Genomic DNA, 56,171 nt, shown 5'->3' on the forward strand with positions numbered 1-56,171 from the left:
GCCGCGCAGACGAAGCTCGTGCGCAGGCCGGTGCGGGCCGCGTGGCTGTCGACCCATGCCGACAAGGCGCCGATGACGCCGCCGTCGAGCGCCGGCGTGTCGCGCTCGTCGATCAGCCGGCGGTTCGCGTCGGTCGCGGCGTCGAGCGCCCGCTGCGCCAGTTCGAGCGCGCGCAGGCAACCGTCCGGCGCATCGGCCGGCAGCCATGTTTGAACGTTTGCGAGCGCGAAACGCGCGGCGGTGAGTTCGGCGCCGAGCCCGTCATGCAGCTCGCCGGCCAGATGGCGGCGGGCCGCTTCGTCGGCGGCCATCAGTTGGGTGGACAGCGCCGCGATCCGGGTCGCGGATGCGTCGCCGTTGGGCAGGGCTTCGGCCATGGGCGTGGCTGCGCCGCAACCGTGCACGTGCGGCTGCGACGGGAACGGGGCGCGGGCGCCCGGAGGCGCGTTGAGCGACGTATCCATGACTCTCCCTGCTGTCAGAAAGCGGTTCAGGCACCGGCTGGCTGCGTGGATTGGCTGCCGTTTCGATGACGGCCGCCGCCAGAGAATCGCCCCATGCCGAGGTAACAAAAGTTACAACTTGTAACGTTTGAGTCCGACCCTTCAATGGCCATCCGAGGGGCAACCACGCGGGCCGAATAATATCTCAAAAATTCTGAAAAAGTCATGTCAGGCGGACATTTAAGGGTAAATGTGAATAATCGGGACGAAGCCATTGTAGGAAAAACACCGACACGAAAGCACCCGGCCGGCCCGTATCCAAATGTAACTATTTGAGATGGGATGGTCTCAATTTGTTACGAATTCGCCAAGAGGGGACGAAAAAAAACCGGAGCTTTTGCTCCGGTTCTTGATACGGCACAAATTCGCAGATCGATCAGTCCACGAACGCGCGCTCGATCACGTAGTGACCCGGAGCGCTGTTCTTGCCTTCGACCAGGCCGGCCTGCTTCAGCAGGTCGGTCGTGTCCTTCAGCATCGCGGTGCTGCCGCACAGCATCACGCGGTCGTTTTCCGGCGAGAACGCCGGCACGCCGAGATCCGTGAACAGCTTGCCCGTCGCGATCAGGTCGGTGATCCGGCCCTCGTTGTCGAACGCTTCGCGCGTGACCGTCGGGTAGTAGACGAGCTTTTCCTTGATGATGTCGCCGAGGTACTCGTGGCCCGGCAGGTCGTGCTTGATGTAGTCCATGTACGCCAGTTCGCCCTTCAGGCGGCACGTGTGCGTCAGGATGACCTTGTCGAAGCGTTCGTAGATGTCCGGATCGCGGATGATCGACATGAACGGCGCGAGGCCCGTGCCGGTCGACAGCATCCACAGCGTCTTGCCGGGCAGCAGGTTGTCGGCGACGAGCGTGCCGGTCGGCTTCTTGCCGATCAGCACGGGGTCGCCCACCTTCAGGTGCTGCAGGCGCGACGTCAGCGGGCCGTTCTGGACCTTGATGCTGAAGAATTCGAGGTGCTCTTCGTAGTTCGGGCTGACGATCGAGTAGGCGCGCGCGAGCGGCTTGCCCTCGACCTCGAGGCCGACCATCGTGAATTCGCCGTTGTTGAAGCGCAGGCTCGGCTCACGGGTGCAGGTGAAGCTGAAAAGCGTGTCGGTCCAGTGATGGACGGATTGGACGGTGGCGGTGTCGTATTTGCTCATGGCTTTGAAAACGGACGCGCGTGGCGAACGCGTGTAACGGGCCCAAAAACGGGCAAAAAACCGAGTGCGTCGGCCCGATCGCGGATCGGCCGGCCGGCGCGTCGGACACGCGCCTTCTCGATGACAGACGTTTGAGGAACTCGTTATTTTACCCTGCTTGGGGCCGATGCGGGCTTGACCCGCGCGGCTGCGCGGATTTGGCGCAACGAATCATTTCAACAAGCTTTCAACGATGGGCCGCGCGCATCGCGCCGGGACCGGCGCGCGCGGCGCCGCGAAGCGCATCGAGCGGTCGCCGCAGGCGCCGCCGGCCGCGCGCCTGCGGCGTGACCGCGCTCGCGTCACGGCGGATCGAGGCGCAGCCGCGCGATATACGGCAGGTGATCGGACAGCCACGCGGTTTCGCCGGACGGCGCCTGCCATTCGAGCGGCGTCAGCCCGCGCACGAACATCTTGTCGAGCGCGAGCGCCGGGGAGAACGCGGGGAACGTGCGGCCCGACTGGCCGAGCAGCGTCGCGACCTCGGACAACCCGATCTCGTCGAACAGCGCGACGGAATCGTTGCGCCAGTCGTTGAAGTCGCCGGCGAGCACGAGCGGGCCGTCGCCCGCGTTGCGCACGATCCAGTGCGCAATCCAGTGCATCTGGCGCAGCCGCGCCGCGCGCGTGAGCGCGAGGTGCGCGCACAGCAGCGTGACGGGCCGCGCGCCGGCGAGCGTCGCGCGCGCGACGAGCAGCCCGCGCCGCTCGAAGCGGTGCGCGGAGATGTCCCAGCGGCCGCCGAGATCGAGCGGATGCGGCGACAGGATCGCGTTGCCGTGCCGCCACGACGGCTTGAACACGTTCGGCCCGAGCGCGATCTGCCAGTCGAGCGCCTGCGCGATCTCGGTGGCCTGGCAGTGCCACACGTCGTCGACCGCGTCGTCCATCGGCGCGCCGAAGCCGGGGGCGAGCATCGGGCGCGGCATGCGGCGCGCCATCGCTTCCTGCAGAAAATACACGTCGGCGTGCGTCGACTGCATCCAGTTGCGCATCGCGTTCCACGCGGTGAAGCCGAGCGGCGAGCGGCCCTTGTGCAGGTTCCAGCTGACCGCGGTGATTTCGTCGGGCGCGGCGTGCGGTTCGGCGAACGGCAGGGACAGGGCGTCGGCGGACATGGCGCTCAGTCCTTTGCGACGTGCGCACGCACGCGGTAGACGAGACGCGGGCGCTGCTCGACGATCGTCCAGTCGGTCCAGGCTTCGCCACCGACCGACAGCCCCGGATGGCTCGCGACGATCTGTCGCGGCGACGCGGGCAGGCATGGATCGCCGCGCGTCGCGTTTTCGTCGTCGAGGGTTTCCTGCACGTCGAGCGCGAGCGACACCGTGTGCGCGGCGTCGTCGACGGTGAGCGGCGCGACCGTCACCGAGCGCGAACGCTCGGTCGGCACGACGCGCGCGGCATTGCCGCAGCCGACGGGCACGGCGGACGGATAGCGATGGGTGTCGGTGCGGGTTTGGCCCACGGTGGTGCGTTGCTGGAACGTGTCGATCGTCTGACCGTCGCGCACCACCTGGATCTCCCACGCGACGGCGGCCGGTGCGGGGCTCTGCGCATGGGCCGCGAGCGCGACGCTCGCGAGCAGGACGGCCAGGCCGTGTTTCAGCATGAAACTTCTCCGGAAACGCGGGGTAGCGGGGAACGGACGCACATCTTACGCCCGATCGATTTGGACGGTCGTGTGACAGGACGCGTCGCCGCGGGTTCGCAGCACGGTCCGGTCCTGAACGAAAGGTAGGTGCGCGTCACGCGTTTTCAAGCGAAAAAGCGCGCGAACTCCGCGACGCTCGCGCGCTCGGTGACGAGGTGGTTCTCGATCGCGCGGACGCGGCCGGCGACGCCGGCGTGGCGCGGGTGAACCATCGATGATACGCCGCGTCGCGCACGCGTGCAGCGCGCGCCGGGTGTTAGCAGCAGACTCGCGCGGCTGCTTGCTTGCACGCCGATGCGGGATCGCTACACTGAAATCGTAAGGGTCTGATGGTCGTGTGACGGCAGCGGTAGCGAGGTTGGTATGACGACGGCGATGGTGAAACAGGAACTGGCGGTGGCGTCCTTCAGCACGGTGTACGACCTCGAGCAGGTCGAGACCGCGCTGAACGACCTGAACGAGAGCGCGAGCGACGCACTGCGCGCCACCTACGAGCGGATGCTCAAGACCGGCAATCTGCGCTTTTGCGTGAAGCCGAACCGGATGCCGTCGTTCGACGAACTCGGCGACGCGCTGCCCAATTTCACCGAGCCGCTCGGCGACGTGCGCAAGCAGGTCGCGCTGTGCCTCGAGACCGACGATCGGCTCGAACTGATGCCGATCCTGCTGCTCGGGCCGCCCGGCATCGGCAAGACGCATTTCGCGAAGGCGCTCGCGCAACTGCTCGGCACCGCGTACCACTACGTGCCGATGAGTTCGCTGACGGCCGGCTGGATCCTGTCGGGCGCGTCGTCGCAATGGAAGAACGCGAAGCCCGGCAAGGTGTTCGAGGCGCTCGTCAACGGCAGCTACGCGAACCCGGTGATCGCGGTCGACGAGATCGACAAGGCCGGCAGCGACGCGCAATACGATCCGCTCGGCGCGCTGTACGCATTGCTCGAGCACGATACCGCGCGCGCGTTCGTCGACGAATTCGCTGAAGTGCCGATCGATGCGGGCAACGTGATCTGGATCGCGACCGCGAACGACGCGCAGGCGATTCCGGAGCCGCTGCTGAACCGGATGAACGTGTACGAGATCGCGCCGCCGGATGCGGCCGGCGCGCGGCGGATCGCGCAGACGATCTACGGCGAGATCCGCACGTCGCACGCGTGGGGGCGGCGCTTTCCCGACACGCTCGACGACGACGCGCTCGACGTGCTGGCCGCGACGCCGCCGCGCACGATGCGCCGCGCGCTGCTGCATGCGTTCGGCGCCGCGCGGCTCGACGGCCGCGACGTGATCGCACCCTCCGACATCCGCGCCGACGAGGGGGCGGCAAAGCGCCGGCCGATCGGCTTCTGAGCCGGCGGCGCGCGCAGCGCCGCGGCCCGCGCGCGTCCCGCCGGGCCTCGCGATGCGCACGCTCGTGCGGATGCACGTACGTTCGGCAAGCGGGCGAACCGGGACGTACAATTCCTATCTATCCCCTCGACGCGTGAGCGACGCGAAACGCCATGGAGCAGACGGATTGTGTGGTGATCGGCGCGGGTGTCGTCGGTCTTGCGGTGGCGCGTGAACTGGCCGCGCGCGGGCGCGAAACGATCGTGCTCGAGGCGGCCGACGCGATCGGCACGGGCGCGAGTTCGCGCAACAGCGAGGTGATTCACGCAGGGCTCTACTACCCGCGCGGTTCGCTGAAGGCGATGTCGTGCGTGCGCGGGCGCGACCTGTTGTACGAATTCTGCGAAACCCGTCACGTGCCGCATCGGCGCGTGGGCAAGCTGCTCGTCGCGACGAGCGCCGCGCAGGCGAAGCAGTTGAAGGCGATCGCCGCGCGCGCGGCGGAAAACGGCGTGCTGGACCTGATGCCGCTCACGCGCACCGAGGCGCAGACGCTCGAGCCCGCGCTCGAATGCACGGAGGCGCTGTTCTCGCCGAGCACCGGCATCGTCGACAGCCACCAGCTGATGCTCGCGCTGCTCGGCGACGCGCAGCGCGACGGTGCGATGTGCGCGCTGAAATCCCCGGTCGAGTCGATCGACGTGCTGCGCGGCGGCCGCTTCGTCGTGCACACCGGCGGCGACGCGCCGGCCGAAATCGAAGCGGCGTGCGTGATCAACAGCGCGGGCCTCGGCGCGCAGGCGCTCGCACGCCGCACGCACGGCCTCGACCCGCACTGGGTGCCGCCGCTCTATCTCGCGCGCGGCAATTACTTCAGCCTGTCCGGGCGCGTGCCGTTCTCGCACCTCGTGTATCCGATGCCCGACCGGGCGGGACTCGGCGTGCACCTGACGCTCGACCTGGCCGGGCAGGCGCGCTTCGGCCCGGACGTCGAATGGGTCGATGCGCTGCGCTACGAAGTCGATCCGGCGCGCGCACAGGCGTTCTACGCATCGATCCGCGCGTACTGGCCGGAACTGCCCGACGGCGCGCTGCAGCCGGCTTACGCGGGGATCCGCCCGAAGCTGGCGGGGCCCGGCGAGCCGCCGGCCGACTTCGTCGTGCAGGGTGTGGCGCAACACGGCGTGCGCGGGCTCGTGAACCTGTTCGGCATCGAGTCGCCGGGGCTGACCGCATCGCTCGCGCTCGCGCAGCGCGTCGGCGACATGACGTCGTATGCATGACGCACACGGCCCGCTCGGGTGCGGGCCGGCCGTGTGCAACCCCGTGTGAAATCCCTTATCTCCGGCATTTCGGCGCGCACATTGGTGCGCTTGAGCGTTATTCTGTCGAACGGCCGTCGCCAGAACGGCTTTCAAACCGATAACGTTGGAGCGAGTCCCCCATGAAAACAACCCGTCGGAGTTTCCTGATCACGAGCATTGGCGCCGTGTCCGCGCTGGCGCTGTCGCGCGAAGCGCTGGCCGATGCGCCGATGCTGTCGGAGACCGATCCGACCGCCGTGGCGCTCGGCTACAAGGCCGATGCCACGAAGGTCGACAAGACGAAGTATCCGAAATACGCAGCGGGCCAGGATTGCGCGGCCTGCATGCTGTACCAGGGCAAGAAGGGCTCGGCTTCGGGCCCCTGCGGTGCGTTCCCCGGCAAGCAGGTGTCGGCGAAGGGCTGGTGCAGCGCATTCTCGAAGATGGGTTGAGTCCGTGCGGCATCGTGCGATGCCGCAATGTGGCGAAAACCGCAAAACGCCCGCCGTCGGACGATGGCGGGCGTTTTTTATGCTTGAAAACGGTTCCGTCGCTTTCTACACTCGCTGCAAACCAGCGCGCCGCGGCTCCCCCGCACGCCGCGCCGCCCGATACGGCGAATTCACGAGGACGAGGCTCGCATGGCGACGATTGCGAATTCAACGAAAACCATCCGGCCCGAGCGCGCGCTGAACCGGCGCGCGGTCGCGGCGGCCGTGATCGGCAACGCGCTCGAGTGGTACGACTTCACGGTGTTCGGCTTCATGACGGTCGTGATCGCCGAGCTGTTCTTCCCGACTTCCAGTGAATACTCGTCGCTGCTGCTGACCACCGCGACGTTCGGCGTCGCATTCTTCATGCGCCCGATCGGCGGCATCGTGTTCGGGCTATACGCGGACCGCGCGGGCCGCAAGGCCGCGCTGTCGCTCGTGATCCTGCTGATGACGGCCGGCATCTTCCTGCTCGCGATCGCGCCGCCCTACGCGGCGATCGGCATCGGCGGCCCGCTCCTGATCGTGTTCGGCCGCCTGCTGCAGGGTTTCTCGGCCGGCGGCGAATTCGGCAGCGCGACCGCGCTGCTGATCGAAGCCGCGCCGTTCTCGAAACGCGGTTTCTACGGCAGCTGGCAGATGGCGAGCCAGGCGGCCGCGCTGCTGATCGGCGCGCTGGTCGGCGCGGCCGTCACGCGCGGGCTGTCGCACGACGCGCTGCACAGCTGGGGCTGGCGCGTGCCGTTCATCCTCGGGCTCGTGATCGGGCCGATCGGCTTCTATATCCGCCGTCATCTCGCCGATTCCGAGGCGTTCCTGCATGCGCAGCAAAGCGCGCGCCGCGCGACGCTCGGCGACGTGTTCACGCGCCATCCGCGCGAGGTGCTGTGCGGGCTCGGCTCGGTGATCGCGCTGACGGTGACGATCTACGTGCTGATCAGCTATTTGCCGACCTTCGCGGTCAAGCAGCTGAAGCTGCCATATGCGGAATCGTTCTACGCGGTGATCATCGGCAACCTGCTGCTGATGGTGCTGTCGCCGGTCGCCGGTGCGTGGTCGGACCGCATCGGCCGCAAGGGGCTGTCGCTGTGGTCGCTCGTGCTGACGCTCGTGCTGATGTATCCGCTGTTCGCGTGGCTCGACGCCGCGCCGAGCATCGGGCGGCTGATCGCGGTGCAGGCCGTGCTGTCGGTGACGCTCGCCGGCTACTACGGGCCGTTCGGCGCGATGATCGCCGAGCTGTTCCCGGCCAACGTGCGCTCGACCGGGCTGTCGATCGCGTACAACGTCGCGGTGATGCTGTTCGGCGGGTTCGGGCAGTTCATCGTCACGTGGCTGATCAAGGTGACGGGCACGCCGCTCGCGCCGACCTATTACGTGATGGCGGGGCTCGCGCTGTCGATCGTCGCGGTCGCGTTCGTGCCCGCGCGCAGCGCGGATCTCGACGCGCCGGCCTGACGATGCGGGCCCGGACCGGCATCTCGTCGTTTCGGAAAACGCAACGATGCGCGGCGTAGCCCGGGAATTCACGCGGACCTGCGGCGTGACGCACGTTCGCCTGCGCGTACGAATTGTTTAGTTGTCGAAGGAAACACGCGCCGGATCGGCGAAATGGCCGCTCGCGCGTGCAGAGGCACTTTTCGCGGGCGCAAGACATCGGCAAAAACCCGCGTCGATGCGTCTAGAAGAGTTTTTTCTCCAGCTTGTTGCAGAATCGCTAGCTCAAGTAATATCCGCGTACCCCGGCCCCCCTGCGGGACCGGTTCCGATCTGGAGACCTGGAGGAAACATGGAATACAACCGTCTGTTGCACACCCTGCGTGTTACCGCCATTGCAGGCGTGGCAGCGGCATCGCTCGGCGTCGCGGGTTCTGCATTCGCACAGATCCCGAACAAAACGCTCGTCTACTGCTCAGAAGGCAGCCCGGCGGGTTTTGATTCCGCGCAATTCACGACCGGCGTCGATTTCACCGCCGCCACGTTCACCGTCTACAACCGCCTCGTCGAATTCGAGCGCGGCGGCACCAAGGTCGAGCCGGGCCTCGCCGAGAAGTGGGACGTCTCGTCCGACGGCAAGGTCTACACGTTCCACCTGCGCCACGGCGTGAAGTTCCACACGACCGACTTCTTCAAGCCGACGCGCGAATTCAACGCGGACGACGTCGTGTTCTCGTTCGAGCGCATGCTCGATCCGAACCAGCCGTTCCGCAAGGCCTACCCGGTGTCGTTCCCGTACTTCACCGACATGGGTCTCGACAAGCTGATCACGAAGGTCGAGAAGGTCGATCCGTATACCGTGAAGTTCACGCTGGCCGAGCCGAACGCGCCGTTCATCCAGAACATGGCGATGGAATTCGCGTCGATCCTGTCGGCCGAATACGGCGATCAGCTGATGAAGGCCGGCAAGGCCGCCGACATCAACCAGAAGCCGATCGGCACGGGCCCGTTCATCTTCCGCAGCTACACGAAGGACGCGACGATCCGTTTCGACGGCAATCCTGATTACTGGAAGAAGGGCGCGGTGAAGCTGTCGAAGCTGATCTTCTCGATCACGCCCGACCCGGGCGTGCGCGTGCAGAAGATCAAGCGCAACGAATGCCAGGTGATGAGCTATCCGCGTCCGGCCGACATCGCGACGCTGAAGGCCGACTCGGGCATCGACATGCCGTCGCAGCCGGGCTTCAACCTCGGCTACCTCGCGTACAACGTCGAGCACAAGCCGGTCGACAAGCTCGAAGTGCGTCAGGCACTCGACATGGCGATCAACAAGAAGGCGATTCTCGAATCCGTCTATCAGGGGGCGGGCCAGGCAGCCGGCGCGCCGATGCCGCCGACCCAATGGTCGTACGACAAGAACCTGAAGATGCCCGCGTACGACACCGCGAAGGCGAAGGCGCTGCTCGCGAAGGCCGGCTTCGCGAACGGCTTCGACATCACGCTGTGGGCGATGCCGGTGCAGCGCGCGTACAACCCGAACGCCCGCCTGATGGCCGAGATGATCCAGGCCGACTGGGCGAAGATCGGCGTGAAGGCGAAGATCGTCACGTACGAGTGGGGCGAGTACATCAAGCGCGCGCACACGGGCGAGCAGGACACGATGCTGATCGGCTGGACGGGCGACAACGGCGACCCCGACAACTGGCTCGGCACGTTGCTCGGCTGCGAAGCGATCAAGGGCAACAACTTCTCGCACTGGTGCTACAAGCCGTTCGACGACCTGGTCCAGAAGGGCCGCACGACGACGGGCCAGGACGCGCGCACGAAGATCTACACGCAGGCTCAGCAGATCTTCGCGCAGCAGCTGCCGTTCTCGCCGATCGCGAACTCGACGGTCTACCAGCCGGTACGCAAGACCGTGGTCGACATGCGCATCGAGCCGCTCGGCTATGCACGCTTCGACGGTGTCGGCGTGAAGTAACACGGCCCGTGTAAGCTGTCGCGAAGACCGGCTAACTCATCCGGCGGCGGGAGGCCAAAAGCTTCCCGTCGCCGGTCGCACATTTCCCACAAGAAAATACGAGACGCATCATGTTCACTTTCGTGTTGCGCCGCGTGGGCATGGTGATCCCGACCTTCATCGGCATCACCATCCTGGCGTTTGCGCTGATTCACCTGATACCGGGCGACCCCATCGAAGTGATGATGGGCGAGCGCGGCGTCGATCCCGCGATGCATGCGGAGGCAATGAAACGGCTCGGGCTCGACCAGCCGCTGCCCGTGCAGTACATCCACTACATCGGCCGTGCGCTGCACGGCGACCTCGGCACGTCGATCATCACCAATACCAGCGTCGCGGGCGAATTCTTCGCGCGCTTCCCGGCGACCGTCGAGCTGTCGCTGTGCGCGCTCGTGTTCGCGCTCGCGGTCGGCCTGCCGGCCGGCGTGATCGCCGCGCTGCGGCGCGGCTCGGTCGTCGATCACGGCGTGATGGGCACCGCGCTCACCGGCTACTCGATGCCGATCTTCTGGTGGGGGCTGATCCTCATCATGGTGTTTTCGTCATATCTCGGCTGGACGCCCGTATCGGGGCGCATCGCGGTCGAATACGACTTCCCGCATCCGACGGGCTTCATGCTGATCGACGCGCTGCTCGCGCCGGACGAAGGCGCGTTCAGGTCGGCGGTCAGCCACCTGATCCTGCCCGCGATCGTGCTCGGCACGATCCCGCTCGCGGTGGTCGCGCGGATGACGCGCTCGTCGATGCTCGAAGTGCTGCGCGAGGACTACATCCGCACCGCACGCGCGAAGGGGCTGTCGCCCGCGCGCGTGGTCGTCGTGCATGCGCTGCGCAACGCGCTGATCCCGGTCGTCACCGTGATCGGCCTGCAGATCGGCACGCTGCTCGCCGGCGCCGTGCTGACCGAGACGCTCTTTTCGTGGCCCGGCGTCGGCAAGTGGCTGATCGATGCGATCGGCCGCCGCGACTATCCGGTCGTCCAGGGCGGCATCCTGTTGATCGCGACGCTCGTGATCGTCGTGAACCTGGTCGTCGACCTGCTGTACGGCGTGCTGAATCCGCGCATCCGCCACACGAGGTAATTCCATGAGCAATCTGCAAAACACCCTGCCGAGCGAATCCGCGCCGGCCGGCGGCCGTGCGCTCGCGCTGCGCGAGTTCTGGGCCAACTTCTCGCGCAACCGCGGCGCCGTCGGCGCCGGCATCGTCGTGCTGGTGCTGATCCTGGTCGCGCTCTTCGCACCGCTGATCGCGCCGCACAGCCCGGTCGAGCAATACCGCGACTTCGTGAAGATCCCGCCCGCGTGGCTCGCTGGCGGCAACTGGCAGTTCATCCTCGGCACCGACGAAGCGGGGCGCGACATCCTTTCGCGCCTGATGTTCGGCGCGCGCATGTCGTTCTGGATCGGCTTCGTGTCGGTCGTGCTCGCGCTGATCCCCGGCATCGTGCTCGGGCTGGTCGCCGCGTTCTTCCAGAAGTGGGCCGACACGCCCGTGATGCGCATCATGGACGTGCTGCTCGCGCTGCCGTCGCTGCTGCTCGCGGTCGCGGTCGTCGCGATCATCGGCCCGGGCCTCACCAACACGATGTTCGCGATCGCGATCGTCGCGCTGCCGGCCTATGTGCGTCTCACGCGCGCGTCGGCGCTCGGCGAACTGCAGAAGGAGTACGTGACGGCGTCGCGCGTGGCCGGTGCCGGCACGCTGCGCCTGATGTTCTCGCAGGTGCTGCCGAACTGCACCGCGCCGCTGATCGTGCAGGCGACGCTCGGCTTCTCGTCTGCCATCCTCGACGCGGCGGCGCTCGGCTTCCTCGGCCTCGGCGTGCAGCCGCCGACCGCCGAGTGGGGCGCGATGCTGGCCTCCGCGCGCGACTACATCGACAACGCCTGGTGGATCGTGACGATGCCCGGCCTGTCGATCCTGATTTCGGTGCTCGCGATCAACCTGCTCGGCGACGGGCTGCGCGACGCGCTCGATCCCAAACTGAAGCGGATGGCGTGAGATGAAACAACCCCCACACTCACTATGTTCGCTGCCCCCCAAGGGGGCGGTCGCCCTCCTTGGGGCGGCCCGGCGGAGGACGACATGAGCCAAAATCTACTGACTATCCGCAATCTCGCGGTGAACTTCAACGGCCTGCCCGCTGTCGACCGGATCAACCTGTCGATCGCGCCGGGCGAGGTGGTGGGCGTCGTCGGCGAATCGGGCTCGGGCAAGAGCGTGACGATGATGGCGCTGATGGGCCTGATCGACGCGCCGGGCAAGGTGACGGCCGACGAGGTCACGTTCAACGGCGTGGACCTGCTGAAGGCGTCGCCGAAGGCGCGCCGCAAGATCGTCGGCAAGGACATCGCGATGGTGTTCCAGGACGCGCTGACGAGCCTGAACCCGAGCTACACGGTCGGCTACCAGATCAAGGAGGTGCTGAAGCTGCACGAAGGCCTGCGCGGCGATGCGCTGCACCGGCGCGCGCTCGAGCTGCTCGACCAGGTCGGCATTCCCGATGCGAAGAACCGCATCACGTCGTTCCCGCACCAGATGTCGGGCGGCATGAACCAGCGCGTGATGATCGCGATGGCGGTCGCGTGCAACCCGAAGCTGCTGATCGCCGACGAGCCGACCACCGCGCTCGACGTGACGATCCAGGCGCAGATCATGGATCTGCTCGTGAAGCTGCAGAAAGAGCGCGGGATGGCGCTCGTGCTGATCTCGCACGACCTGGCCGTGGTGTCGGAGGTCGCGCAGCGCGTCGCGGTGATGTACGCGGGCGAGGTCATCGAGACCAATCGCGTGCCGGACATCTTCCGTGCGCCGCATCATCCGTACACCGAAGCGCTGCTCGCGGCGATTCCCGAGCACAATAAGGGGGCGCGTCGCCTTGCCGCATTGCCGGGCATGGTGCCGGGCCGCGATGATCGCCCGTCCGGCTGCCTGTTCGCACCGCGCTGCAAGTACGTCGTCGACGATTGCCGCAAGGCGCGTCCGGCGCTCGATACGCTGGTGCCGGGCAACGATGCGATGCGTGCGCGCTGCATCAAGCCGCTCAACGTTTCCAACCTCGACCTGACGGGAGGCGCACGATGAATGCAGTCAATCAAACGCGTGCCACGCCGCACGACGAGGAAGCCGTGCTGGTGGCCGACGGTCTCGCGAAGCACTATACGGTCAGGCGCGGGATGTTCGGTCAGGGCACGGTGAAGGCGCTGAACGGCGTGTCGTTCACGCTGAAGCGCGGCAAGACGCTCGCGGTCGTCGGCGAGTCGGGCTGCGGGAAGTCGACGCTCGCGCGCCAGCTCACGATGATCGAGACGCCCACCTCGGGCCACCTGACGATCGACGGCAAGGACGTGGCCGGCGCGAATCGCGAGACGGTCGCCGACCTGCGCCGCCGCGTGCAGATGGTGTTCCAGAACCCGTTCGCGTCGCTGAACCCGCGCAAGACGGTCGAGCAGACGCTCGCCGAGCCGCTCGAGATCAACACGAACCTGACGGCCGCCGAGCGCGCGGCGCGCATCGCGCAGATCATGCGCACGGTCGGCCTGCGGCCCGAGCACGCGAAGCGCTACCCGCACATGTTCTCGGGCGGCCAGCGCCAGCGGGTCGCGATCGCGCGCGCGATGATCCTCGATCCGCGGATCGTCGTCGCCGACGAGCCCGTATCCGCGCTCGACGTGTCGATCCAGGCGCAGATCCTGAACCTGTTCATGGATCTGCAGGAGCAGTTCAAGACGAGCTACGTGTTCATCTCGCACAACCTGTCGGTGGTCGAGCACATCGCGGACGACGTGATGGTGATGTATTTCGGCAGCGTCGCCGAGCTCGGCGACAAGGCGACGATCTACGCACGGCCGCGCCATCCGTACACGCGCGCGCTGATGTCGGCGACGCCGGCGATCTTCGAGGAAGACCGCCGCGTGCAGATCAAGCTGCAGGGCGAGCTGCCGTCGCCGCTCAATCCGCCGTCGGGCTGCGCGTTTCACCAGCGCTGCCCGTACGCGGTCGAGCGCTGTCGCGTCGAGGAACCGCAGCTGCGCGACGTCGACGGACGCCGCGTGGCCTGCCATCGCGCCGAGGAGGTGGGGGAGGCGAATGCCTGATGGGTTGGCGGCGCGCGCGCCTGGCGTGCGCCGTTCGGGGGCTGGCAGCGCGCGCGTGATGCGCGCGTGCCGCAACGCACGGCGCTGGAGCGTGCGCACGGTCACGGGCGCGGCGCTGGCCGGCGCGTGCGTGGCCGCCAGCATGCTGGTCCCGGTCGACGCCGCGCGTGCCGAAGGGCGCGCGCCGGCGAGTTCGCCGATCCGTCCGTCGCAGGTTCCGCCGCCCGGGATGAGCCTGCCGGGCTTCCACGTGCCGTCCGTGTCGAACGGCACGGTCGCGCGCGGCACGGTGCGCGTGCAGCCCGCGCGCATGCCGTTTTATGTCGCCACCAAGGGCAAGGTCACGCTGTACGTGCTCGGCACGCTGCACACCGGCGACCCGTCCGACTATCCGCCCGCGCAACCGTTCCGGCCGCCGATCCTCGCGGCGCTCGCCGCGTCGCCGACGCTCGCGCTCGAGCTGTCGCCGGACGATCTGCTCGAATCGCAGGACGACGTGTCGAAATACGGCGTGTGCCGCTATCCGTGCCTGCAGCGCCTGCTGCCCGAGCCGCTGTGGCAGCGCCTCGCGGCGCGCCTGCGCGGCAACCCGGCCGCGCTCGTGGAGATCCGCCGGATGCGGCCGTGGCTCGCGGCGCTGGTCGTCGAGACCTACGACTCGCTGTCGGCCGGCCTGCAGACCGAGTACGGCACCGAGGCGCAGCTGCAGAACGTGTTCCTGAAGAAGAGCGGCCGCGTGATCGGGCTCGAGACGCTCGCCGAGCAGATGCGCGCGTTCACCGGGCTGACGCTCGCCGAGCAGCGCGAGATGCTCGCGCAGGACATGGTGCAGACGCCGGCGCAGAACGCCGACGACATCAAGGCGCTGCACCGGCTGTGGCGAATTGGCGACGCCGATGCGATCTCGGCGTGGGCGGTCGCGAAGAGCGAACGGCTGGCCCGTTCGAAGGCGCTGTCGGCGTCGATCGACAACAAGATCCTGTACGAGCGCAACCGGCGCTTCGTTGCACGGATGACGGCAATCGCCGCGCCGAACCGGCCGGTATTCGTCGCGATCGGCGCGCTGCATCTGGGCGGCCCGCGCGGCGTGCTCGAATTGTTGCGCCAGCAAGGATACCGGGTCGACGCGAACTGATCGCGCCGGGTGCCGCGTACCGTTCCTCCCCTGTTTGATTGACGGCTCACCTGCGGTGTGAGGCGCCTGTGCAGCCCGCGCGGTTCGATAAGGAAAACCCTCGAATCCTCAGGAAATAGCGTTTAAAACGATTGACATCCCGTTCTGGCAATCTCTATTCTTCATCCCACAAGTTGAAAAATTGAAAAGAATAGAAAAAGTTCTACGGGGTAGCAGAAAACAAAGCGCGGGGTTAGCGTAGCCGGCACGCGATGGTCGTGCCGGCCGCGGAGTGTCTGCATGCACGGCGGGGCCAATCATCGTCGGCACAACACGACAAATGCATGCGACAGACTTGCGGATAAGCGACGTTCCGTCGTCCGACCGGGGGAAGCAGCAATCGGGCGGCGGCGGACGTTTTTTAATCCGGAGCATCTTTCCGGTCGCCGTCGACAGACGGTTTCGGGGGGCGAATCGACAGACGGCAAAGTCCGCGGCGATTGTGCCAACAGAAAAGCGCCACACGGGCGCTTTTTTCTTTGGTGCGGCGGTTTCCGTCAGGCGGCGGGGCTTGCGCGCCTGTCAGGCGCCTTCGTCGGCCTGCAGCGCACCGGGCGCGACGACGTCGACCCCCGCCGCTTCCAGCGCCGCGCGAATCCGCTTCGCGAACGCGAGCGCATGCGGGCCGTCGCCGTGCAGGCAGACGGTCTGCGCATTGAGCGGCACCCACTCGCCGCTCACCGCCCGCACCTTCCGCTCGCGCACCATGTCGAGCGTGCGCGCGAGCACCGCATCCTCATCGTCGATCAGCGCGCCGGGCTGGCTGCGCGGCACGAGCGAGCCGTCCGCGCGGTAGCCGCGATCGGCGAACACTTCCTCCACCGCGGCAAGCCCCGCGTGGCGGGCGGCCGCGACGAACACGCTGTTCGCGAGCCCGAACACGGCTAGCGACGGATCGAAGTCGTGGATCGCGGACACCACCGCATCGGCGATCATCGGGTCGCGCGCGGCCTGGTTGTACAGCGCGCCGTGCGGCTTCACGTGCGCGATGCGGCCGCCTTCGGCCTGCGCGATCGCCGACAGCGCGCCGAGCTGGTACAGCACGCCCGCATAGATGTCGCCGGCCGGCAGGTGCATTTCCTTGCGGCCGAAATTCTCCGGGTCGTGAAAGCTCGGGTGCGCGCCGATCGACACGCCTTTCTGCACGGCCCAGCGCACGCAGTCGCGCATCGCATTGGCGCCGCCTGCATGCCAGCCGCACGCGATGTTCGCCGACGTGACGAGGTCGAGCAGCGCCTCGTCCGATCCGCATCCTTCGCCGAGATCGGCATTCAGATCGATTTCCATGATGTTCTCGTCCACTGATGGCGTGGCGCGTCCTCCATGTTGCTTCCGCCATTGTCACGCCGCGCGCGATTGCGCGCGGCGGCGCGTTTCCTCGCGCATCTCGATCGCGACGTCGATCTGCCGCAGATAGGCACGTTCCGCGGTCAGGGCGGCGCGCGCGGCGTCGGGTGTCGCGCGCACGAAGCGGATCGGCAGGTTGAGCCGGGCCTGTGCGAGTTTCCAGAGATCCGCGCGGATCACCGTGCCGATCTTCGGATAGCCGCCGGTGGTCTGCGCGTCGTGCATCAGCACGATCGGCTGGCCGTTCGGCGGCACCTGGATCGTACCGGGCAGCACCGCGTGCGACAGCAGCTCGGCCGGCCGCTCGCGCACCAGCTCGGCGCCGGCGAGACGATAGCCCATCCGGTTGCTGTTGGCGGTGACGAGCCATTCCCCGTCCCAGAACGCCTGCTGCGAATCGGCCGCGAACGACGCGTAGTCGGGGCCCGGCAGCACGCGCACGGGCATTGCCCACGGCGCATGCGCGGGACGGTGCCGGCGCGGCGGCTCGTCGACGCGCACGAATGCGCACCACGCGGGCGCCTTCACGCCGAATTCGGGCGCATCGGCCGCGAGGCAGCCGGCGCCGGCCGGCGGCACGCCGACCGGGAGCCGATCGCCGTCGCGCAGCGCGCGGCCGCCGAGGCCGCCGAAGCGCGACGCGAGATCGGTGCTGCGCGAGCCGAGCATCGGCAGCACGTCGATGCCGCCCGCGATGCACAGGTAGCCGCGCATCCCGCGCTTCGCGGCCGGCAGCACGAGCGTCTGCCCGGCCTCGACCGGCAGGCTCCACCATGAATACACGGGCTTGCCGTCGAGCGTCGCGCCGAATTCGGTGCCGGTGATCGCGATGCGCGTCGCGCGGGTGAAGCGGAACGCGGCCGGGCCGATCGTGATCTCGACGGCCGCCGCGTCGGGGCGGTTGCCGACCAGCCGGTTGCCGACCTCGAGCGCGAGGCCGTCGAGCGCGCCGCCCTGCGCGACGCCGAGATGGCGCGTGCCGCGGCGGCCGAGATCCTGCACGGTCGACAGCGGGCCGGCGCGGACCACCTCGATCGTGCCCGGTGCGATGTTCTGGCTCATGTCGCGTCGACTCCCGCAATGGTGAAGCGCACGCGGTCGCCGGGCAGCAAGAGCGTCGGCTGCGGCTGCGTGGGGTCGAACAGCACGTGCGACGTGCGGCCGATCAGCTGCCAGCCGCCGGGCGACGTGGCCGGATAGATGCCGGTCTGCGCACCGCCGATGCCGACCGAGCCGGCCGGCACTTCCAGTCGCGGTGCCGCGCGGCGCGGCGTGTGCAGCGACGCATCGAGGCCGCCGAGATACGCGAAGCCCGGCTGGAAGCCGACGAAGAACACGACGTATTCGCCGGCCGCGTGGCGCGCGACGACTTCGTCGGCCGACAGCCCGGTATGCGCGGCGACGGCCAACAGGTCAGGCCCGGCCGCGCCGCCGTATTCGACCGGAATCTCGATCGCGCGGCCGTCCGCGTGCTCGACGTCGGCGGTTTCCCACGCGTCGCGCAGCGCCGGCGTGAGCGACTCGGCCGTCGCGGCGAGCGCGTCGAACACGATCGTCAGGTTGTTCATGCCCGGCACGACGTCGATCACGTCGGGCCACGCGCGCGCGGCCTCGGCGACGGCCCAGACGCGGCGCTGGCAATCGAGCGTGGCGGGCGACGGCATCTCGCACACGAGGGCGGCATCGCCGAGCGGATAAATGCGGGGTTGCGTCATCGGACTGGCACGGTTCGGACGGCAATGTTAGCGCACATTGTCAATAAAATATCGACAACTTCCCAATAAGCGTTTTCGCCTAGCTCGTATACGGCGGCTTCTGTCGTACACTCGGCACACCCTGACATCCCGCTTGCGCCGCCTTTCCATGAAGCGTCCTCCGACCAAGATCGTGTCATCCGAACACCTCGTTTCCGATTCGAGCGCGGAGCTGTCGGAGCTCGAATACGGGCTCATCATGGCCGGCAACGCATTCAACCGCTGGATGGTGCGCTGCATGTCGGCCGCGGGCGCGAAGGACATGACGGCGGTCGAGGTGTCGCTGCTGCATCATGTCAGCCATCGCGAACGCAAGAAGAAGCTCGCCGACATCTGCTTCGTGCTCAATATCGAGGATACGCACGTCGCGACCTACGCGCTGAAAAAACTGATCGCGCGCGGCTATGTGAAGAGCGAGAAGAGCGGCAAGGAGGTGTTCTTCTTCGCGACCGACGCGGGCCGCGAGCTGTGTTTGAAGTATCGGGAGGTGCGCGAGCATTGCCTGATCGAGACGCTGAAGGACAGCGGCCTCACCAACGAGCAGATCGGCGACGCGGCGCAGTTGCTGCGCCACGCATCGGGCCTCTACGACACGGCCGCGCGTGCGGCGGCTTCGCTGTAAACGATTGCGAACGGGACGGTGAACGCGGTGACGCGCGGCATGCCGCTGGCGCGGTGTCGCGCGCCGCGTCATCCGGCAGCGGCGGGGTAAAGCGCGCCGTCGGTCACGATCCAGCGCATCGCGAGATCGTGCACTTCGGCGGGCAGCGCATCCACGCGACACGCTTCATACGCGATGCCGACCGTCACCGGCAGCGTGTCGCCCGGCCAGATCGCGAGCGTGCGGTCGTAATAGCCGCCGCCATAGCCGAGCCGGTAGCGCTGCAGATCGAATCCCACACACGGAATCAGCAATAGGTCGGGCACGACGATGACCCCGGACGCCGGTTCCGGAATCCGGTGGTGCCCCTCGCGCATCGGCGTATCGGCATCCCATGCATGGAACGCGAGCGGCGTGTGCTTCTCGCCGATCACCGGCAGCGAGGCACGGCGGCCCGGGCCTGCCGCGGCCCACGCGAGCACCGCGTCGCGCGCGTCGAATTCGCCCGCCAGCGGCCAGTAGAAGCCGACCGTGCGCGGTGCGAGCTGCTCGAGCAACAGGCGCAGCCGCGCGTCGAGCGCGGCGTTCGCGGCGGGCTGCGACGCGGCGTCGCGACGCGCGCCGGACAGCGTTTTGCGCAGCGCAACCTTCGGGTTCGGCACAGGGTTGCATGCTATGCTTTCGTTCACTTCGTGCTCCATTCAAAACGATGTCGAACAGCCTTTTCCGAGTATATCGCGCGGTCGCGCTCACGCTTTCGGCCGCCGCGCTCGTCGCGGGCACGGCCGCGTGCGCGGCACCGAACGACGACACGCTCGCCGGGGACGACCAGATCTTCGTGCAGCTTCGCGAAGCCGCGCGCCGCAACGACGCCGCGAAGGCCGCGCAGCTCGCGTCGATGATCCCGAACTATCCGGTCCCGTCCTACGTCGAGTATTTCCAGATCAAGCCGCAGTTGTTCGATTCGACGGGCCGCGCACGTGCCGACGCGCCCGACGCACCCGTGCAGTCGTTCCTGCAGCGCTACGACGGCCAGGCGATCGCCGACCGCCTGCGCAACGACTACCTGCTCGTGCTCGGCGCGCGCCACGACTGGCGCAACTTCGACGACCAGTACAAGCGCTTCGTGCTCGACGACGACACGCAGGTCAAGTGCTATGCGCTCGAATCACGCGCGGCGCGCGGCGAGAACGTCGCCGAGGCGGCGCGCGCGCTGCTCGTCGAGCCGAAATACTACGGCGACGCCTGTGTCGACCTGATTACGGCACTGACGGTCAACCAGCAGTTCACGAGCGATGACGTGTGGCAGCAGGCGCGCCTCGCGTACGAGCAGAACTACACGACGCTCGGCGGCAAGATCGTCGACGCGCTCGGCCCGCGCCCGGTCAGCTTCGACCAGGCGACGAGCGCACCGCCGCTGTACCTCGCGCGCGGCATCGGCCCCGACGCCGTGTCGCACCAGCTCGCGCTGATCGCCCTCGGCCGCATGGCGCGCAACGATCCGGACGCGGCGGCAGGGATGCTGACGTCGGTCACCGGCTCGCTGACGAAGCAGGAACAGGCGATCGCGTGGGGGGCGATCGGCTACCAGGGCGCGATCAAGCGCTCGCCGCTCGCGTCGGTCTGGTATGCGAAATCCGCGAACGCGCCGCTGTCGAATCCGGGCTACGAATGGCGCACGCGCGCCGCGCTGCTCGCCGGCAACTGGCCGATGGTGCGCTGGTCGATCGAACAGATGCCGCCGTCGCTGCGCGACGATCCGGCATGGATCTACTGGCATGCGCGCGCGCTCAAGCAGAGCGGCGACATGCTGCAGGCGAACCAGGAATTCGAGCAGGTCGCGGGCCAGTACAATTTCTACGGGCAGCTCGCCGGCGAAGAGCTCGGCCAGCGCACGTCGATCCCGCCGCGCACGAAGGTGAGCGACGCCGAGGTCGACGCGATGAGCAAGATCCCGGGCTTCGCGCTCGCGCAGCGCTTCTACGGGCTGAACCTGCGCCTCGAAGGCAATCGCGAATGGAACTGGCCGCTGCGCGGGATGACCGATCGCCAGCTGCTCGCGGCCGCCGAGTACGGCAAGCGCGTCGACCTGCTCGACCGCACGGTCAACACGGCCGACCGCACGAAGGCCGAGCACGACTTCACGCTGCGCTATCCGTCGCCGTACCGCGACATCGTCGAGCGCTACGCGCAGTCGTCGGGCCTCGACATCGAATGGGCGTACGGGCTGATCCGCCAGGAATCGCGCTTCATCACGAACGCGCGTTCGTCGGTCGGCGCGGGCGGGCTGATGCAGCTGATGCCGGCCACCGCGCAGATCGTCGCGAAGAAGCTCGGGATGGGCACGATCACGCGTGCGCAGATGCACGACATCAATACCAACATCCAGCTCGGCACCTGGTATCTGGCCGACATCTACAATACCTTCGACAGCTCGCCGGTGCTGGCGACCGCCGGTTACAACGCGGGCCCGGGCCGGCCGCGCCAGTGGCGCCAGGTATTGACGCAGCCGGTCGAAGGCGCGATCTTCGCGGAGACGATTCCGTTCAACGAGACGCGCGACTACGTGAAGAACGTGCTGTCGAATACCGTCTACTACGCGGCGCTCTTCGAGGGCAAACCGCAGTCGTTGAAGAAGCGTCTAGGCATGATCTCGCCCTGATCCGCAATCTTCACACTGCCGCGCGAGACGCGGCAGTGTTCTTTTGAGGTCTCGAACATGGATCGCCAGACCGTCGCGCTATTGGGCGGCACCGGCTTCATCGGCAGCCTGCTCGTCAACGCGCTGATCGACGCCGGCAAGCAGGTACGGATCGGCACGCGGCGGCGCGAGCACGCGCGCCACCTGCAGATGCTGCCGGTCGAGATCGTCGAACTCGACGCGTTCGATACGCGCACGCTGGCCCGGTTCGTCGCCGGCGCGCACGCGGCCGTCAATCTCGTCGGCGTGCTGCACGGTGGCCACGGCACGCCGTACGGGCCGGGGTTCGAGCGCGCGCACGTCGCGCTGCCGGCCGCGCTGGCCGCCGCGTGCGTCGAAGTCGGCGTGCGGCGCGTGCTGCACATGAGCGCGCTCGGCGCCGATTCGCATGGCCCGAGCATGTACCAGCGCTCGAAGGGCGACGGCGAGGCCGCGCTGCATGCGGTCGCGGCGACCGATTCGCTCGCGCTGACGATCTTCCGCCCGTCGGTCGTGTTCGGCCCCGGCGACGCCTTTCTCAACACGTTCGCGAACCTGCAGCGCACGCTGCCCGTGCTGCCGCTCGCGATGCCCGACGCGCGCTTCCAGCCGGTGTTCGTCGGCGACGTGGTGCGCGCGTTCGTCAACACGCTCGATCTCGCGGGCGCACACGGCAAGACCTACGAGCTCGGCGGCCCGACCGTCTATACGCTCGAGCAGCTGGTGCGCTATTGCGGCACGCTGGTCGGCCGGCAGGCACGCATCGTGCGGCTGCCCGACGCGCTCGCGCGGCTGCAGGCGCGCGTGTTCGAATGCCTGCCCGGCGAGCCGGTGATCACGCGCGACAATCTTGCATCGATGTCGGTGCCGAACGTGCTGTCCGGGCCGCTCGCGCCGGAACTCGGAATCTCGCCCGCGAGTCTCGAGAGCATCGCGCCCGCGTATCTCGGCCACGCCGCGCAGCGGTCCCGCTTCGACTGGTTCCGCTCGCGCCGCCACTAGGCGTCGCGGGCCGCCGCTTTCCGTCAATCACTTTCGCGCTTTCCGGAACACCGCCATGAAACTCGTCATTGGAGACAAGAATTACTCGTCGTGGTCGATGCGGCCGTGGCTGCTGCTCGCGCATTTCGGGATCCCGTTCGACGAGATCGCGATCGAGCTGCGCCGCGACGACACGGCTGCCCGCATCCGCGAGTATTCGCCGACCGGCAAGGTGCCGTGCCTGATCGACGATCACGGCACCGCGATCTGGGATTCGCTCGCGATCGCCGAAACGCTCGCCGAGCGCTATCCGCAGTTCCCGATGTGGCCGGACGATCCGCTCGACCGCGCGCACGCGCGCTGCATCTCGGCCGAGATGCACGCGGGCTTCGCCGCGCTGCGCACGCAGATGGGGATGAACGTGCGCGCGTCGATGCCGGGGCGCGGCGCGACGCCCGATGCGCTCGCCGACGTCGCGCGCATCGACGCGCTGTGGAGCGCGTGCATCGAGGCATCGGGCGGCCCGTTCCTGTTCGGCGAGTTCGGGATCGCCGATGCGATGTACGCGCCCGTCGTGATGCGCTTCAACACGTATGCGCCGGCGCTGTCGCCGGAGGCGGCCGGCTACGCGGCACGCGTGACGGCGCTGCCGGCGGTGCAGCGCTGGATCGAAGCCGCGCGCCGCGAAACCAACGTGATTGCCGAATACGAACCGACGCCATGAACATCTACGCGGTAGGCGGAGCGATCCGCGACGAATTGCTCGGCGTGCCGGTGCAGGACCGCGATTACGTGGTGGTGGGCGCGACGCCCGAGCAGATGGCCGCGCAAGGCTTCCGGCCGGTCGGCAAGGATTTCCCCGTGTTCCTGCATCCGGACACGCAGGAGGAATACGCGCTCGCGCGCACCGAGCGCAAGACGGCGGCCGGCTATCACGGCTTCCAGTTCTACTACGCGCCCGACGTGACGCTCGACGAGGACCTCGCGCGGCGCGACCTGACGATCAACGCGATGGCGCGCGAAGTGAGCCCGGAAGGCGTGTTGATCGGGCCGGTGATCGATCCGTTCGACGGGCAGGCCGACCTGCATGCACGCGTGTTCCGGCACGTGGGCGACGCGTTCGTCGAGGATCCGGTGCGGATCCTGCGGATCGCGCGCTTTGCCGCGCGCTTCGCGGATTTCACGGTCGCGGACGACACGCTCGCGCTGATGCGGCGCATGGTCGACGCGGGCGAAGCGGACGCGCTGGTGCCCGAGCGCGTGTGGCAGGAGATCGCGCGCGGGCTGATGGAGGCGAAGCCGTCGCGGATGTTCGCGGTGCTGCGCGAGTGCGGCGCGCTCGCGCGCGTCCTGCCCGAGGTCGGCGCGCTGTGGGGCGTGCCGCAGCGCGCCGACTACCACCCGGAAGTCGACACGGGCGTGCACGTGATGATGGTCGTCGACTATGCGGCGAAGCAGGGCTATTCGCTGCCGGTGCGCTTCGCGGCGCTCACGCACGATCTCGGCAAGGCGACGACACCCGCCGACGTGCTGCCGCGCCACGTCGGCCACGAAGGCCGCGGCGTCGACCTCATCAAGCCGTTGTGCGAGCGGCTGCGCGTGCCGAACGACTGCCGCGATCTCGCGCTGGTGGTCGCGCGCGAGCACGGCAACCTGCATCGCGTGATGGAGATGGGCGCGGCGGCGCTGGTGCGGCTCTTCGAGCGCAGCGATGCACTGCGCAAGCCGGCGCGCTTTGCGGAAATGCTGCAGGCGTGCGAGTCGGACGCGCGCGGCCGGCTCGGGCTCGACACGCAGCCGTATCCGCAGGCCGAGCGGCTGCGCGTGGCGCTGGTCGCGGCGCGCAGCGTCGACGCCGGCGCGATCGCGCGCGGCATCGGCGACGATGCGATGCAGATCAAGGACGCCGTGCATCGCGCACGGGTCGAGGCCGTCAAGCAGGCGCTGGCGATCGGCGAATAGCGCGGAACAACCGGGTGGCGCGGTGTGCCGCCCGGCCGCCGGCCGTCATTGCTTCGTGCGGGCGGCGGCGCGGCGGGCCGGGGTGGCGGCGGCCGGACGCTTGCCGGCGGGCGCGCGCGGTTTCCCGGCAGCCGGCTTTGCCGTTGCGCGGGCCGGCGTGTCGGCGGGGGCCGCCGCGTCCGAGTCGCGCCCGCGGGTCGGCGTCGGCGTCGGCGTCGGCGTCGGGTCGCGGCGGCTCACGCGCGGCTCGCCCGGCGTCGGACCGGCACCGCGCGCAAGCGGCCTGATTTCCATCGCCGCGGACCCGAATTCGGCGCAGCTGTCGTCGAAGAGCGGCAGCGTGCCGACCGCGATCAGTTCGGCGGGCCCGTCACCGACGTTCGCGACGCGATGGCGCTTCCTCGCATCGAAGTGCAGCGAGTCGCCGGGCGACAGCGGGTAATCCTGCTTGCCGATCGTGTAGCAGAGGCGGCCGGCCAGCACGTATACGAACTCGTCGCCGCCGTGCGCGACCCATTCCGAGCGGTAGCCCTCCATCATCCGGACCTTGAGCGCGTTGATCTGGCTGCCGTCGAAGGTGGTGGACAGCCGCTCGTACCACTGCGACGTGGCGTCGACCGCGTACGGTTCGCGGCGGCCCGCGTGCGAGTCGGGCCGCGCCTGGCGCGGCTGGTCGATCAGCGTGCCGAGCGGCACGTTCAGCGCCTTCGCGACGTTGACGAGCGACGACAGCGAGATGCCGGTGAGATGGCGCTCGACCTGCGACAGGAACCCGACCGACAGGTTCGCCTCGGTCGCGACTTCGAGCAGCGTCTTCTTCGCTTCCCGGCGCAGGCGCCGAATGCGCTGGCCGATACGCATGATGTCTGAATCCATGGATCTCTTTCGTCGCAACGAGTCGGAAGGCGAGCGGAGGGCGGTGCGGTCGCCGGGACGTTGCGTTCCGCGAACACACGAAGCACGGCCGTCGGAACGACGAAGCCGGCGCATTGTACCGTGACCCGCGCGCGATAGCGCCCGGACGGCGCCGCGCCGCGCATGGCCGCGCCGCCGTCGCGCGCCGCGCCGGTAATTTTAGCCCTACGAAAATTTTGGCTTGACCTCAATTCCGGCGTGCTCTAGATTCTGTCGCGCGCATCAAACAAAGTTAAGTGAGACAAAAATTTTCCCCAGGGCCTGCCGCCGGAACGGCACCGCGGCCCGGCTGTCGGCTGGACCGCGCGTCGTCCGCGCACGGGCGGCGGGCCGTTTCAGGCGCGCGCCATGCCGCGTGACGCCGCCGGCCGCCGACAACAATCCATAGCGGGTTTCCGATGATCGATCGACTGAAATACAGCTTCTCCGGCCTTCCCTCGTATGACGCATCCGTCGCCGACACGCAGGCGGGCCTGTCGCGCCTGCTCGACGCCGCGCGGCTCGACGCGGTCGTGGTCACGTCGCAGGACGAGTACATCACCGAATACCTGCCGCGCCGCAACAACCCGCGCTACGCGCTGTCGGGCTTCGACGGCTCGGCCGGCTGCGGGATCTTCCTGAGCGCGGCGACCGCGCAGGCGCTCGGCGTGCCGCCGTTCGTGCTGTTCGTCGACGGCCGCTATCACCTTCAGGCCGAACAGCAGTGCGACCCGGCGCGCGTGCGGATCGAGAAGCTCGGGATGAACGTGACGATCTGGCAGGCGCTGGCCGACTGGCTGGTCGCGCACGCGAGCCGGCTCGCGCGGGTCGGCTATGACGCGTTGCGGATCAGTGTCGGGCAGCGGGACCGGCTGGTCGAGCAGACGCGGGCGGCGTCGCTCGACTGGACGCGCCTCGTCGAGCGCGAGATCGATCGCGCGATCGCGCTGCCGGGCTGGGTGGTCGAGCGGCCGATCTTCGAGCTGCCGGATGCGATGACCGGCGCGAGCGTCGCGCAGAACCTCGATGCGCTGAACCGGCGGCTCGCCGCGCATACCGGCGCGGCGCCGGGCAAGACCGCGTTCTTCACGTGCGCGTCGGACGATCTCGCGTACCTGCTGAACAGCCGCGGCTATCACATCCCGAATGCGTCGTCGCACCTGGGTTACCTGTTCGCGATCGGCGAGCAGGTCGCGCTGTTCCTGCCGGAAGGTTGCGACCGGTGCCCGGTCGAGCTGGCGTCGTATCCGGCGCTGCACGTGATCCGGCGCGACTTCGCCGAACTCGAGCGCTTCCTCGCGCAGTTCGCGGTCGACCACGTGTGCTACGGCTTCGAATCGGTCAACTGCGCGCTCGTCGAGTCGGTGCGCCGGGTGTGGCCGCACGTGCGCCACGCCGATTTCAACCCGGTCGAGGCGATGCGGGCCGGCAAGACGCCGGCGGTGCTCGAGCGGTTCCGCGACGCGTTTGCGCGCAGCTCGGCGGCGATCGCCGAAACGATGCGCTGGGCGAAGGCCGGCGAGCCGGGGCGGCGTCATACCGAATACGACCTGGCCCGCACGATCAACGACGCGTACGACGCCCGCTCGGCGGTCGCGCTGACGTTCCCGTCGATCGCGGCGAACGGCGCGAACAGCGCGTTCGCGCACTATACGGCGGCGAGCGCCGACGTCGATCTGACGGAAGGCGAACTCGTGCTGCTGGACAGCGGCGCGTACTACGACGCCGGTTTCGCGACCGACTGCACGCGCGTCGTGCTGCGTCGCACGCAGCCGGAAACGGTCGCGCAGCCGTGGCAGCGCGAGATCTACACGGTCGCGCTGAAGGCCTGCATCAAGGGGCTCGTCACGCGCTTTCCGAAGACGGCGACGGGCGGCGACGTCGACGCGACGGTGCGGCAGGTGTGCCGCGATCACGGCTACGATTTCGGCCACGGCACCGGGCACGGCGTCGGGATCCACGTGCACGAGGGCGGCGTGCGGTTCGCGCCGGGCGCGAAGTACGGGCTGGTGCCGAATGCGGTGATTTCGGTCGAGCCGGGCATCTACGTGCCGGGCAAGGGCGGCGTGCGGATCGAGAACATCGTGATCGTGCGCGCGGACGACGAATCGGACACCGTCGCGTTCGAGAACATCGTCACGGTCGGCTACGACTGGGACCTGATCGATGTCGCGCTGCTGGACGACGACGAGCGCGCGTACCTGCGCGACTACGAACGGCTTTGCGTGGAGCGCGGCACGCAGGTCACGGCGTGTCCGCTGCTGTAAGACGGGGAAGGGGCGTGCGGCCGCAGCCGGGCCGCGCGGCCGGCGCGTCGGTGCGCCGGCGTGATCAGTACATCAGCGCAATCAACGTATCAGCGCATCAGCGCCGACACGCGCCCGTCGGGCCCGTAGACGCCGGACGGCGCGGGTGCCGAGCGCAGCACCGCGAGCGCGCGCTCGTTGTAGTCCATCCGGATCCGGATCAGCATTCCGTTGGTCGCATTGGCCTGGCGCGCGCGTTCGGCGGCCTGCAGCAGCAGTTGCCAGCGGCCGGCGAGGCGTGCATCGCGCTCGGCGGCCAGGTCCATCCCTTTCTTGCCGGCCGGAAAGCCGAGCGCGGACAGCTGCGTGTCGCGCGTGCGCTCGAGCTGCGCGAGCCGGTCGATCAGCACGCTTTTCTTCTCGACGATGCCGGGCAGCATCTCGAGCGGCTCCGGTGTCGTGAGCGCTTTTTCCTCGTAGGCGAGCAGGGACGCGAACGCTTCGACCGTCGCGTGTTCGTCGTTGACCGTGGCCAGCAGCTCTTCTCTCATCGCGTCATGCTCGTCGCGCCGGCACGCGTTCGGCGCATGCCGGCAAACCAGGGGACCGGTCAGGGCGTGACGGGCCCCGGGCCGGCTCAGTTGCCCTGCGAGCGCTGCTGTTGCAGCAGGTCGCGGGCGGTATTCAATACGCCGTCGGCGATCTTGTTCACGTCGATCGTCAACGTGCCGTTGTTCAGCGCGTCCTTGATCGACTGGACGAGGGCGGTGTCGATGTCGGCGCTGCCGGAGGCCGACAGCGAACGCAGCTGGCCCGACAGACCCGACAGGTTCACGGTCGTGTCGCCGCCGGTCGATCCTGCGTCGGCCGCCTGCGCGGACGACGACGAAGCCGCGCCGGATTGCGCGCGGGCCGCGCCGTTGCCGGTCGACGCGAGTGGGCTCGGGTTCGGAGTGGAATCGATCTTCACGATGGGTTTCCTGGACGGTATGACCCAGATAACGGCCGGGTCGGCCCGAACTTTAGCATCGTGAGCCCGAAATTCTCCGAATAAACAATTCTTTGCAATCTGACGGCGGGATCCGTCCCTAGAGCGGAATTTCGACGGTCCCGGCGTCCTTGACGATCGCCGTGACGATCTGGCCCGCGGCCATCCTGACCCGCACCGACTGGCCCGGCGCCGCATTGGCGAGCACGCTGCCCTCCGCCGAGATCGTGAAACCGGGCCCGGCCGCGACGACCCGCACCGTCTGGCCGGCCGACACCGACGCGGCGCTCTTCAGCATGTCCTGGCGCAGCGGCAGCCCGGCCGAGATCCGGGCCAGCGCGGTCGCGCCGACCGCCTGCGCGGGATCGGTGATCACCGCGAGCGGCAGCACCGTCAGGTCGCCGTCGCGCGCGACGAGGTCGGCCGCGGTGAGCGGCTCGCCGGGCGTGATCTGCCGCGCGGCGACGTAATAGGTGGCCTGCACGGCGACCTTCGCCTGCAGGTAGACGGTCCATGGCCGTTCGCCCGCGCAGCGCACGCCGACCGTCGTGCGGCCCCACAGGCGCGCGCCGGTCGGCAGGAACGGCTCGAGCGTCGTGCACGCGGCGAGCCCGCGCGGAAACGCGGTCGCGACGGTCGCGGAAGTCTTGCCCGGCAGGCCCGCGACCTGCTGCTGCAGGAACGCGAGGGCCGTGCGCCGGATCGTGTCGGGGTCCTGCTGGCCGGGCGGCGTCGCCGGCTGGGGCGCGGCGGCCGCCTGGGGCGGGTTGGCTACCTGGGCCGGGTTGGCGGCAGCCGCCGGCGCGCGCGGGGCCGGTGCGGCCGGCGTGGTGCGGGCCGTCGCCATGCGCGCGGCGATGGCCGGTCGCGCGGCGTTCGATGCGGGGCCGGCCGTACCGGCGACGACGGTCGCGACGGCACCCGGATCGGCGGCGCGCTGTGCGCCATAACCGGCGTTCGCGGCGTTCGTGCGCGCGGCGGCGTAGACGGGGCGCGGCGCGGGCGTTGGCACGGCGGCCGGCGCCGGGACGCTCGTCATGACCATCGAGCCGGCCGGCTGCGCCGCATAGCCCGCCGCGGCCGCGCCGGCCGCCATGGTCACGCCGGCAGCACCGCTTGCACCGCCCGCCATGGTCACGCCGGCAGCACCGCTTGCACCGCCCGCCATGGCCACGCCGGCAGCACCGCTCGCACCGGCCGTCATGGCCATGCCCGCACCCGAAGCCGTTCCCGCATTCCCGCCGAACTGCCCGCCGCTCGCCGCGTTCGCATGCGCGAGCGCGGTTTCGGCCGTCTCGCCGCGTCCGGGAATCACGATCATCCCGTCGTCCGCGTGCGCAACCGGCGCCGCGAGCCACAGCGCCGCGGCGAGCGCGAACGCACGCGGCATGCGCGTGCCGCGTCCGTCGTTTCCGCGAAATGCGCTGCCAGTCATCGCCGTGTCCTCGAAGCCGTTGATCCGATTTGCATTCTAGGGAGCCGGGCCGTCGCGCAAACGATGAATAGAGGGGGCCTTTGCCGCGTTATTCGTCCGATTGCCGGTTGCGCCCGGCGCCTACCATCGCTGTCATGGAAAAAAGCCCCTTGGGTCGCCATCCGGCCCGAGCGGCGTGCAGCGCTTCATACGGAGAGACGCACACATGCTGGACAAACTCGATGCCGAATTCGCGTTCGGCCGACAGGCGCTTGACGTGCGCGCCTATCGGCAGGAACTGCTGTCGTCGAACATCGCGAACGCCGACACGCCCGGCTACCAGGCCCGCGACACCGATTTCGCGTCGACCCTCGCGCGCTCGCTGAAGCAGACCAGCGGCGGTCTCGCGCCGAGCAACGCCGCGCAGCTGCCGATGGCGCAGCCGGCCGGCGTGACGAGCGGGATGACGATGGTGTCGACGGCGCCGGGCCACATGGCCGGCACCGCGAAGCTGATTCCGACCGGCGGCCCGGCCGACGACTACGGTCGTGCGCAGTACCGGATGCCGCTGCAGCCGTCGCTCGACGGCAACACGGTCGATCTCGATGTCGAGCGCGTGCAGTTCGCGAACAACGCGCTGCACTACGAAACCGGGATGACCGTGATGACCCAGCAGATCAAGGCGATGATCGCCGCGATCTCGACGAACTCGTAAGCGCGCGCCGCTTCCGCACCCGAACAAGGAGCCTCCATGCCCTCGTTGATGAACATCTTCGGCGTCGCCGGTTCGGCGCTGTCCGCGCAATCGCAGCGCCTGAACGTCACCGCGTCGAACCTCGCGAACGCCGACAGCGCGACCGGCCCCGACGGCAAGCCGTACAAGGCCAAGCAGGTCGTGTTCGCGACCGACCCGCTCGGCGGCGCGCGCACGGCGTCCGGCCAGGGCGTGGGCGGCGTGCGCGTGACGAAAGTGATGGACGATCCGTCGCCGATGAAGTCGACCTACGACCCGGCGAACCCGGCCGCCGACGCGAACGGCTACGTGCAGATGCCGAACGTCGATCCGGTGCAGGAGATGGTGAACATGATCTCGGCGTCGCGCTCGTACCAGGCCAACGTCGAGACGCTGAACACCGCGAAGACGCTGATGCTCAAGACGCTGACGATCGGCACGTAAGCCGCGCGCCGAGCGTCCTTCCACACCGAGACCCCGACCCGACAGTTCCGACACAAGGCCACCCAGGATGACTTCCTCCAGCACGACGATCGGCAGCAGCGGCACCAACGTGTCGACCCTGCCGACCGACACGATGAACACCAACAGCGTGTCGACGACCGGCACGTCGGCGAGCGACCTGCAGGCGACGTTCCTGAAGCTGCTCGTCACGCAGCTGCAGAACCAGGATCCGACCAGCCCGGTCGACAGCTCGCAGATGACGTCGCAGCTCGCGCAGATCAACACGGTGAGCGGCATCGCGCAGCTGAACACGTCGCTGACGTCGCTGTCGACGCAGCTCGCGGCCGGCCAGCAGACGCAGGCCGCGCTGCTGATCGGCACGAACGTGCTCGCGCCGGGCAACAGCGTCGCGGTGAAGAGCGGCGCGGCGTCGCCGTTCGGCGTGTCGCTCACGAGCGACGTGTCGAACCTGACGATCACCGTGAAGAATAGCTCGGGCGTCGTCGTGAACACGATCAACGCGGGCCAGCAGTCGGCCGGCACGGTGCCGTTCAACTGGACGCCGACCGATGCGGCCGGCAACGCGCTGCCGGACGGCAAGTACACCGTGAGCGCGCAGTACACGGGCACCGACGGCAAGACGTATGCGCCGACCGTGCTAGCGGCCGCGCAGGTGCAGAGCGTGATCAAGCAGGCCGACGGCACGGCGGGGCTCGTGCTGTCGAACGGCACGACGGTGGGGTTGACCCAGGTCGCGTCGATTTTCCCGAACACCGCGTCGTCGTCGTCCGGCGGCACGACCACCACCAACTGATCCAGCTTTCTCGAAAACGGAGACCGAAATGGGTTATCAACAGGGTCTGAGCGGCCTCGCCGGCGCATCGAACGCGCTCGACGTGATCGGCAACAACATCGCGAACGCGAACACGGTCGGCTTCAAGTCGAGCACCGCGCAGTTCTCCGACATGTACGCGAACTCGGTCGCGACGTCGGTCAACACGCAGATCGGGATCGGCACGACGCTCGCATCGGTGCAGCAGCAGTTCGGCCAGGGCACGATCAACACGACGAACGCGTCGCTCGACGTCGCGATCAACGGCAACGGCTTCTTCCAGATGTCGAACAACGGCGTGACGACGTACTCGCGCGACGGCACGTTCCAGCGCGACAAGAACGGCTTCATCGTCAACTCGGCGGGCGCGAACCTGATGGGCTACGCCGCCGACAAGAGCGGCGTGATCAGCACCGCGCAGACCGTGCCGCTGCAGGCGCCGACGACCAACATTGCACCGACTGCGACGACCAAGATCTCGGCCCAGTTCAACCTGAACTCGCAGGACACGCCGCCGACCAAGACCCCGTTCGACCCGACCGACACCACGACGTACAACTACTCGACATCGATCCAGGTGTACGACTCGCTCGGCGGCTCGCAGGCGGTCAACATGTACTTCGTGAAGTCGGCGGCCGGCACGTGGGAGGCCTACGCGGGCGTGCAGGGTGGCACCGCGACCGACCTCGGCACGGTCACGTTCAACTCGTCGGGCGCGATCCAGGGCACGACGACGGGCACGCCGGCCGCGCCGACCGCGTCGCTCGGCCAGTTCCAGTTCACGGTGCCGAACACCGACGGCTCGGCGACGCCGCAGCAACTCACGCTCGACCTGACCGGCACCACGCAGTACGGCGGCAAGGACGGCGTGAACAACCTCGCGCAGGACGGCTATGCGAGCGGCACGCTGACGACCTTCTCGATCGGCGCCGACGGCAAGCTGACCGGCAACTACTCGAACGGCCAGACGGCGGTACTCGGCCAGATCGTGCTCGCGAACTTCAACAACCCGAATGGGCTCGTCAACCTCGGCGGCAACCAGTACGCCGAATCGTCCGCGTCGGGCGTGCCGCAGATCTCCTCGCCGGGCAGCACGAACCACGGTTCGCTGCAGGGCAGCGCGCTCGAGAACTCGAACGTCGACCTGACGTCGCAGCTCGTCAACCTGATCACCGCGCAGCGCAACTACCAGGCGAACGCGCAGACGATCAAGACGCAGCAGACCGTCGACCAGACGCTCATCAACCTGTAAAGCGCGGATAACCGGCAGCCATGGACCGACTGATCTACACGGCGATGACGGGCGCGTCGCAGTCGCTCGACCAGCAGGCGATCGTCGCGAACAACCTCGCGAACGCGTCGACGACGGGTTTTCGCGCGCAACTCGCGACCTACCGCGCGGTGCCGATGAATTTCGGCGACGGCAGCACGATCGACCCGACGACGACGCGCACCTACGTGCTCGCGTCGACGCCCGGCGCGGATTACGCACCGGGTCCGATCACGCGCACCGGCAACCCGCTCGACGTCGCGGTGCAGGGCGCCGGCTGGCTGTCGGTGCAAACCGCCGACGGCAGCGAGGCGTACACGCGCGCCGGCAACCTGCACGTCGATGAAAACGGCCAGCTCGTCAACGCGAGCAACCTGCCGGTGATCGGCAACGGCGGCCCGATCTCGGTGCCGCCGAACGCGGAGGTGACGATCGGCAAGGACGGCACGGTGTCCGCGCTGATGCCGGGCGACCCGCCGACCGCGGTCGCGATCGTCGACCAGATGAAGCTCGTGAACCCCGACCCGGCCACGCTCGCGCGCGGCAACGACGGGCTGTTTCGCACCGCTGACGGCAATCCGGCCGACGCCGACCCGAACGTGGTCGTCACGCCGAATTCGCTCGAAGGCAGCAACGTGAACCCGGTGACCGCGATGGTCGCGATGATCGACAACGCACGGGCGTTCCAGCTGCAGTCGAAGCTGATCCAGACGGCCGACCAGAACGAGCAGTCGGCGAACCAGCTGCTCAACTTCAGCTGAGCGGCACGGCCCTCGCTACCAGGAGAAGATTCAACATGAACCGATCGCTCTACATCGCCGCCACCGGCATGAATGCGCAGCAAGCGCAGATGGACGTGATCTCGAACAACCTCGCGAACACCAGCACGAACGGCTTCAAGGCGTCGCGCGCGGTGTTCGAGGACCTGCTGTACCAGACCATCCGCCAGCCGGGCGCGAACTCGACGCAGCAGACCGAACTGCCGTCGGGCCTGCAGCTCGGCACCGGCGTGCAGCAGGTCGCGACCGAGCGCCTGTACACGCAGGGCGGCCTCACGCAGACCGGCAACTCGAAGGACGTCGCGATCAACGGCGCGGGCTTCTTCCAGGTGCTGATGCCGGACGGCACGAACGCGTACACGCGCGACGGCTCGTTCCAGACCAACGCGCAGGGCCAGCTCGTCACGTCGAGCGGCTACCAGATCCTGCCGGCGATCACCGTGCCGCAGAACGCGCAGTCGCTGACGATCGGCAAGGACGGCGTCGTGTCGGTCACGCAGCCGGGCTCGAGCAACGCGGTCCAGATCGGCTCGCTGCAGATCGCGACCTTCATCAACCCGGCCGGCCTCGAGGCGCGCGGCGAGAACCTGTTCTCCGAAACCACGTCGTCGGGCGCGCCGAACGTGTCGCAGCCGGGCCTGAACGGCGCGGGCGTGCTCAACCAGGGTTATGTCGAGGCGTCGAACGTGAACGTCGTGCAGGAGCTCGTCAACATGATTCAGACGCAGCGTGCGTACGAGATCAACAGCAAGGCCGTGACGACGTCCGACCAGATGCTGCAGACCGTCACGCAGATGAAGAGCTAACCGGAAATACCGCCGTCGCCATGAAGCAGGTCCGCCTCCTCCCGTCAGCCACCGTCCGCGCCGCGTGCGCGGTCGCCGTGGCCGCGCTCGCCGGTTGCGCGCAGATTCCGCGCGATCCGATCATCCAGCAGCCGATGACGGCGCAGCCGCCGATGCCGATGTCGATGCAGGCGCCCGGCTCGATCTACAACCCGGGCTACGCGGGCCGGCCGCTGTTCGAGGATCAGCGGCCGCGCAACATCGGCGACATCCTGACGATCATGATCGCGGAGAACATCAACGCGACCAAGTCGTCGGGCGCGAACACCAACCGGCAGGGCAACACCGACTTCAACGTGCCGACGGCCGGCTTCCTCGGCGGGCTGTTCGCGAAGGCGAACCTGTCGGCGGCCGGCACCAACAAGTTCGCGGCGACGGGCGGCGCGAGCGCGGCGAACACGTTCAACGGCACGATCACGGTAACCGTCACCAACGTGCTGCCGAACGGCAACCTCGTGGTCAGCGGCGAGAAGCAGATGCTGATCAACCAGGGCAACGAATTCGTGCGCTTCTCGGGCGTCGTCAACCCGAACACGATCTCGGGCGCGAACTCGGTCTACTCGACGCAGGTCGCCGACGCGAAGATCGAATACTCGTCGAAGGGCTACATCAACGAAGCCGAGACGATGGGCTGGCTGCAGCGCTTCTTCCTCAACATCGCACCGTGGTGACGACGATGCAGCAGCCTCTTTTCCAGCGCCGGTCCGGCCGCATGTCGCGCGGCGCGCAGGCCGTCGCGCGGATCGCCGCCGGGTTCGTGCTGGCGGCATGCGCGCTCGGCACGGTGAGCGCGCATGCGGAACGCCTGAAGGACCTCGCGCAGATCCAGGGCGTGCGCGACAACCCGCTGATCGGCTATGGCCTCGTCGTCGGCCTCGACGGCACGGGCGACCAGACGATGCAGACGCCGTTTACGACGCAGACGCTCGCGAACATGCTCGCGAACCTCGGCATCTCGATCAACAACGGGTCGGCCAACGGCGGTCCGTCGTCGCTGAACAACATGCAGCTGAAGAACGTCGCGGCCGTGATGGTGACCGCCACGCTGCCGCCGTTCGCGCGGCCGGGCGAGGCGCTCGACGTGACCGTGTCGTCGCTCGGCAACGCGAAGAGCCTGCGCGGCGGCACGCTGCTGCTCACGCCGCTGAAGGGCGCGGACGGGCAGGTGTACGCGCTCGCGCAGGGCAACATGGCGGTCGGCGGCGCGGGCGCGAGCGCGAACGGCAGCCGCGTGCAGGTGAACCAGCTCGCGTCCGGCCGGATCGTTGGCGGCGCGATCGTCGAGCGCGCGGTGCCGAACGCGATCGCGCAGATGAACGGCGTGCTGCAGCTGCAGCTGAACGACATGGACTACGGCACCGCGCAGCGGATCGTGTCGGCGGTCAATTCGAGCTTCGGCCCGGGCACCGCGACGGCGCTCGACGGCCGCACGATCCAGCTCGCCGCGCCGGCGGATTCCGCACAGCAGGTCGCGTTCATGGCGCGCCTGCAGAACCTCGACGTGAGCCCGGACAAGGCCGCCGCGAAGGTGATCCTGAACGCGCGCACGGGCTCGATCGTGATGAACCAGATGGTCACGCTGCAAAGCTGCGCGGTCGCGCACGGCAACCTGTCGGTGATCGTCAACACGCAGCCGGTGGTGTCGCAGCCGGGGCCGTTCTCGAACGGGCAGACGGTGGTCGCGCAGCAGTCGCAGATCCAGCTGAAGCAGGACAACGGCGCGCTCAAGATGGTGACGGCCGGCGCGAACCTCGCCGACGTCGTGAAGGCGCTGAACACGCTCGGCGCGACGCCGGCGGACCTGATGTCGATCCTGCAGGCGATGAAGGCGGCCGGCGCGCTGCGTGCCGATCTGGAGATCATCTAAATGGCCGCGAACCTTCCCGGCGCGAACGACCTCACCCAGCGCTTCGCACTCGACGTGCAGGGTTTCGACGCGCTGCGCGCGCAGGCGAAACAGTCGCCGCAGGCCGGCGCGAAGGCGGTCGCGGGCCAGTTCGACGCGATGTTCACGCAGATGATGCTCAAGAGCATGCGCGACGCATCGCCCGACGGCGGGCTGCTCGATTCGCACACGTCGAAGATGTACACGTCGATGCTCGACCAGCAGCTTGCGCAGCAGATGTCCAAGCGCGGGATCGGCGTCGCCGACGCGCTGATGAAGCAGCTGCTGCGCAACGCGGGGCAGGGCACGGGCAGCGACACGGCGGCCGACGCCGGCGCGGCCGGGCTCGGCGCGGCCGGCGTCGGCGCGTCGGGCAACGAAGGCAGCCTCGCCGCGATGAACGCGATGGCGAAGGCGTATGCGAACGCGGCGAACAACGGCGGGCTCGCCGGCGCGCGCGGCTACTCGGCCGGCAGCGCGCTCACGCCGCCGCTGAAGGGTGCGAGTGGCGTGCAGGACACCGACGCGTTCGTCGACCGGCTCGCCGGCCCCGCGCAGGCGGCGAGCGCGACCACCGGCATCCCGGCGCGCTTCATCGTCGGCCAGGCCGCGCTCGAATCGGGCTGGGGCAAGCGCGAGATCCGCGCGGCAGACGGTTCGACCAGCTACAACGTGTTCGGCATCAAGGCGAACAAGGGCTGGACGGGCCGCACGGTGTCGGCGCTGACGACCGAATACGTGAACGGCGCGCCGCGCCGTGTCGTCGCGAAGTTCCGCGCGTACGACTCGTACGAGCACGCGATGACCGATTATGCGAACCTGCTGAAGAACAATCCGCGCTACGCGGGCGTGCTGAGCGCGAGCCGCAGCGTCGAGGGCTTCGCGCACGGGCTGCAGAAGGCCGGCTACGCGACCGACCCGAACTACGCGAAGAAGCTGATCTCGATCATGCAGCAGATCGGCTGACCTGCAGGGGGCCATAACGGGAACAGGCCCCGACCCATCACCCGTCTGTCATCTTTCGGACCGCGCCCGGCATCCCGCCGCGTGCGGTTTCAACGTTTGCGCGAAAAAAATCGCCAATTCGATCTAAACTTTCGGGGAGCACTGCCGCTAAGTGTGAGAGACCTGCAATCGGGCCCTGTTCTGGCCCGTTTTACTGCGCACCGGTCGCCCGGGCGCCCATGACAAGAAAACCGGCTAGCCATGAATATCGAAACGTCGACCGATCCGAGCCTGGATGCGGGCCATTCCGGGCCCGACTATGCCCGCCGCAATCCGCTTGAGATCGGCGTGCAGCTGCGCAACCTCGTGAACCGCGGCGACTTCCTGACCGTCCAGTACCCGGGCGGCCAGCTCGTCACGCGCCTGCTCGAGGTCGACGTCGGCGCGCGCACGTTCACGTTCGACTGGGGCGCGCTGTCCGAGCAGAACGCCGGCATCCTCGCCGCGTCGCACTGCACGTTCTCGGCCGCGCCGGACGGCGTGCGCGTCGAATTCACCACGGGCACGCCGCGCGAGACGCGCTACGAGGGGCTGCCCGCGTTCGTCGCCGATTTCCCCGACGTGCTGATGTGCATCCAGCGCCGCGAGTATTTCCGCGTCGATGCGCCGATCGTCGATCCGTTCCTGTGCCGCGGCAAGCTGCCGGACGGCGAGAGCTTCGTGTTCGAGGTGCACAACCTGTCGCTCGGCGGCGTCGGGCTGCGCACGGCCGACGAGCGCGTCGAGGCGCTCGAGGTCGGCACGCTGCTGCCGGACGTCGAGCTCGAGCTGACCGGGCACGGCAAGCTGTCGCTCGACCTGCGCCTCGTGTCGCAGCGTTCGACGCAAATGCCGAACGGTTCGCGGCGCTTCCAGCTCGGTTTTCGCTTCATGTCGCTGCCGGGCAGCGCGGAGAACACGCTGCAGCGCCTGATCACGCAGCTCGAGATGAAGCGCCGCTCGCTCGCGCGGGCCTGACGCACCCGTTCGCGGCCCCGCCCGGGGCCGCCTTCGCAGCGGCGCCGGCATCGTCCGCCGGTGCCCTCGACCGGCGACGCGCGAGTGCGTGTCGCGCGTGCATTTTTTCCTCAATTTTTTCGATCCGCGGCCGTTATACCGGGAGTCACGCAACCCGGCGGCCGCAGCGCGGCCGGCTCATCAGGATCGCGCATGTCCAACACACTCATGAACCTCGGCGTCAGCGGCCTCAATGCCGCGCTCTGGGGCCTCACGACGACCGGCCAGAACATCAGCAACGCCGCGACACCCGGCTATTCGGTCGAGCGCCCCGTCTATGCCGAGGCGAGCGGCCAGTACACGTCGAGCGGCTACATGCCGCAGGGCGTGAACACCGTCACCGTGCAGCGGCAGTACAGCCAGTACCTGAGCGACCAGCTGAACAGCGCGCAGTCGCAAGGCGGCGCGCTGTCGACGTGGTATTCGCTCGTCGCGCAGCTGAACAACTACGTCGGCAGCCCGACGGCCGGCATCTCGACCGCGATCACCAGCTATTTCACCGGGCTGCAGAACGTCGCGAACAATGCGTCCGATCCGTCGGTGCGGCAGACCGCGATCAGCAACGCGCAGATTCTCGGGGACCAGCTGAAGGCGGCCGGCCAGCAATACGATGCGCTGCGCCAGAGCGTCAACACGCAGCTCACCAGCACCGTGTCGCAGATCAACACGTACACCGCGCAGATCGCGCAGCTGAACCAGCAGATCTCCGCGGCGAGCAGCCAGGGGCAGCCGCCCAACCAGCTGATGGACCAGCGCGACCTCGCGGTGTCGAACCTGTCGAGCCTCGCCGGCGTGCAGGTCGTGCGCGGCGACAGCGGCTACAGCGTGTTCCTCGCGGGCGGCCAGCCGCTCGTCCTCGCCGACAAGAGCTACCAGCTCGCGACCGTCACGTCGCCGTCCGATCCGAGCGAGCTGACCGTCGTGTCGCAGGGGATCGCCGGCGCGAACCCGCAGGGCCCGAACCAGGCGCTGCCGGATGCGTCGCTGTCGGGCGGCACGCTCGGCGGCCTGCTCGCGTTCCGCAGCCAGACGCTCGACCCCGCGCAGGCGCAACTCGGCGCGCTCGCGACCAGCTTCGCCGCGCAGGTCAACGCGCAGAACGCGCTCGGCGTCGACCTGTCGGGCCAGCCGGGCGGCAACCTGTTCACGGTGGCGGCCCCGGCCGTCTACTCGAACCAGGGCAATACCGGCAACGCGTCGCTGTCCGTCTCGTTCGCCAACGCGTCGCAGCCGACGACGAGCGACTACACGCTGTCGTACGACGGCACCAATTACACGCTGACCGACCGCGCGAGCGGCGCGGTGGTCGACCAGAAGGCGGGGCCGATGCCGGTCTCGCTCGGCGGGCTGAGTTTCTCGTTCTCGTCCGGCTCGATGAATGCCGGCGACCAGTTCACCGTGCTGCCGACGCGCGGCGCGTTGAACGGCTTCGGCCTCGCGACGACGAGCGGTTCGGCGATCGCGGCCGCGTCGCCGGTGGTCGCGGCGGCGTCGAGCACCAACATCGGCACGGGCAAGATCGCGCAGGGCGCGGTGAGCGCCGGCTACCAGGTCCCGACGACGCCGACCAAGCTGACCTACGACGCGGCGTCGAAGTCGCTGTCGGGCTTCCCGGCCGGCACGACGGTGACGATCGCGGGCACGCCGCCGACCTCGGTCACGATCACGAGCCCGACCGACAGCGTGCCGTACGACGCGTCGGCCGGCGCGAAGCTGACGATCATGAGCACCACGCAGCCGGCACCGGCGGGCGTGATGAACGGCGTGACCGTCACGCTGTCCGGCGCGCCGTCGGACGGCGACACGTTCACGATCGGACCGTACGCGGGCGGCACGAGCGACGGCTCCAACGCGCTCGCGCTGTCGCAGCTCGTCACCGCGAAGTCGCTCGGCGGCGGCACCACGACGCTGACCGGCGCGTATGCGAACTACGTGAACGCCATCGGCAACACGGCGAGCCAGCTGAAGTCGTCGAGCGCCGCGCAGACCTCGCTCGTCGGCCAGATCACGACCGCGCAGCAGTCGGTGTCGGGCGTCAACCAGAACGAGGAAGCGGCGAACCTGATGCAGTACCAGCAGCTTTACCAGGCGAACGCGAAGGTGATCCAGACGGCGGCGACGCTGTTCCAGACCGTGCTCGGCCTGTTCAACTGACCGCATTCGAGGGATAGAAGCGATGCGAATTTCCAGCGCCCAGTTCTTTCAGCTGAACGTTTCCCAGATGAACGATCAGCAGGCGCAGCTCGCGCAGCTGTACCAGCAGATTGCGAGCGGCGTGAGCCTGCAGACGCCCGCCGACAACCCGGTCGGCGCGGCGCAGGCCGTGCAGTTGTCGATGACCTCGGCGACGCTGTCGCAGTACGCGACCAACCAGACCACGGCGCTCGCGTCGCTGCAGGCCGAGGACCAGGCGCTGCAGAGCGTGAGCGGCGTGCTGACCAGCGTGCAGACGCTCGTCGTGCGCGCCGGCGACGGCTCGCTGTCCGACAGCGACCGCTCGGCGCTCGCGACGCAGCTGCAAGGCTATCGCGACCAGCTGATGACGCTCGCGAACTCGAACGACGGTGCCGGCAACTACCTGTTCGCCGGCCTGAACAACTCGTCGGCGCCGTTTACGAGCAGCCCGAACGGCAGCGTCAGCTACGTCGGCGACTCGGGCACGCGCCAGGTGCAGATCGGCGATTCGAGCAGCGTGGCGCAGGGCGACACCGGTTCGGCGGTGTTCATGTCGGTGCCGTCGCTCGGCAGCGCGCCGGTGCCGTCGGCCGGCGCCGGCAACACGGGCACCGGCGCGATCTCGGCGGTCACCGTCACGAGCCCGTCGGCCGCGACCAACGGCCATCAGTTCTCGATCACGTTCGGCGGCACGGCCGCCGCGCCGACCTACACGGTGACCGACAACTCGGCCAAGCCGCCGACCACCACGCCCGCGCAGGCGTACATGTCGGGCTCGGCGATCGCGCTCGGCGGCGGGATGACGGTCGCGGTATCGGGCACGCCGGCCGCCGGCGACACGTTCGCCGTGGCGCCCGGCCCGCAGGCGACCGGCGGCGCGGACGTGTTCTCGACGCTCGACGCGATGATCTCGGCGCTGAAGACGCCCGTGACCGGCAACACGGTCGCGGCCGCGGCGCTGTCGAACGCGCTGATGACGGGCTCGATCAAGCTCGGCAACACGATGCGCAACGTGACGACGATCCAGGCGTCGGTCGGCGGCCGCGAGCAGGAAGTCAAGGCGATGCAGACCGTCAACCAGACCGCGTCGCTGCAGACGACCAGCAACCTGTCGGACCTGACCAGCACCAACATGACGACGACGATCAGCCAGTACCTGCAGGTGCAGAACGCGCTGACCGGCGCGCAGAAAGCCTACGTGCAGCTGCAGAACCTGTCGCTGTTCCAGTACATCAATCCGTGATGTCCGCGGCGCCCGCTGCGATGTGAGCGCACGCTTACGTCGCGCGGCATGCAGGCCGGCCTGCGCGTGCGATCGCGCCGGCCGGGTGCCGTCCCGGCGGGCTCGGCCGTGATGCCGCCGGTTCACGCTTGCCAGCCCCATTTCCGCTCCGTAAACTCGCGCCAGATTCCAGACCGGCGCACCGTCCGCCGCCGGCGTTCGACAGGAGCCCCTTTCCCCATGTCCGATTCCTACTTCCCGCGCTGGCGGGTGCAATCGACCGGCGCGTCGCGCGTGGTCGGCCCCGACGAACGCCTCGCGTGGCCGCAGATGGTCGCGATGGGCGTGCAGCACGTCGTCGCGATGTTCGGCTCGACCGTGCTCGCGCCGCTGCTGATGGGCTTCGACCCGAACCTGTGCATCTTCATGTCGGGCATCGGCACGCTGCTGTTCTTCGTGCTGGTCGGCGGCCGCGTGCCGAGCTACCTCGGCTCGAGCTTCGCGTTCATCGGCCTCGTGATCGCGGTGACGGGCTACGGCGGCAGCGGCCCGAACCCGAACATCCCGGTCGCGCTCGGCGGGATCATCGCGTGCGGTGTGGTGTACGTCGCGCTCGGCGCGCTGGTGCAGGCGATCGGCACGCGCTGGATCGAGACGCTGATGCCGCCCGTCGTGACCGGCGCGGTGGTCGCGGTGATCGGGCTGAACCTCGCGCCGATCGCGGTCAAGGGCGTGTCGGCATCGACCTTCGACTCGGTGATGGCGCTCGTTACGGTGCTGTGCGTCGGCGGCGTCGCGGTGTTCGCGCGCGGGATGGTGCAGCGCCTGCTGATCCTCGTCGGGCTCGTGATCGCCTACGCGATCTACGCGATCGCGACCAACGGGATGGGTCTCGGCAAGCCGGTCGATTTCGCGATCGTCGCGCACGCCGCGTGGTTCGGGGTGCCGGGCTTCCGTGCGCCCGTCTTCGATCCGCACGCGATGCTGATGCTCGCGCCGATCGCGGTGATCCTGGTCGCGGAGAACCTCGGCCACATCAAGGCCGTCAGCGCGATGACGGGGACCAACCTCGACCGCTACGTCGGCCGTGCGTTCATCGGCGACGGGCTTGCGACGATCGTGTCCGGCAGCGTCGGCGGCACGGGCGTGACCACCTACGCGGAGAATATCGGCGTGATGGCGGTCACGCGGATCTATTCGACGCTGGTGTTCGCGGTCGCCGCGCTGATCGCGATCGGGCTCGGCTTCTCGCCGAAGTTCGGCGCGGTGATCCAGACGATTCCGGGCCCGGTGCTCGGCGGCGTGTCGATCGTCGTGTTCGGGCTGATCGCGGTGACGGGCGCGCGGATCTGGGTCGTCAACAAGGTCGACTTCTCCGACAACCGCAACCTGATCGTCGCGGCCGTCACGCTGGTGCTCGGCGCGGGCGACTTCTCGCTGAAGTTCGGCGGCTTCGGGCTCGGCGGGATCGGCACCGCGACCTTCGGCGCGATCATCCTGTACGCGATCCTGCGCAAGGAAAAGGAACCGGGCCCGGTGGTCTGACCCGGGAGCGGGCGGTGCAATGCCGCCCGCCGGTGCGCACTCACGCGCCGGTGTTCGACTGCGCCTGCAGCCACGCGCAGAACTGCGCGACGAGCGGATCGCCGGCCGGCGCGCGCGGCGCGATCCACCAGTAGCTGCGCGTCGCGATGCGCGGCCCGTCGAGCGGCATCACCAGGCGCCCGTTCGCGAGCTCGTCGTCGATCAGCGGCAGCGGGCCGAGCGCGACGCCCAGCCCGTCGACGGCCGCCTGCAGCGCCAGGTAGAAGTGGTCGAACGACTGCCGCTTGCGCCCCTTCATCGTCACGCCGGCCGCCGCGAACCAGTCGCGCCAGCCTTCCGGCCGCGTATCCGAATGCAGCAGCACGTGCCGTGCGAGATCGTCCGCGCGGGTGATCGGCGCACGCTTGAGCAGCGCGGGGCTGCAGACCGGAATCACGCTTTCGTCGAGGAAGTGGCCGCTCGTGCAGCTCGGCCAGTGGCCGGGGCCGCGGCGGATCGCGACGTCGAAGCCGTCGAGCGCGTCGAGCGGCGCGTTCGACGTGGACAGCTTCAACTCGACGTTCGGCACGTCGCGCTGGAACCGCGACAGGCGCGGCAGCAGCCATTTCATCGCGAAGGTCGGCAGCGCGTTGATGCGCAGCACGCGCGCGGCACCGGTATTGCGCAGCTGCTCGGTGGCGAGCGCGATGCTGTCGAACGCGGCGCGAACGGTGTCCAGATAACGGCGGCCCTCGTCGGTGAGCTTCACGCGCTTGCCGTAGCGGTGGAACACCGGCTTGCCGAGCCACGCCTCGAAGCCGGCGATCTGCCGGCTGATGGCACCGTGAGTCACATGGAGCTCGTCGCCGGCGGCGCTGAAGCTTTCATGTCGTGCCGCTGCTTCAAAGGCCCGAAGCGCGGAAAAGGGCGGGAGATCGCGTGCCATGCTTGTGATTCTAGATCACAAGGGCGTGTCGATAAAATCGTTTTGCAGGCATCCTGAACGGCGCTAACCTCGGGGCACCGTTTAATGAGGAGCCCCATGCAATCCGTTGCTCCGCCGCCTGCCGCGGCCCCAGGCCGGGTCGGCCTCGCCGAGCTGTTCACCGGCTTCCTGTCGCTCGGCCTGATGTCGTTCGGCGGCGCGCTGCCGTTCGCGCGGCGCACGATCGTCGACGAACGCAAATGGCTGTCCGCCGACGAATTCACCGATCTGCTCGGCCTGTGCCAGTTCCTGCCGGGCGGCAACGTGATCAACCTGTCAGTCGCCGTCGGCATGCGCTTTCGCGGCGTCGCGGGCGCGTTCGCCGGCATTCTCGGGCTGATCGCGGGCCCGACGCTCGTCGTCGTCGCGCTCGGCGTGCTGTATGCGAAGACGCAGGGCGATCCGCGCGTGCAGCACCTGTTCGGCGGGCTCGCTGCCGCGGCCGCGGGCCTGCTGGTCGCGATGGCCGTGAAGGTCGCGAAACCGTTGCTGCACGCACCGCGCACGGCGGCCGGCATCGCGGCGCTCGCGTTCGTCGCGATCGCGGTGCTGCGCATTCCGCTCCTGACCACGATGCTGGTGCTGACGCCGGTCAGCATCTGGCTCGCGTCGCGGCGCCGCGACGCGCCGGCATCGCAGCGTACCGCCGCGCGCGACGCAGGCCAGTCATGAACGACACGCTGATCGCGATCGCGACGATCTTCAGCCAGCTGTCGCTGCTCGCGTTCGGCGGCGGCAACACGATCCTGCCGGAGATGCAGCGGCAGGTCGTCGACGTCCATCACTGGATGAGCGCGCACGCGTTCACCGCGCTGTTCGCGCTCGCGCAGGCGGCGCCGGGGCCGAACATGATGATCGTGTCGCTGGTCGGCTGGCACGTGGCCGGCTGGTCCGGGCTGCTGGTCGCGTCGATCGCGAAGTTCGGGCCGTCGTCGGTCGTCACCGTGCTCGCGCTGCATGCGTGGGAGCGCTTTCGCGACCGGCCGTGGCGCCGCTACGTGCAGCAGGGGCTGATGCCGGTCACGGCCGGGCTCGTCGCGGCGAGCGCGGTGCTGATCTCGGAAGCGTCGAACCGCTCGGCGATCCAGTGGGGCATCACCGCCGCATGCGCGATGCTCGCGTGGCGCACGCGCATCCATCCGCTGTGGCTGCTCGCGGCCGGCGCGCTGATCGGGCTCACCGGCATCGGCCAGTGAGCAGCGGCCGGATGCCGCGGCGACGCCGGGCGCCGTGCTGCTGCTCGCCGGTGCGTTCGCGGAGATCGTGCGGCGTGCGTGGCGGCGCGGGGATGGCAGTGACGCCACGGCCGGCCTGACCGTGCGTGCCGGGCCGCCGCCGCACGGCCCATCGCCCGCTCCGCGTTTGCTCCTTGCAGCACCGCCTTCCTTTCCGGCATCGCCGCGCACCGCGCCGGCCGCGCGAGGCAAGCCCGGCGCGGGAAGCGTTGTTCCCGGGCGACAATCGCGCGTTGCCGCGCGTTTCAATTTCTTTCAGGGCGCGCACTCGTCTTATGATTCAGCCCACATCGCGCGCGCCATGAGCGTGCGCGATTGCCACCCGGCTGCGCACGCGGCCGGCCATGACTGGAGACACCTACAAAAAGGAAAGCTCATGAAGCAGACCACCCGACTCGCAGCCATCGCAGGGGGCGCGGCCCTGGCCTTCGCCAGCCAGTACGCAGCCGCACAAAGCTCGGTCACGCTCTGGGGCGTCGCCGACGCCAGCATCCGGTACCTGACCAACGCAAACGCCAAGAACGACGGCCTGCTGTCGATGACCAACGGCGCGATCACCAACAGCCGCTTCGGCATCTACGGCACGGAAGACCTCGGCGGCGGCCTGAAGGCCCTGTTCAACCTCGAAAGCGGCGTGAACCTGCAGAACGGCGCATTCGCCGACAGCGGCCGCCTGTTCAACCGCGCAGCGTACGTCGGCCTGCAGAGCCCGTACGGCACGGTGACCCTCGGCCGCCAGAAGACCCCGCTGTTCGACCTGCTGTCGGACACCTACGATCCGCTGACCGTCGGCAACTACCTCGAAAACGCGTGGCTGCCGGTCGCGCTGGGCGGCGGCCTGTATGCGGACAACCAGATCAAGTACACCGGCAAGTTCGCCGGCCTGACCGCGAAGGCGATGTACTCGACGGGCACCAACTACGAATCGACCGGCGCCGGCGGCTTCTCGGGCCAGATCCCGGGTTCGCTCGGCAAGGGCAATGCATGGGGCGTGTCGCTGTCGTACGTGGCGGGCCCGCTCAGCATCGCGGCCGGCGCGCAGCAGAACAGCGACAACTCCGCCCGCAAGCAGACGATCTACCACGCGAACGTGGTGTATGCGTTCAGCAAGGCGAAGGTCTATGCGGGCTACCTGCGCTCGAAGGACGACACCGGTTTCGTCGACAGCCTGCTCGCGCAGCAGTCGATCCCGGTCGCGAAGGGCACGGGCCGGATCGACGACGGTCCGTTCGCGGGCGTGAGCTGGCAGGTCAGCACGCCGCTGACGCTGACGGGCGCGTTCTACTACGACCACATGCGCAACGCGATGACCGCGAACGGCACGCTCGCGAGCGGCAACCGCTACGCGATCGTCGGCATCGCCGAATATGCGCTCAGCAAGCGCACGGAAGTCTACGGCACCGTCGACTTCAACAAGACGAACGGCGCGGCGAACGTCGAGCTGCCGGGGCGCAGCAACCAGACCGGCATCGCGATCGGCCTGCGCAATATCTTCTGACGAAAGTCGCAACGCGTGCGCCGGCCCCGGCAGGGCGCGCATCGAAGAGGCTCCCGCGGGAGCCTCTTTTTTTTCGTCACGCGAACTTCATGCGCGCGGACGACCATTCAGCGATCGCTCCATCGGGAACGTCCCGCCCGTAAGGGTTCCGTCGGCAATCCGGAACATACTTTGACAGTGCGCGCGAAGCGATTCCGCTACGCTGCGTGCAGGGTCCGCGGTGTGCCGCAACGCCCGCGCGGGCGTCGTGCCGGCGCGCGTTTTCGCGGGCGGCCGGCGCGGCGCGTAACTTGTGTATCCGGTGATGACAAGCACGGTCTGCCGGTTTTTTTCGTGGGACGATGCGCTCACGATTGTCTTCAAAGGGGATGACGATGGGTATTCTGAACACCTTGGGTGAAATCGCTGGCGCCGTGGCGGCCGTCGAGGCAGCGGAGAAGCTCGATCCGGATGCGGGCCTGCTGACCAAGGCGGCGGCGGCCGTCGCCGGCTTCAAGGGCGCCGAAGCGCTCGAAGGCCTGCTCGAGAAGAAGGAGGAGCAGCCCCAGCAGGCAGACGAAACGCAGGCGACGGACGGCAGCGACACGTCGCAGGCCTGAGCATGGCGGCTGGTCCCGCCACGGGTGCGCCGTTCGCGCGCCCGGGCGGACCGGTGCCGCGCGGCCGGCAGGCCGGGCATGTGGTCGATCGGTGACGCATGGCACACCCGGCAGCTGGTTTGACCGGCGAGAGGCGACGTCTCTCGCCGTTTTTTATGGGGCGTGCGCCGCGGTGCCACGCTCCGCACGAATTCCGGAATCTTGCTATCGTGCCGTCATCCGAACTGCGATGAGGGCTTGCGATGGATTTCGACTACGACCTGTTCGTCATCGGGGCCGGCTCCGGCGGCGTGAGGCTCGCCCGGATGTCGGCGTCATACGGCGCGCGCGTCGGGATAGCGGAAGAGGAGCAGATCGGCGGCACCTGCGTGCTGCGCGGCTGCATCCCGAAGAAGCTGCTCGTCTACGCATCGCATTATCCGCACGAGCTCGAGGACGCGAAGGGCTTCGGCTGGACCTTCGGCGCCGGCACGCTCGACTGGCCCGCGCTGATCGCCGCGAAGGATCGCGAAATCAACCGGCTCAGCGACATCTACATCAACCTGCTGCGACAGTCCGGCGTCGAGATGCACGCGGGGCGCGCGACGCTCGTCGACGCGCATACGGTCGCGATCGGCGCGCGCACCATCCGCGCGCGCCACATCGCGATCGCGACCGGCTCGCGCCCGTCGCTTCCGGCGCGGCCCGGCATCGAGCATGCGATCACGTCGCGCGAGGCGCTGTCGCTCGCGACGCTGCCCGAGCGCATCGCGGTGGTCGGCGGCGGCTACATCGCGGTCGAGTTCGCGGGCATCTTCAACGGCATCGGCAGCCATGTCGACCTGTTCTATCGCGGCGAGAAGATCCTGCGCGGCTTCGACGACGACGTGCGGCAATTCCTGACCGACGAGATGACCAGGCAGGGCGTCGCGATCCACGCGCGCACGGTGGTCGAATCGATCGCGCGCGCGGACGACGGCACGCTCTCCGTGCGCGTCGGCGATGCGCGGCACGGGCCGTACGACGCGGTGCTCTATGCGACCGGCCGCGTGCCGAACGTCGAGGGGCTCGGGCTCGAACGCGCGGGCGTGCTGCTCGACGCGCGCGGCGCGATCGCGGTCGATGCGTATTCGGCGACATCGGTCGAATCGATCCATGCGATCGGCGACGTGACGTCGCGGCCGCAGCTCACGCCGGTCGCGACGCGCGACGGCGCGCTGCTCGCGCGGACACTGTTCGGCGGGTCGCGTGTCGCGGCCGATCACGACTATGTGCCGTCGGCCGTGTTCAGCCAGCCCGAGGTCGCGACGGTCGGCCTGACCGAGGCCGATGCGCGTCGCGTGCACGGCGAGCTCGACATCTATCGCACGTCGTTCAAGGCGCTGCGCCACACGCTGTCGGGCCGCGACGAGCGCACGCTGATGAAGCTGGTGGTCGCGCGCGACAGCCAGCGCGTGATCGGCGCGCACATGGTCGGCCGCGACGCGGGCGAGATCATCCAGGGCATCGCGATCGCGATCCGCGCGGGCGCGACGAAGGCGCAGTTCGACGACACGATCGGCATTCACCCGACCGCGGCCGAGGAGTTCGTGACGATGCGGCAGAAGGTGGCCGGCTAGCTGCAACCGGCGCGCCGGCTCGCGGGCCGGCGCGGGTGTTCCGCGCATGCTCCGTTGGCGCGGGACGTATCACGGATTTGCCGTGATTCGTAAAGAACGTCAATTCTTCTCAAGAAATGCCGTCGCGACAATCAGGCTTGGTATGATCGGCCAAAATCATATACGGGGCCGATCATGCGCGATCAACAGCGCAGCAAGCAGAATGACGGGGTAGCCGGCGCACGCGGGGTTGTCGATCCATGCGCCGCGCGTTCGCGTCTTGCCGCAACACGTCCGTTGCGCGCACTTTCCCTTCGCATGCCGCCATCTCCATCGCCATCCGGGCGATGAAGTCGCGCGCGCCGATGCGCGCCCCGGTCGTTTCGATCACCGCATCGACCGCCGGTTCGTCAGTGAGCCGGCGTGCCCGTTTCGGGCAATCTTTTCACGCAAGGAGACCAGCAGTGAACAATCAGACACGACGCACCGTTCTCGCTGCGGCGGCGCTCGTCGCGGCGCTGTCCGGCTGCGCGACCGAATCGTCGCGCACGCTCGACGTGCCGGCCGTGAGCAGCGCGCAGAAGCCGTATGCGGGCAAGCCCGTCGCGATCGCGGTCGGCAAGTTCGACAACCGCTCGAGCTATATGCGCGGCATCTTCTCGGACGGCATCGACCGCCTCGGCGGACAGGCGAAGACGATCCTCGTCACGCGCCTGCAGCAGAGCCGCCGCTTCAATGTGCTCGATCGCGAGAACCTCGACGAGATCAAGCAGGAAGCCGGCTTCATGAAGAAGGCGCAGGCCGTGAAGGGCGCGAACTACGTCGTGACCGGCGACGTGACCGAATTCGGCCGCAAGGACGTCGGCGATCACCAGCTGTTCGGCATTCTCGGTCGCGGCAAGACGCAGGTCGCGTATGCGAAGGTCAACCTGAACATCGTCGACACGACGACGTCGGAAGTTGTCGCATCGAGCCAGGGCGCGGGCGAGTTCAGCCTGTCGAACCGCGAAGTGATCGGCTTCGGCGGCACCGCCGGCTACGACTCGACGCTCAACGGCAAGGTACTGGACCTCGCGATCCAGGAAGCCGTCAACCATCTCGTCGACCAGGTCGACGCCGGCACGCTGAAGGCGCCGCAGTAAGCGTCGCAGCGCATGCCGCAGCGCGCGCCGGGTCCGGCGCCGCGCTGGACCGATTCACCACGACATCAAAAAAGAGAACAGACCATGAAACGGGGTAACTGGCTGCCGGCAACCGCCGCCGCCTTGCTGCTCGCCGGCTGCGCGAGCTCCACGCCGCCGCTGTATCAGTGGACCGGCTATCAGCCGCAGGTGTACGAATACTTCAAGGGGCAGAGCGGGCCGCAGGAGCAGATCGACGCGCTCGAAAAGGCGCTGCAGGAGATCCGCGCGAAGGGCCATACGCCGCCGCCGGGCTTCCACGCGCATCTGGGGATGCTGTACGCGAGCGTCGGCAACGAGCAGCAGGCCGAACAGGAACTGCAGGCCGAGAAGCAGTTGTTTCCGGAATCGTCGACCTACATGGATTTCCTGCTGAAGAAGAAGTCCGGTGCGCCGAAGAGCGCGGATCAGAAGACGGCCGACCAGGCGATCGCCGGCCAGAAGGATCCCGCCCCGCCCACCGCCAAACCGTGACGCCCGCCATGTTCAAGACACTCTCATTCAAGCTGATGTCCGTGCTGTCGCTCGTCGCGCTGCTGAGCGCGTGCGCGCAGCCGGTGAAACGACCCGACTACACGGCGTTCAAGAAGAGCCAGCCGCGCTCGATCCTCGTGCTGCCGCCCGTCAACGAGACGTCCGACGTGACGGCGACCTACGGGATGCTGTCGCAGATGACGCTGCCGCTCGCCGAATCCGGCTACTACGTGGTGCCGGTCGCCGTGATGGACGAGACCTTCAAGCAGAACGGCCTGACCAACGCGGCCGAGATCCAGCAGACGTCGCCCGCGAAGCTGCGCGAGATCTTCGGTGCGGATGCCGCGCTGTATTCGAAGGTGTCGCAGTACGGCACCGTCTACCGGATCCTTGCAAGCGCATCGGTCGTGTCGGCGTCGGCGAAGCTCGTCGACCTGCGTACCGGCGACGTGCTGTGGCAGGGCCAGGCAAGCGCGAGCAGCGACGAAGGCGGCAACAGCGGCGGTGGCGGCCTGATCGGCATGCTCGTGACGGCCGCGGTCAAGCAGATCGCGAACACGCTGATGGATCAAAGCCACAACGTCGCCGCCTTCACCAGCACGCGGCTGCTGTCGGCCGGCCCGCCCAACGGGCTGCTGTACGGCCCGCATTCGCCGAAGTACGGGACGGACTGAGCGGCGCATGTCGTGCGCGGCGCGCGGGCGCGGAATTCGCCCGCCGCACCGACGTCATGCGATCCGATCGAACGGCCGCGCTTGTTGCGCGGCCGTTTCTGTCTTGAACTGGCGTGTGGCGTGCGTTCGACACTTGCAGCGCACCGCACCGCACCGGGATGGCGTTCAATGCATACCGAACGCGTCGAGCAGCCGGTACCAGCTCATCGCGAGCACCAGCGCCGGCGTGCGCAGCGTCGCGCCGCCGGGGAAGTCGCGATGCCGGATCTTGCCGAACAGGTCGAAGCGGCTCGCCTGGCCGTCGATCGCCTCGGCGATCAGCTTGCCCGCGAGCGCGGTCGTGTTCACGCCGTGCCCCGAGAAGCCCTGCGCGAAATACATCGTCGGCGCCACGCGCCCGAAATGCGGCGCGCGGTTCATCGTGATGTCGACGAAGCCGCCCCATGCGTAGTCGACCTTCACGTCCGCGAGCTGCGGGAACGTCTTCAGCATGTCCGCGCGCATCGCATCGGCGAGATTGCGCGGCGGCCGCGTCGAATAGCTGACCTTGCCGCCCCACACGAGCCGCGTATCGGGCGCCGGCCGGAAATAGTCGAGCACGAAGCGGCTGTCGCAGACCGCCGCGCGCGCGGGCATCAGCGCGGCGGCGCGCGCTTCGCCGAGCGGCTCGGTCGCGATCACGTAGGTGCCGACCGGCATGATCTTCCTCGACAGCGCGGGCGCGAGCGTGCCGACGTAGGTGTTGCACGCGAGCACGACGAAGCGCGCGCGCACCTGCCCCTGGCCGGTCTCGACGACGTGGCCGCCCGTGACGTCCCGCACGCGCGTCACGCAGCTGTCCTCGTGGATCCGCACGCCGGCGTCGACCGCCGCGCGCGCGAGCCCGAGCGTGTAGTTCAGCGGGTGCAGGTGGCCGCTGTCGGGGTCGTACAGGCCGCCGCGATAGCGCGCCGACTGCACGAAGTCGCCGAGCGCATCCGCTTCGACGAAATGGAAGCGGTCGTAGCCGAAGCGCTTCGCGGCCTCGTCGCGCCAGCGCTTCAGCGCATCCGCGTCGCGCTCGGTGTTCGCGGCGCTCAGGTAGCCGGGCACGAGCGCGCAGTCGATGTCGTGCCGCGCGATGCGCGACTTCACGAGCGACAGCGTTTCGAGCCCCATCTCCCAGATCCGCTTCACGTCGCCTTCCGGCATGAAGTTGCCGAACGTATCGATGTCGCACGCGAAGCCGCCGATCAGCTGCCCGCCGTTGCGCCCGCTCGCCGCCCATCCGACCCGCGACGCCTCGAGCACGGTCACCGAATGGCCGCGCTCGGCGAGGTTGAGCGCGGCGGACAAACCGGTGAGGCCCGCGCCGATCACGCACACGTCGGCGTCGGTCGCGCCGGCGAGCGGCGCATGGCGGGTCGTATCGTTGGCGGTCGCCGCGTAGTACGACGCGACGTGCGGCTGGTTGGCGAAGGTTTGCATGGTCAGGATGGCAAAGGAATGGGACTCAGAACAGCTCGCGCACGCGGTGGTACAGCATCCCGAGTTCGAGCGCGGGCTGCCGCCACGCGTTGCCGCCGGGAAAGCGCCGGTGACGCAGTTGCGCGAACAGGTCGAATGCGCGCGTGTCGCCCGCGATCGCGCCGGCGATCGTGCGCCCGGCGATCCCGGTCAGCGCGACGCCGTGTCCGCTGAAGCCCTGGACGTAGAAGAAGTTCGGATCGAGCGCGCCGAAGTCCGGTGCGCGATTGCGCGTGACGTCGACGAAGCCGCCCCACGCGTGGTCGACGCGCACGTCGGCGAGCTGCGGGAACACGCCGGCCATGCGCTGCCGGATCGTGTCGGCGAGCGTGTCGGGCGATGCCCCCGCGGCATTCGCGCGGCCGCCGAACAGCATCCGGTGGTCGGCCGACAATCGGAAGTAGTCGAGGAAGAAGTTGTTGTCGCACACGGCTTCGCGCCGCGCGATCAGCGCATCGGCGCGCGCGCGGCCGAGCGGTTCGGTCGCGATGATGTACGACGCGATCGGTGCGATGCGCGCGGCGGTCGCGGCCGGCAGGATGCCGCCGGGGCCGGCGTTGCAGCACGACACGACGAAGCGGCAGCGCACTTCGCCCGACGGCGTGCGCACGACCGGCCGTGCGCCGCGCACGACGTTGAGCGCGGGCGTATGCGCATGGAGCGCGACGCCTTCGCGGCGCGCGGCATCGGCGAGGCCGAGGCAATACTTGAGCGGATGCAGGTGGCTCGACAGCGGATCGTAGACACCCGCCAGATAGCGGGGCGACGCGATGCGCGCGCGGATCGCGCCGGTGTCGAGCCACGACAGCGACGGATGGCCCCAGCGCGAGCTCGCGGCATCCATCCATGCGCGCAGGTCGTCGACGCGGCGCGGCTTCGTCGCGACCGTCAGGTAGCCGCGCGTGAAGTCGCAGTCGATCCCGTAGCGGGCGATCCGCTCGGCGATCAGCGCGACGCCGTCGAGCGACAGCGACCATGCGGCGCGTGCACCGGCGGCGCCGAGCTGCCGCTCGATCACCTCGTCCTTCGCGAAGCCCGTGATCGCCTGGCCGCCGTTGCGGCCCGATGCGCCCCAGCCGGGCCGGTGCGCGTCGATCACGGCGACCGACAACCCGCGCGCACGGCACTCGAGTGCCGTCGACAGGCCCGCGAAGCCCGCGCCGATCACGCACACGTCGACGTCGATCGCGTCCTCCAGCACGCGGTCGTCGACCACTGGCCGCGCGGCAGTCGCTTCGTAGTACGAGTCGCGCGCGAGCGCATCGGCGCGGCGGGTGAAAGACTGCGTCATCAATCCGGCTCCCTCGAAGACGGCAGGCGACGGTGCGCGAGGCACCGCGAGCCGGCCGGGTGAAACGGCGCGGGACGCCATGCTTGTGGCACGGCGTCCCGCGCGGCCTGCATCAGAACGAGTAGATGAACTGCGTCGCGAGCAGGTCGTTGGACTTGCCGTACGAACCGTCGTTCCGCAGGAACACCTTGTTGTTCGCCCAGTCGTGCCGGTATTCGACCTTCACGGTGATCTGCTGGGTCGGATAGAACAGCAGGTCGAGCGCGACGTCCTGACGCACGGCCCCCTTGCACTCGAAGCCCAGGCCGCCGTTCGCCTGCGACGTCGCGCGGCAGTCCGCATCGATGCCGAAGCCGTTGTACGGATCCATCCCGTTGCCGTTCAGCGCGATGCCGCCGCCGCCGCCGCCGTTCTTGCTGTTCACGAGCGCGTCGTAGCGCAGCGTCACGCCCATGCGGCCGACCACCGGCGCGTTGAACTTGCGGTGCGCGAGCAGCGACAGGCCGTACCACTGCGCAAGCCCGCCGTTGTACGCCGCATGCTGCTGCTGGCCGTAGTCGAGCTCGGCGTTGTACTGGATGTCGGCCAGCGTGTAGGTCGCGTCGATTTCGCCGAAGAAGAACGTGCCGTACGCTTTCGGCGCGGCGCCGCCCGGGCCGTAATGCACGTTGCCCTGATCGTCGATCGCGCTGGCCAGCGTCTGGCGGCCGATGTTGATCGAGCCGCCGATGTCGAGCGCGCTCGACCACGTATAGTCCGCGCGCGCGGTGAAGGTCGGCACCTTGTTGCTGGTCGTGATCGGATCGCCGAGCGCGTTGGTGCCCGTCTGCGTGACCGAGCCGTACGTGCGGTACTGCTCGTTGCCGACGAAGAACTTCCACGCCCAGTTGCCCTTCGTGTAGTTCGCGCCCGCGCCGACGTAGCTGCCCGGATCGGAGAAGTCGTACAGCAGGTTGTGCGTGAGCGTGAGCATCTGGTTCGACTGCTGCACCTCGTAGCCGCCGAAGCTCGGGATCAGGCCGGCGACGAGCGTCGTCGACGCGCTGATCGGCACGTTGACGACCGCGGTGTTCAGCAGGTTGTCGGTGATCGAGCCGCGCGAGTTCTGCAGCAGCGTGATGCCGTTGCCGCGGTTCGGCATCAGCGTGATCTCGGCCGACGGCGCCATCGGGCCGACGCCGAAGGTCTTCTTGATGTCGAGGTACAGGTCGCCGAACGTGCTGTTGAAGTAGTTGTACGCGTTCTCGTGGTTCGCGAACAGGAACGACGACGTGCCGGCCGCGCGGTTGTAGATGTAGGTCGGGTCGATGTAGCCCGTCACCGACAGGCCCGCGAGCGGCCCGGTGCTGGCCGCATCGGTCAGCGAGTCGACCTTCAGCTGC

Annotated in this window: 53 protein-coding genes (2 of these 53 cut by a window edge); 37 read left to right on the forward strand and 16 right to left on the reverse strand. The window is 68.6% G+C overall.

Features of this window, described 5'->3' with window-relative positions:
* From rqpS to DIE22_RS24305, 4 genes are all read right to left on the reverse strand, one after another.
* Positions 1 to 464: the 5' portion of a quorum system sensor histidine kinase RqpS gene (gene rqpS, locus DIE22_RS24290; protein WP_124499879.1), read on the reverse strand. 352 nt of this gene lie to the left of the window's left edge; only the first 464 of its 816 coding nucleotides appear in the window; the start codon lies at positions 462 to 464; the stop codon falls past the left edge of the window.
* A 415-nt stretch (positions 465 to 879) separates the two neighbouring features.
* Positions 880 to 1,650: a ferredoxin--NADP reductase gene (locus tag DIE22_RS24295; protein WP_124499878.1), complete on the reverse strand. Its 771-nt coding sequence runs from the start codon at positions 1,648 to 1,650 to the stop codon at positions 880 to 882.
* Between the two features lie 341 nt (positions 1,651 to 1,991).
* A complete protein-coding gene (locus DIE22_RS24300) occupies positions 1,992 to 2,807 on the reverse strand; it encodes an endonuclease/exonuclease/phosphatase family protein (protein ID WP_124499877.1) in 816 nt (271 codons plus the stop codon).
* A 5-nt stretch (positions 2,808 to 2,812) separates the two neighbouring features.
* Complete coding sequence (locus DIE22_RS24305; protein WP_124499876.1) at positions 2,813 to 3,301, reverse strand: hypothetical protein; 489 nt, start codon at positions 3,299 to 3,301, stop codon at positions 2,813 to 2,815.
* A gap of 405 nt (positions 3,302 to 3,706) precedes the next feature.
* Between DIE22_RS24305 and DIE22_RS24310 the strand changes: the two genes are divergently transcribed.
* The 10 genes from DIE22_RS24310 to DIE22_RS24355 all read left to right on the forward strand — a co-directional run bounded on the left by DIE22_RS24310 (position 3,707) and on the right by DIE22_RS24355 (position 15,153).
* Positions 3,707 to 4,687: an AAA family ATPase gene (locus DIE22_RS24310; RefSeq protein WP_124499875.1), complete on the forward strand. Its 981-nt coding sequence runs from the start codon at positions 3,707 to 3,709 to the stop codon at positions 4,685 to 4,687.
* Positions 4,688 to 4,839: 152 nt separating this feature from the next.
* Positions 4,840 to 5,949, forward strand: a complete 1,110-nt coding sequence (locus DIE22_RS24315; protein ID WP_124499874.1) for an NAD(P)/FAD-dependent oxidoreductase — start codon at positions 4,840 to 4,842, stop codon at positions 5,947 to 5,949.
* A 161-nt stretch (positions 5,950 to 6,110) separates the two neighbouring features.
* Complete coding sequence (locus tag DIE22_RS24320; protein ID WP_006751923.1) at positions 6,111 to 6,422, forward strand: high-potential iron-sulfur protein; 312 nt, start codon at positions 6,111 to 6,113, stop codon at positions 6,420 to 6,422.
* 189 nt (positions 6,423 to 6,611) lie between these two features.
* Positions 6,612 to 7,919: an MFS transporter gene (locus DIE22_RS24325; protein ID WP_124499873.1), complete on the forward strand. Its 1,308-nt coding sequence runs from the start codon at positions 6,612 to 6,614 to the stop codon at positions 7,917 to 7,919.
* Positions 7,920 to 8,250: 331 nt separating this feature from the next.
* Entirely contained in the window at positions 8,251 to 9,879 is a 1,629-nt protein-coding gene (locus DIE22_RS24330; protein WP_124499872.1) for an ABC transporter substrate-binding protein, read from the forward strand.
* Between the two features lie 110 nt (positions 9,880 to 9,989).
* The gene (locus DIE22_RS24335; protein WP_124606247.1) at positions 9,990 to 11,000 is read left to right on the forward strand and encodes an ABC transporter permease subunit; all 1,011 of its coding nucleotides are present in this window, start codon (positions 9,990 to 9,992) and stop codon (positions 10,998 to 11,000) included.
* Positions 11,001 to 11,004: 4 nt separating this feature from the next.
* On the forward strand, positions 11,005 to 11,922 hold the full coding sequence (locus DIE22_RS24340; protein WP_124606248.1) for an ABC transporter permease subunit: 918 nt from the start codon (positions 11,005 to 11,007) through the stop codon (positions 11,920 to 11,922).
* Between the two features lie 84 nt (positions 11,923 to 12,006).
* Complete coding sequence (locus tag DIE22_RS24345; RefSeq protein WP_124499869.1) at positions 12,007 to 13,005, forward strand: ABC transporter ATP-binding protein; 999 nt, start codon at positions 12,007 to 12,009, stop codon at positions 13,003 to 13,005.
* Positions 13,002 to 14,018 carry a peptide ABC transporter ATP-binding protein gene (locus tag DIE22_RS24350; RefSeq protein ID WP_124606249.1) on the forward strand — a complete coding sequence of 339 codons (1,017 nt, stop codon included), beginning with the start codon at positions 13,002 to 13,004 and terminating at the stop codon, positions 14,016 to 14,018. Before DIE22_RS24345 ends, DIE22_RS24350 begins: the two co-directional genes overlap by 4 nt.
* Entirely contained in the window at positions 14,011 to 15,153 is a 1,143-nt protein-coding gene (locus tag DIE22_RS24355) for a TraB/GumN family protein (RefSeq protein WP_124499867.1), read from the forward strand. Before DIE22_RS24350 ends, DIE22_RS24355 begins: the two co-directional genes overlap by 8 nt.
* Before the next feature lie 561 nt (positions 15,154 to 15,714).
* Here DIE22_RS24355 and pxpA read toward each other — a convergent pair.
* The 3 genes from pxpA to pxpB are packed head-to-tail and all read right to left on the reverse strand — an operon-like array spanning position 15,715 to position 18,254.
* Positions 15,715 to 16,479, reverse strand: coding sequence for a 5-oxoprolinase subunit PxpA (gene pxpA, locus DIE22_RS24360; protein ID WP_124499866.1), 765 nt, complete (start codon positions 16,477 to 16,479; stop codon positions 15,715 to 15,717).
* Positions 16,480 to 16,533: 54 nt separating this feature from the next.
* Complete coding sequence (locus DIE22_RS24365; RefSeq protein ID WP_124499865.1) at positions 16,534 to 17,601, reverse strand: biotin-dependent carboxyltransferase family protein; 1,068 nt, start codon at positions 17,599 to 17,601, stop codon at positions 16,534 to 16,536.
* Positions 17,598 to 18,254: a 5-oxoprolinase subunit PxpB gene (gene pxpB, locus DIE22_RS24370; protein ID WP_124606250.1), complete on the reverse strand. Its 657-nt coding sequence runs from the start codon at positions 18,252 to 18,254 to the stop codon at positions 17,598 to 17,600. The genes DIE22_RS24365 and pxpB overlap by 4 nt, the downstream gene beginning before the upstream one ends.
* 148 nt (positions 18,255 to 18,402) lie before the next feature.
* Between pxpB and DIE22_RS24375 the strand changes: the two genes are divergently transcribed.
* The gene (locus DIE22_RS24375; RefSeq protein WP_121861190.1) at positions 18,403 to 18,915 is read left to right on the forward strand and encodes a winged helix DNA-binding protein; all 513 of its coding nucleotides are present in this window, start codon (positions 18,403 to 18,405) and stop codon (positions 18,913 to 18,915) included.
* 68 nt (positions 18,916 to 18,983) lie between these two features.
* Here DIE22_RS24375 and DIE22_RS24380 read toward each other — a convergent pair whose 3' ends face one another.
* Positions 18,984 to 19,595: a 5-formyltetrahydrofolate cyclo-ligase gene (locus DIE22_RS24380; RefSeq protein WP_124606251.1), complete on the reverse strand. Its 612-nt coding sequence runs from the start codon at positions 19,593 to 19,595 to the stop codon at positions 18,984 to 18,986.
* Between the two features lie 8 nt (positions 19,596 to 19,603).
* Between DIE22_RS24380 and DIE22_RS24385 the strand changes: the two genes are divergently transcribed.
* Genes DIE22_RS24385 through DIE22_RS24400 form a run of 4 tightly spaced genes read left to right on the forward strand, consistent with a single transcriptional unit; the run spans position 19,604 to position 24,517 of the window.
* Complete coding sequence (locus tag DIE22_RS24385) at positions 19,604 to 21,556, forward strand: lytic transglycosylase domain-containing protein (RefSeq protein ID WP_124606252.1); 1,953 nt, start codon at positions 19,604 to 19,606, stop codon at positions 21,554 to 21,556.
* Between the two features lie 57 nt (positions 21,557 to 21,613).
* Positions 21,614 to 22,576, forward strand: a complete 963-nt coding sequence (locus DIE22_RS24390; RefSeq protein ID WP_124499861.1) for a complex I NDUFA9 subunit family protein — start codon at positions 21,614 to 21,616, stop codon at positions 22,574 to 22,576.
* A gap of 55 nt (positions 22,577 to 22,631) precedes the next feature.
* Complete coding sequence (locus DIE22_RS24395) at positions 22,632 to 23,279, forward strand: glutathione S-transferase family protein (protein WP_124499860.1); 648 nt, start codon at positions 22,632 to 22,634, stop codon at positions 23,277 to 23,279.
* Positions 23,276 to 24,517 carry a multifunctional CCA addition/repair protein gene (locus DIE22_RS24400; protein WP_124606253.1) on the forward strand — a complete coding sequence of 414 codons (1,242 nt, stop codon included), beginning with the start codon at positions 23,276 to 23,278 and terminating at the stop codon, positions 24,515 to 24,517. The genes DIE22_RS24395 and DIE22_RS24400 overlap by 4 nt, the downstream gene beginning before the upstream one ends.
* Positions 24,518 to 24,562: 45 nt before the next feature.
* Here the strand turns inward: DIE22_RS24400 and DIE22_RS24405 are convergent, their stop codons facing one another.
* Positions 24,563 to 25,393, reverse strand: coding sequence for a helix-turn-helix domain-containing protein (locus DIE22_RS24405; RefSeq protein WP_124606254.1), 831 nt, complete (start codon positions 25,391 to 25,393; stop codon positions 24,563 to 24,565).
* Positions 25,394 to 25,830: 437 nt separating this feature from the next.
* Between DIE22_RS24405 and DIE22_RS24415 the strand changes: the two genes are divergently transcribed.
* Positions 25,831 to 27,678, forward strand: coding sequence for a M24 family metallopeptidase (locus DIE22_RS24415; protein WP_124499857.1), 1,848 nt, complete (start codon positions 25,831 to 25,833; stop codon positions 27,676 to 27,678).
* An 89-nt stretch (positions 27,679 to 27,767) separates the two neighbouring features.
* Here DIE22_RS24415 and DIE22_RS24420 read toward each other — a convergent pair whose 3' ends face one another.
* From DIE22_RS24420 to flgA, 3 genes are all read right to left on the reverse strand, one after another.
* Positions 27,768 to 28,208: a flagella synthesis protein FlgN gene (locus DIE22_RS24420; RefSeq protein WP_124499856.1), complete on the reverse strand. Its 441-nt coding sequence runs from the start codon at positions 28,206 to 28,208 to the stop codon at positions 27,768 to 27,770.
* An 86-nt stretch (positions 28,209 to 28,294) separates the two neighbouring features.
* The gene (gene flgM, locus DIE22_RS24425; protein WP_124499855.1) at positions 28,295 to 28,627 is read right to left on the reverse strand and encodes a flagellar biosynthesis anti-sigma factor FlgM; all 333 of its coding nucleotides are present in this window, start codon (positions 28,625 to 28,627) and stop codon (positions 28,295 to 28,297) included.
* A gap of 118 nt (positions 28,628 to 28,745) precedes the next feature.
* On the reverse strand, positions 28,746 to 30,080 hold the full coding sequence (gene flgA, locus DIE22_RS24430) for a flagellar basal body P-ring formation chaperone FlgA (RefSeq protein ID WP_124606255.1): 1,335 nt from the start codon (positions 30,078 to 30,080) through the stop codon (positions 28,746 to 28,748).
* A gap of 205 nt (positions 30,081 to 30,285) precedes the next feature.
* On the opposite strand from flgA, the gene DIE22_RS24435 reads away from it, so the two are divergent.
* The 13 genes from DIE22_RS24435 (at position 30,286) to DIE22_RS24495 (ending at position 43,790) form a co-directional block, all read left to right on the forward strand.
* Positions 30,286 to 30,774, forward strand: coding sequence for a flagellar basal body rod protein FlgB (locus DIE22_RS24435; protein WP_124606256.1), 489 nt, complete (start codon positions 30,286 to 30,288; stop codon positions 30,772 to 30,774).
* Positions 30,775 to 30,810: 36 nt separating this feature from the next.
* Positions 30,811 to 31,236, forward strand: a complete 426-nt coding sequence (flgC, locus tag DIE22_RS24440) for a flagellar basal body rod protein FlgC (protein WP_124606257.1) — start codon at positions 30,811 to 30,813, stop codon at positions 31,234 to 31,236.
* 67 nt (positions 31,237 to 31,303) lie between these two features.
* Positions 31,304 to 32,050, forward strand: a complete 747-nt coding sequence (locus DIE22_RS24445; protein ID WP_124606258.1) for a flagellar hook assembly protein FlgD — start codon at positions 31,304 to 31,306, stop codon at positions 32,048 to 32,050.
* A gap of 28 nt (positions 32,051 to 32,078) precedes the next feature.
* Positions 32,079 to 33,320: a flagellar hook protein FlgE gene (flgE, locus tag DIE22_RS24450; protein WP_124606259.1), complete on the forward strand. Its 1,242-nt coding sequence runs from the start codon at positions 32,079 to 32,081 to the stop codon at positions 33,318 to 33,320.
* A 20-nt stretch (positions 33,321 to 33,340) separates the two neighbouring features.
* Positions 33,341 to 34,099: a flagellar basal-body rod protein FlgF gene (gene flgF / locus DIE22_RS24455; RefSeq protein ID WP_124606260.1), complete on the forward strand. Its 759-nt coding sequence runs from the start codon at positions 33,341 to 33,343 to the stop codon at positions 34,097 to 34,099.
* A 35-nt stretch (positions 34,100 to 34,134) separates the two neighbouring features.
* A complete protein-coding gene (gene flgG, locus DIE22_RS24460) occupies positions 34,135 to 34,923 on the forward strand; it encodes a flagellar basal-body rod protein FlgG (RefSeq protein WP_124499848.1) in 789 nt (262 codons plus the stop codon).
* A 20-nt stretch (positions 34,924 to 34,943) separates the two neighbouring features.
* Positions 34,944 to 35,633 carry a flagellar basal body L-ring protein FlgH gene (gene flgH / locus DIE22_RS24465; protein ID WP_124499847.1) on the forward strand — a complete coding sequence of 230 codons (690 nt, stop codon included), beginning with the start codon at positions 34,944 to 34,946 and terminating at the stop codon, positions 35,631 to 35,633.
* A 5-nt stretch (positions 35,634 to 35,638) separates the two neighbouring features.
* Positions 35,639 to 36,829: a flagellar basal body P-ring protein FlgI gene (locus DIE22_RS24470; protein ID WP_124606261.1), complete on the forward strand. Its 1,191-nt coding sequence runs from the start codon at positions 35,639 to 35,641 to the stop codon at positions 36,827 to 36,829.
* Positions 36,830 to 37,813 (forward strand): flagellar assembly peptidoglycan hydrolase FlgJ, encoded by a 984-nt coding sequence (gene flgJ, locus DIE22_RS24475; protein WP_124606262.1) that lies wholly within the window; start codon positions 36,830 to 36,832, stop codon positions 37,811 to 37,813.
* Between the two features lie 240 nt (positions 37,814 to 38,053).
* Complete coding sequence (locus DIE22_RS24480) at positions 38,054 to 38,809, forward strand: flagellar brake protein (RefSeq protein WP_124499844.1); 756 nt, start codon at positions 38,054 to 38,056, stop codon at positions 38,807 to 38,809.
* Positions 38,810 to 39,001: 192 nt separating this feature from the next.
* Positions 39,002 to 41,002, forward strand: coding sequence for a flagellar hook-associated protein FlgK (gene flgK, locus DIE22_RS24485; protein ID WP_124606263.1), 2,001 nt, complete (start codon positions 39,002 to 39,004; stop codon positions 41,000 to 41,002).
* 22 nt (positions 41,003 to 41,024) lie between these two features.
* A complete protein-coding gene (gene flgL / locus DIE22_RS24490) occupies positions 41,025 to 42,266 on the forward strand; it encodes a flagellar hook-associated protein FlgL (RefSeq protein ID WP_124606264.1) in 1,242 nt (413 codons plus the stop codon).
* 219 nt (positions 42,267 to 42,485) lie between these two features.
* Positions 42,486 to 43,790 carry a solute carrier family 23 protein gene (locus DIE22_RS24495; RefSeq protein WP_124499841.1) on the forward strand — a complete coding sequence of 435 codons (1,305 nt, stop codon included), beginning with the start codon at positions 42,486 to 42,488 and terminating at the stop codon, positions 43,788 to 43,790.
* Positions 43,791 to 43,830: 40 nt separating this feature from the next.
* On the opposite strand, the gene DIE22_RS24500 is transcribed toward DIE22_RS24495, so the two are convergent.
* A complete protein-coding gene (locus DIE22_RS24500; RefSeq protein ID WP_124499840.1) occupies positions 43,831 to 44,715 on the reverse strand; it encodes a transcriptional regulator GcvA in 885 nt (294 codons plus the stop codon).
* A 96-nt stretch (positions 44,716 to 44,811) separates the two neighbouring features.
* On the opposite strand from DIE22_RS24500, the gene DIE22_RS24505 reads away from it, so the two are divergent.
* The 8 genes from DIE22_RS24505 (at position 44,812) to DIE22_RS24540 (ending at position 51,992) form a co-directional block, all read left to right on the forward strand.
* On the forward strand, positions 44,812 to 45,426 hold the full coding sequence (locus DIE22_RS24505) for a chromate transporter (RefSeq protein ID WP_124606265.1): 615 nt from the start codon (positions 44,812 to 44,814) through the stop codon (positions 45,424 to 45,426).
* Entirely contained in the window at positions 45,423 to 45,950 is a 528-nt protein-coding gene (locus tag DIE22_RS24510) for a chromate transporter (protein WP_124606266.1), read from the forward strand. The genes DIE22_RS24505 and DIE22_RS24510 overlap by 4 nt, the downstream gene beginning before the upstream one ends.
* 415 nt (positions 45,951 to 46,365) lie before the next feature.
* Positions 46,366 to 47,487, forward strand: a complete 1,122-nt coding sequence (locus DIE22_RS24515) for a porin (RefSeq protein ID WP_124499837.1) — start codon at positions 46,366 to 46,368, stop codon at positions 47,485 to 47,487.
* Positions 47,488 to 47,861: 374 nt separating this feature from the next.
* On the forward strand, positions 47,862 to 48,086 hold the full coding sequence (locus DIE22_RS24520) for a hypothetical protein (protein ID WP_124606267.1): 225 nt from the start codon (positions 47,862 to 47,864) through the stop codon (positions 48,084 to 48,086).
* 242 nt (positions 48,087 to 48,328) lie between these two features.
* Entirely contained in the window at positions 48,329 to 49,684 is a 1,356-nt protein-coding gene (gene gor, locus DIE22_RS24525; RefSeq protein WP_124499835.1) for a glutathione-disulfide reductase, read from the forward strand.
* A 443-nt stretch (positions 49,685 to 50,127) separates the two neighbouring features.
* The gene (locus tag DIE22_RS24530) at positions 50,128 to 50,805 is read left to right on the forward strand and encodes a CsgG/HfaB family protein (RefSeq protein ID WP_124499834.1); all 678 of its coding nucleotides are present in this window, start codon (positions 50,128 to 50,130) and stop codon (positions 50,803 to 50,805) included.
* A gap of 84 nt (positions 50,806 to 50,889) precedes the next feature.
* The gene (locus DIE22_RS24535; RefSeq protein ID WP_124499833.1) at positions 50,890 to 51,318 is read left to right on the forward strand and encodes a DUF4810 domain-containing protein; all 429 of its coding nucleotides are present in this window, start codon (positions 50,890 to 50,892) and stop codon (positions 51,316 to 51,318) included.
* Between the two features lie 8 nt (positions 51,319 to 51,326).
* Entirely contained in the window at positions 51,327 to 51,992 is a 666-nt protein-coding gene (locus DIE22_RS24540) for a DUF799 domain-containing protein (protein WP_124499832.1), read from the forward strand.
* Between the two features lie 165 nt (positions 51,993 to 52,157).
* Here DIE22_RS24540 and DIE22_RS24545 read toward each other — a convergent pair whose 3' ends face one another.
* The 3 genes from DIE22_RS24545 to DIE22_RS24555 all read right to left on the reverse strand — a co-directional run.
* Positions 52,158 to 53,459 carry an FAD-binding oxidoreductase gene (locus DIE22_RS24545; RefSeq protein WP_124499831.1) on the reverse strand — a complete coding sequence of 434 codons (1,302 nt, stop codon included), beginning with the start codon at positions 53,457 to 53,459 and terminating at the stop codon, positions 52,158 to 52,160.
* Positions 53,460 to 53,484: 25 nt separating this feature from the next.
* Entirely contained in the window at positions 53,485 to 54,789 is a 1,305-nt protein-coding gene (locus tag DIE22_RS24550; RefSeq protein WP_124606268.1) for an FAD-binding oxidoreductase, read from the reverse strand.
* A 112-nt stretch (positions 54,790 to 54,901) separates the two neighbouring features.
* Positions 54,902 to 56,171: the 3' portion of a DUF3138 family protein gene (locus DIE22_RS24555; protein ID WP_124499829.1), read on the reverse strand. It continues 305 nt past the right edge of the window; only the last 1,270 of its 1,575 coding nucleotides appear in the window; its start codon lies beyond the right edge, outside the window — the gene reads right to left on this strand; it ends in the stop codon at positions 54,902 to 54,904.

The sequence above is a fragment of the Burkholderia sp. Bp9142 genome (genome assembly GCF_003853415.1).
GTDB lineage: Bacteria > Pseudomonadota > Gammaproteobacteria > Burkholderiales > Burkholderiaceae > Burkholderia.

Bases quoted from the DNA above. Each gene is read 5' to 3' on its own strand.
- DIE22_RS24295 (WP_124499878.1), bottom strand. From the start codon at position 1,650: ATGAGCAAATACGACACCGCCACCGTCCAATCCGTCCATCACTGGACC.
- DIE22_RS24300 (WP_124499877.1), bottom strand. From the start codon at position 2,807: ATGTCCGCCGACGCCCTGTCCCTGCCGTTCGCCGAACCGCACGCCGCG.
- DIE22_RS24305 (WP_124499876.1), bottom strand. From the start codon at position 3,301: ATGCTGAAACACGGCCTGGCCGTCCTGCTCGCGAGCGTCGCGCTCGCG.
- DIE22_RS24310 (WP_124499875.1), top strand. From the start codon at position 3,707: ATGACGACGGCGATGGTGAAACAGGAACTGGCGGTGGCGTCCTTCAGC.
- DIE22_RS24315 (WP_124499874.1), top strand. From the start codon at position 4,840: ATGGAGCAGACGGATTGTGTGGTGATCGGCGCGGGTGTCGTCGGTCTT.
- DIE22_RS24320 (WP_006751923.1), top strand. From the start codon at position 6,111: ATGAAAACAACCCGTCGGAGTTTCCTGATCACGAGCATTGGCGCCGTG.
- DIE22_RS24325 (WP_124499873.1), top strand. From the start codon at position 6,612: ATGGCGACGATTGCGAATTCAACGAAAACCATCCGGCCCGAGCGCGCG.
- DIE22_RS24330 (WP_124499872.1), top strand. From the start codon at position 8,251: ATGGAATACAACCGTCTGTTGCACACCCTGCGTGTTACCGCCATTGCA.
- DIE22_RS24335 (WP_124606247.1), top strand. From the start codon at position 9,990: ATGTTCACTTTCGTGTTGCGCCGCGTGGGCATGGTGATCCCGACCTTC.
- DIE22_RS24340 (WP_124606248.1), top strand. From the start codon at position 11,005: ATGAGCAATCTGCAAAACACCCTGCCGAGCGAATCCGCGCCGGCCGGC.
- DIE22_RS24345 (WP_124499869.1), top strand. From the start codon at position 12,007: ATGAGCCAAAATCTACTGACTATCCGCAATCTCGCGGTGAACTTCAAC.
- DIE22_RS24350 (WP_124606249.1), top strand. From the start codon at position 13,002: ATGAATGCAGTCAATCAAACGCGTGCCACGCCGCACGACGAGGAAGCC.
- DIE22_RS24355 (WP_124499867.1), top strand. From the start codon at position 14,011: ATGCCTGATGGGTTGGCGGCGCGCGCGCCTGGCGTGCGCCGTTCGGGG.
- pxpA (WP_124499866.1), bottom strand. From the start codon at position 16,479: ATGGAAATCGATCTGAATGCCGATCTCGGCGAAGGATGCGGATCGGAC.
- DIE22_RS24365 (WP_124499865.1), bottom strand. From the start codon at position 17,601: ATGAGCCAGAACATCGCACCGGGCACGATCGAGGTGGTCCGCGCCGGC.
- pxpB (WP_124606250.1), bottom strand. From the start codon at position 18,254: ATGACGCAACCCCGCATTTATCCGCTCGGCGATGCCGCCCTCGTGTGC.
- DIE22_RS24375 (WP_121861190.1), top strand. From the start codon at position 18,403: ATGAAGCGTCCTCCGACCAAGATCGTGTCATCCGAACACCTCGTTTCC.
- DIE22_RS24380 (WP_124606251.1), bottom strand. From the start codon at position 19,595: ATGGAGCACGAAGTGAACGAAAGCATAGCATGCAACCCTGTGCCGAAC.
- DIE22_RS24385 (WP_124606252.1), top strand. From the start codon at position 19,604: ATGTCGAACAGCCTTTTCCGAGTATATCGCGCGGTCGCGCTCACGCTT.
- DIE22_RS24390 (WP_124499861.1), top strand. From the start codon at position 21,614: ATGGATCGCCAGACCGTCGCGCTATTGGGCGGCACCGGCTTCATCGGC.
- DIE22_RS24395 (WP_124499860.1), top strand. From the start codon at position 22,632: ATGAAACTCGTCATTGGAGACAAGAATTACTCGTCGTGGTCGATGCGG.
- DIE22_RS24400 (WP_124606253.1), top strand. From the start codon at position 23,276: ATGAACATCTACGCGGTAGGCGGAGCGATCCGCGACGAATTGCTCGGC.
- DIE22_RS24405 (WP_124606254.1), bottom strand. From the start codon at position 25,393: ATGGATTCAGACATCATGCGTATCGGCCAGCGCATTCGGCGCCTGCGC.
- DIE22_RS24415 (WP_124499857.1), top strand. From the start codon at position 25,831: ATGATCGATCGACTGAAATACAGCTTCTCCGGCCTTCCCTCGTATGAC.
- DIE22_RS24420 (WP_124499856.1), bottom strand. From the start codon at position 28,208: ATGAGAGAAGAGCTGCTGGCCACGGTCAACGACGAACACGCGACGGTC.
- flgA (WP_124606255.1), bottom strand. From the start codon at position 30,080: ATGACTGGCAGCGCATTTCGCGGAAACGACGGACGCGGCACGCGCATG.
- DIE22_RS24435 (WP_124606256.1), top strand. From the start codon at position 30,286: ATGCTGGACAAACTCGATGCCGAATTCGCGTTCGGCCGACAGGCGCTT.
- flgC (WP_124606257.1), top strand. From the start codon at position 30,811: ATGCCCTCGTTGATGAACATCTTCGGCGTCGCCGGTTCGGCGCTGTCC.
- DIE22_RS24445 (WP_124606258.1), top strand. From the start codon at position 31,304: ATGACTTCCTCCAGCACGACGATCGGCAGCAGCGGCACCAACGTGTCG.
- flgE (WP_124606259.1), top strand. From the start codon at position 32,079: ATGGGTTATCAACAGGGTCTGAGCGGCCTCGCCGGCGCATCGAACGCG.
- flgF (WP_124606260.1), top strand. From the start codon at position 33,341: ATGGACCGACTGATCTACACGGCGATGACGGGCGCGTCGCAGTCGCTC.
- flgG (WP_124499848.1), top strand. From the start codon at position 34,135: ATGAACCGATCGCTCTACATCGCCGCCACCGGCATGAATGCGCAGCAA.
- flgH (WP_124499847.1), top strand. From the start codon at position 34,944: ATGAAGCAGGTCCGCCTCCTCCCGTCAGCCACCGTCCGCGCCGCGTGC.
- DIE22_RS24470 (WP_124606261.1), top strand. From the start codon at position 35,639: ATGCAGCAGCCTCTTTTCCAGCGCCGGTCCGGCCGCATGTCGCGCGGC.
- flgJ (WP_124606262.1), top strand. From the start codon at position 36,830: ATGGCCGCGAACCTTCCCGGCGCGAACGACCTCACCCAGCGCTTCGCA.
- DIE22_RS24480 (WP_124499844.1), top strand. From the start codon at position 38,054: ATGAATATCGAAACGTCGACCGATCCGAGCCTGGATGCGGGCCATTCC.
- flgK (WP_124606263.1), top strand. From the start codon at position 39,002: ATGTCCAACACACTCATGAACCTCGGCGTCAGCGGCCTCAATGCCGCG.
- flgL (WP_124606264.1), top strand. From the start codon at position 41,025: ATGCGAATTTCCAGCGCCCAGTTCTTTCAGCTGAACGTTTCCCAGATG.
- DIE22_RS24495 (WP_124499841.1), top strand. From the start codon at position 42,486: ATGTCCGATTCCTACTTCCCGCGCTGGCGGGTGCAATCGACCGGCGCG.
- DIE22_RS24500 (WP_124499840.1), bottom strand. From the start codon at position 44,715: ATGGCACGCGATCTCCCGCCCTTTTCCGCGCTTCGGGCCTTTGAAGCA.
- DIE22_RS24505 (WP_124606265.1), top strand. From the start codon at position 44,812: ATGCAATCCGTTGCTCCGCCGCCTGCCGCGGCCCCAGGCCGGGTCGGC.
- DIE22_RS24510 (WP_124606266.1), top strand. From the start codon at position 45,423: ATGAACGACACGCTGATCGCGATCGCGACGATCTTCAGCCAGCTGTCG.
- DIE22_RS24515 (WP_124499837.1), top strand. From the start codon at position 46,366: ATGAAGCAGACCACCCGACTCGCAGCCATCGCAGGGGGCGCGGCCCTG.
- DIE22_RS24520 (WP_124606267.1), top strand. From the start codon at position 47,862: ATGGGTATTCTGAACACCTTGGGTGAAATCGCTGGCGCCGTGGCGGCC.
- gor (WP_124499835.1), top strand. From the start codon at position 48,329: ATGGATTTCGACTACGACCTGTTCGTCATCGGGGCCGGCTCCGGCGGC.
- DIE22_RS24535 (WP_124499833.1), top strand. From the start codon at position 50,890: ATGAAACGGGGTAACTGGCTGCCGGCAACCGCCGCCGCCTTGCTGCTC.
- DIE22_RS24540 (WP_124499832.1), top strand. From the start codon at position 51,327: ATGTTCAAGACACTCTCATTCAAGCTGATGTCCGTGCTGTCGCTCGTC.
- DIE22_RS24545 (WP_124499831.1), bottom strand. From the start codon at position 53,459: ATGCAAACCTTCGCCAACCAGCCGCACGTCGCGTCGTACTACGCGGCG.
- DIE22_RS24550 (WP_124606268.1), bottom strand. From the start codon at position 54,789: ATGACGCAGTCTTTCACCCGCCGCGCCGATGCGCTCGCGCGCGACTCG.